The sequence below is a fragment of the Gammaproteobacteria bacterium genome (genome assembly GCA_041395445.1).
Taxonomy (GTDB): domain Bacteria; phylum Pseudomonadota; class Gammaproteobacteria; order Xanthomonadales; family Marinicellaceae; genus NORP309.
In genome coordinates this window covers 173,015-220,243 of record JAWLAO010000005.1, presented here as the reverse complement: position 1 = coordinate 220,243, position 47,229 = coordinate 173,015, and the positions used below count along the sequence as shown (strand labels likewise).

General features: G+C 37.1%; 47 protein-coding genes and 1 pseudogene (1 of these 48 running past the window's edge). 27 read left to right on the top strand and 21 right to left on the bottom strand.

All coding sequences use genetic code 11. The annotated features are described in order from the left end of the window. The 4 genes from R3F25_10230 to R3F25_10215 form a co-directional block, all read right to left on the bottom strand. Window positions 1-807: hypothetical protein (locus R3F25_10230; protein ID MEZ5497182.1), on the bottom strand; the 807-nt coding region annotated here is incomplete at its 3' end. A 67-nt stretch (window positions 808-874) separates the two neighbouring features. Continuing rightward, complete coding sequence (locus R3F25_10225; protein MEZ5497181.1) at window positions 875-1,747, bottom strand: type II secretion system protein N; 873 nt, start codon at window positions 1,745-1,747, stop codon at window positions 875-877. Then, window positions 1,731-1,979, bottom strand: coding sequence for a hypothetical protein (locus R3F25_10220; GenBank protein MEZ5497180.1), 249 nt, complete (start codon window positions 1,977-1,979; stop codon window positions 1,731-1,733). The genes R3F25_10225 and R3F25_10220 overlap by 17 nt, the downstream gene beginning before the upstream one ends. Beyond that, window positions 1,963-3,720: an acyl-CoA dehydrogenase C-terminal domain-containing protein gene (locus tag R3F25_10215; protein ID MEZ5497179.1), complete on the bottom strand. Its 1,758-nt coding sequence runs from the start codon at window positions 3,718-3,720 to the stop codon at window positions 1,963-1,965. The genes R3F25_10220 and R3F25_10215 overlap by 17 nt, the downstream gene beginning before the upstream one ends. A 153-nt stretch (window positions 3,721-3,873) precedes the next feature. Here R3F25_10215 and R3F25_10210 point away from each other — a divergent pair, with 153 nt between their 5' ends. Further along, a complete protein-coding gene (locus R3F25_10210) occupies window positions 3,874-4,506 on the top strand; it encodes a TonB family protein (GenBank protein ID MEZ5497178.1) in 633 nt (210 codons plus the stop codon). 76 nt (window positions 4,507-4,582) lie between these two features. Here the strand turns inward: R3F25_10210 and R3F25_10205 are convergent, their stop codons facing one another. The 7 genes from R3F25_10205 to R3F25_10175 form a co-directional block, all read right to left on the bottom strand. Continuing rightward, complete coding sequence (locus tag R3F25_10205) at window positions 4,583-5,767, bottom strand: pyridoxal phosphate-dependent aminotransferase (GenBank protein ID MEZ5497177.1); 1,185 nt, start codon at window positions 5,765-5,767, stop codon at window positions 4,583-4,585. Between the two features lie 95 nt (window positions 5,768-5,862). After that, window positions 5,863-6,678, bottom strand: a complete 816-nt coding sequence (locus R3F25_10200) for a cell envelope integrity protein TolA (protein MEZ5497176.1) — start codon at window positions 6,676-6,678, stop codon at window positions 5,863-5,865. Window positions 6,679-6,688: 10 nt separating this feature from the next. After that, a complete protein-coding gene (locus R3F25_10195) occupies window positions 6,689-7,105 on the bottom strand; it encodes an ExbD/TolR family protein (GenBank protein MEZ5497175.1) in 417 nt (138 codons plus the stop codon). 2 nt (window positions 7,106-7,107) lie between these two features. After that, entirely contained in the window at window positions 7,108-7,779 is a 672-nt protein-coding gene (gene tolQ / locus R3F25_10190; protein ID MEZ5497174.1) for a protein TolQ, read from the bottom strand. Continuing rightward, complete coding sequence (locus R3F25_10185) at window positions 7,776-8,186, bottom strand: YbgC/FadM family acyl-CoA thioesterase (protein MEZ5497173.1); 411 nt, start codon at window positions 8,184-8,186, stop codon at window positions 7,776-7,778. Before R3F25_10185 ends, tolQ begins: the two co-directional genes overlap by 4 nt. Window positions 8,187-8,191: 5 nt before the next feature. Beyond that, complete coding sequence (locus R3F25_10180; GenBank protein MEZ5497172.1) at window positions 8,192-9,520, bottom strand: hypothetical protein; 1,329 nt, start codon at window positions 9,518-9,520, stop codon at window positions 8,192-8,194. Between the two features lie 115 nt (window positions 9,521-9,635). Further along, window positions 9,636-10,610, bottom strand: coding sequence for a sulfotransferase family 2 domain-containing protein (locus R3F25_10175; protein MEZ5497171.1), 975 nt, complete (start codon window positions 10,608-10,610; stop codon window positions 9,636-9,638). A gap of 201 nt (window positions 10,611-10,811) precedes the next feature. On the opposite strand from R3F25_10175, the gene R3F25_10170 reads away from it, so the two are divergent. The 3 genes from R3F25_10170 to R3F25_10160 are packed head-to-tail and all read left to right on the top strand — an operon-like array spanning window position 10,812 to window position 13,004. Further along, window positions 10,812-11,612 carry an FkbM family methyltransferase gene (locus R3F25_10170; protein ID MEZ5497170.1) on the top strand — a complete coding sequence of 267 codons (801 nt, stop codon included), beginning with the start codon at window positions 10,812-10,814 and terminating at the stop codon, window positions 11,610-11,612. Window positions 11,613-11,622: 10 nt separating this feature from the next. After that, on the top strand, window positions 11,623-12,138 hold the full coding sequence (locus R3F25_10165) for a hypothetical protein (protein MEZ5497169.1): 516 nt from the start codon (window positions 11,623-11,625) through the stop codon (window positions 12,136-12,138). A 41-nt stretch (window positions 12,139-12,179) separates the two neighbouring features. Beyond that, a complete protein-coding gene (locus R3F25_10160; GenBank protein MEZ5497168.1) occupies window positions 12,180-13,004 on the top strand; it encodes a hypothetical protein in 825 nt (274 codons plus the stop codon). Between the two features lie 43 nt (window positions 13,005-13,047). Here R3F25_10160 and R3F25_10155 read toward each other — a convergent pair whose 3' ends face one another. Further along, window positions 13,048-14,889, bottom strand: coding sequence for a metallophosphoesterase (locus R3F25_10155; protein MEZ5497167.1), 1,842 nt, complete (start codon window positions 14,887-14,889; stop codon window positions 13,048-13,050). Window positions 14,890-15,014: 125 nt separating this feature from the next. On the opposite strand from R3F25_10155, the gene R3F25_10150 reads away from it, so the two are divergent. From R3F25_10150 to truC, 22 genes and pseudogenes are all read left to right on the top strand, one after another. Next, a complete protein-coding gene (locus R3F25_10150) occupies window positions 15,015-16,583 on the top strand; it encodes a type I restriction-modification system subunit M (GenBank protein ID MEZ5497166.1) in 1,569 nt (522 codons plus the stop codon). Between the two features lie 148 nt (window positions 16,584-16,731). Continuing rightward, a complete protein-coding gene (locus tag R3F25_10145; protein ID MEZ5497165.1) occupies window positions 16,732-17,709 on the top strand; it encodes a restriction endonuclease subunit S in 978 nt (325 codons plus the stop codon). Between the two features lie 339 nt (window positions 17,710-18,048). Next, window positions 18,049-19,185 carry a hypothetical protein gene (locus R3F25_10140; GenBank protein MEZ5497164.1) on the top strand — a complete coding sequence of 379 codons (1,137 nt, stop codon included), beginning with the start codon at window positions 18,049-18,051 and terminating at the stop codon, window positions 19,183-19,185. A 2-nt stretch (window positions 19,186-19,187) separates the two neighbouring features. After that, entirely contained in the window at window positions 19,188-19,877 is a 690-nt protein-coding gene (locus tag R3F25_10135) for an OmpA family protein (protein MEZ5497163.1), read from the top strand. Then, window positions 19,874-20,725, top strand: coding sequence for an HNH endonuclease (locus tag R3F25_10130; GenBank protein ID MEZ5497162.1), 852 nt, complete (start codon window positions 19,874-19,876; stop codon window positions 20,723-20,725). The genes R3F25_10135 and R3F25_10130 overlap by 4 nt, the downstream gene beginning before the upstream one ends. 144 nt (window positions 20,726-20,869) lie before the next feature. Next, window positions 20,870-21,007, top strand: a complete 138-nt coding sequence (locus tag R3F25_10125) for a hypothetical protein (GenBank protein ID MEZ5497161.1) — start codon at window positions 20,870-20,872, stop codon at window positions 21,005-21,007. Between the two features lie 19 nt (window positions 21,008-21,026). Then, window positions 21,027-22,478: a 3'-5' exonuclease gene (locus R3F25_10120; protein ID MEZ5497160.1), complete on the top strand. Its 1,452-nt coding sequence runs from the start codon at window positions 21,027-21,029 to the stop codon at window positions 22,476-22,478. Window positions 22,479-22,504: 26 nt separating this feature from the next. After that, complete coding sequence (locus tag R3F25_10115; protein MEZ5497159.1) at window positions 22,505-23,191, top strand: DarT ssDNA thymidine ADP-ribosyltransferase family protein; 687 nt, start codon at window positions 22,505-22,507, stop codon at window positions 23,189-23,191. Further along, window positions 23,188-24,708: an ADP-ribosylglycohydrolase family protein gene (locus R3F25_10110; GenBank protein MEZ5497158.1), complete on the top strand. Its 1,521-nt coding sequence runs from the start codon at window positions 23,188-23,190 to the stop codon at window positions 24,706-24,708. The genes R3F25_10115 and R3F25_10110 overlap by 4 nt, the downstream gene beginning before the upstream one ends. A 49-nt stretch (window positions 24,709-24,757) precedes the next feature. Then, the gene (locus R3F25_10105) at window positions 24,758-25,201 is read left to right on the top strand and encodes a PD-(D/E)XK nuclease family protein (GenBank protein ID MEZ5497157.1); all 444 of its coding nucleotides are present in this window, start codon (window positions 24,758-24,760) and stop codon (window positions 25,199-25,201) included. Next, window positions 25,132-25,971: a hypothetical protein gene (locus R3F25_10100; GenBank protein ID MEZ5497156.1), complete on the top strand. Its 840-nt coding sequence runs from the start codon at window positions 25,132-25,134 to the stop codon at window positions 25,969-25,971. The genes R3F25_10105 and R3F25_10100 overlap by 70 nt, the downstream gene beginning before the upstream one ends. A gap of 6 nt (window positions 25,972-25,977) precedes the next feature. After that, the gene (locus R3F25_10095) at window positions 25,978-26,412 is read left to right on the top strand and encodes a hypothetical protein (protein ID MEZ5497155.1); all 435 of its coding nucleotides are present in this window, start codon (window positions 25,978-25,980) and stop codon (window positions 26,410-26,412) included. Between the two features lie 244 nt (window positions 26,413-26,656). Next, window positions 26,657-27,310, top strand: a complete 654-nt coding sequence (locus tag R3F25_10090; GenBank protein MEZ5497154.1) for a hypothetical protein — start codon at window positions 26,657-26,659, stop codon at window positions 27,308-27,310. A 475-nt stretch (window positions 27,311-27,785) separates the two neighbouring features. After that, window positions 27,786-28,864 (top strand): IS3 family transposase gene (locus R3F25_10085; GenBank protein ID MEZ5497153.1). Its coding sequence is split into 2 segments (ribosomal slippage): window positions 27,786-28,038 and window positions 28,038-28,864, totalling 1,080 coding nucleotides; the frame shifts between segments, so codons are not numbered across the junction. Between the two features lie 67 nt (window positions 28,865-28,931). Continuing rightward, complete coding sequence (locus tag R3F25_10080; GenBank protein ID MEZ5497152.1) at window positions 28,932-31,685, top strand: type I restriction endonuclease subunit R; 2,754 nt, start codon at window positions 28,932-28,934, stop codon at window positions 31,683-31,685. A gap of 2 nt (window positions 31,686-31,687) precedes the next feature. Further along, window positions 31,688-32,140, top strand: a complete 453-nt coding sequence (locus R3F25_10075; GenBank protein ID MEZ5497151.1) for a hypothetical protein — start codon at window positions 31,688-31,690, stop codon at window positions 32,138-32,140. A gap of 94 nt (window positions 32,141-32,234) precedes the next feature. Then, a complete protein-coding gene (locus R3F25_10070; protein MEZ5497150.1) occupies window positions 32,235-33,695 on the top strand; it encodes a DEAD/DEAH box helicase in 1,461 nt (486 codons plus the stop codon). A gap of 219 nt (window positions 33,696-33,914) precedes the next feature. Beyond that, window positions 33,915-34,610, top strand: coding sequence for a CPBP family intramembrane glutamic endopeptidase (locus R3F25_10065; GenBank protein MEZ5497149.1), 696 nt, complete (start codon window positions 33,915-33,917; stop codon window positions 34,608-34,610). 9 nt (window positions 34,611-34,619) lie between these two features. Continuing rightward, a complete protein-coding gene (locus tag R3F25_10060) occupies window positions 34,620-35,858 on the top strand; it encodes a CaiB/BaiF CoA-transferase family protein (protein ID MEZ5497148.1) in 1,239 nt (412 codons plus the stop codon). A 5-nt stretch (window positions 35,859-35,863) separates the two neighbouring features. Then, window positions 35,864-36,016: a hypothetical protein gene (locus R3F25_10055; GenBank protein ID MEZ5497147.1), complete on the top strand. Its 153-nt coding sequence runs from the start codon at window positions 35,864-35,866 to the stop codon at window positions 36,014-36,016. An 872-nt stretch (window positions 36,017-36,888) separates the two neighbouring features. Continuing rightward, window positions 36,889-37,020 (top strand): annotated as a pseudogene (locus tag R3F25_10050) (IS30 family transposase). 513 nt (window positions 37,021-37,533) lie between these two features. Beyond that, complete coding sequence (gene truC / locus R3F25_10045; GenBank protein ID MEZ5497146.1) at window positions 37,534-38,259, top strand: tRNA pseudouridine(65) synthase TruC; 726 nt, start codon at window positions 37,534-37,536, stop codon at window positions 38,257-38,259. On the opposite strand, the gene R3F25_10040 is transcribed toward truC, so the two are convergent. The 4 genes from R3F25_10040 to R3F25_10025 all read right to left on the bottom strand — a co-directional run bounded on the left by R3F25_10040 (window position 38,256) and on the right by R3F25_10025 (window position 42,152). Continuing rightward, complete coding sequence (locus R3F25_10040) at window positions 38,256-39,779, bottom strand: amidohydrolase family protein (protein MEZ5497145.1); 1,524 nt, start codon at window positions 39,777-39,779, stop codon at window positions 38,256-38,258. The two genes, truC and R3F25_10040, sit on opposite strands and share 4 nt — an antisense overlap. A gap of 319 nt (window positions 39,780-40,098) precedes the next feature. Continuing rightward, on the bottom strand, window positions 40,099-40,776 hold the full coding sequence (locus R3F25_10035; GenBank protein ID MEZ5497144.1) for a hypothetical protein: 678 nt from the start codon (window positions 40,774-40,776) through the stop codon (window positions 40,099-40,101). Window positions 40,777-40,922: 146 nt separating this feature from the next. Further along, on the bottom strand, window positions 40,923-41,399 hold the full coding sequence (locus R3F25_10030) for an NYN domain-containing protein (protein ID MEZ5497143.1): 477 nt from the start codon (window positions 41,397-41,399) through the stop codon (window positions 40,923-40,925). Window positions 41,400-41,420: 21 nt separating this feature from the next. Beyond that, window positions 41,421-42,152 (bottom strand): hypothetical protein, encoded by a 732-nt coding sequence (locus tag R3F25_10025; protein ID MEZ5497142.1) that lies wholly within the window; start codon window positions 42,150-42,152, stop codon window positions 41,421-41,423. Between the two features lies 1 nt (window position 42,153). Between R3F25_10025 and R3F25_10020 the strand changes: the two genes are divergently transcribed. Further along, window positions 42,154-42,405: a hypothetical protein gene (locus R3F25_10020; GenBank protein ID MEZ5497141.1), complete on the top strand. Its 252-nt coding sequence runs from the start codon at window positions 42,154-42,156 to the stop codon at window positions 42,403-42,405. Window positions 42,406-42,613: 208 nt separating this feature from the next. Here the strand turns inward: R3F25_10020 and R3F25_10015 are convergent, their stop codons facing one another. The 5 genes from R3F25_10015 to R3F25_09995 all read right to left on the bottom strand — a co-directional run. Beyond that, entirely contained in the window at window positions 42,614-42,835 is a 222-nt protein-coding gene (locus tag R3F25_10015; protein MEZ5497140.1) for a hypothetical protein, read from the bottom strand. A 209-nt stretch (window positions 42,836-43,044) separates the two neighbouring features. Beyond that, window positions 43,045-44,442, bottom strand: a complete 1,398-nt coding sequence (locus R3F25_10010) for an MFS transporter (protein MEZ5497139.1) — start codon at window positions 44,440-44,442, stop codon at window positions 43,045-43,047. Further along, on the bottom strand, window positions 44,429-45,514 hold the full coding sequence (gene alr, locus R3F25_10005; GenBank protein ID MEZ5497138.1) for an alanine racemase: 1,086 nt from the start codon (window positions 45,512-45,514) through the stop codon (window positions 44,429-44,431). Before alr ends, R3F25_10010 begins: the two co-directional genes overlap by 14 nt. A gap of 28 nt (window positions 45,515-45,542) precedes the next feature. Continuing rightward, window positions 45,543-46,934 (bottom strand): replicative DNA helicase, encoded by a 1,392-nt coding sequence (gene dnaB, locus R3F25_10000; protein ID MEZ5497137.1) that lies wholly within the window; start codon window positions 46,932-46,934, stop codon window positions 45,543-45,545. 68 nt (window positions 46,935-47,002) lie between these two features. Next, window positions 47,003-47,229 carry the 3' portion of a hypothetical protein gene (locus R3F25_09995; protein ID MEZ5497136.1) on the bottom strand. It continues 172 nt past the right edge of the window, so only the last 227 of its 399 coding nucleotides appear in the window; its start codon lies beyond the right edge, outside the window — the gene reads right to left on this strand; it ends in the stop codon at window positions 47,003-47,005.

Sequence of the window (47,229 nt, the reverse complement as noted above, 5' to 3'; positions counted from 1 at the left end):
AATGGTGCGACCACTATCAGGGTTATAAATCAAAGCGATTCTTCGTCCTGATGGATACTGACCACCACTGTAAATAGTACCACCATAATATTCAACATAAGGACGATCCGTAGAGACATAATAAACTGAATTTTCGGTATATAAAACAGTACCTTCAAACTGTTTACTATCCATTTTTTCAAATTGAACAACTCCTTTGTAATCTGAATAATAAGTTGCCTGACCACTTTCTGAATTACCACTATCATATTGCCAATAAACCTGCCACCAACCTTGTGTTACAAAATCAATATTGCGTTTATGTAAACCATCATGAAAACGCATTCTTGAGACTGTTAAAGTGGTATTGTTAACCGTAATCTCAGCACGAATTGGAGTCAGCCATTTCATCACAACTGTTCCTTTTTGAGTAGTAACCGCACCACTATTAGGAGTATTGCCACAAGGAATACAAGGTGCACCTGCGGTGTGGTACAAAGGTGATGTCAAAGTACCCATTAATCCCCTACCCTCACGCCAGGCATAAACATCTTCATTGGGGATATACTCACCTGAGAAAGTGTACCAAACCGGAACACCGGTGGAATCATGTGTATAAAGCGAGCAAAACATGAAAGTACCCGATGCATTAAAGTTTACAATCTGATTCTCACAGTTCACACCCCAAGCCCCCTGATATGTTTCTTCAAAACCATCAAAATACCAACCGGTGTCAGGCATATCTGGATTGAGAACCCAAAGCGGAGCAATGCCACTTGCAAAAGAGTTAAAGGAAAGGACTAATAGAAAGAAAATTAAGTTTTTCATGGGATTTAATATAATTCAATGAACAATAACTTTAAAAGTATAACAAAAAATCTTCAAAGTTGTAAATCTACAAATCTGAAATATTAACCTGTATATTTTGAACCTTTCCGTTACGTTTAAAAGTAATCGTAGCGTTTGGGTTTTGTTGCAAGGTTTGGCGAATGGTTGTCAGGTTACTGCCTGATATGCGATTGCCGTTGATTGCGGTGATGATGTCATTCGATTGCAAACCGTGTTTTTTGAGCAGGTTTCCATCAGCTAAATTCGACACTCTCAAGCCCTGAATCTGACCCGCTTGGTTGGTAACCAAGTTGATATTGCCGACAACGGATGAGATTTTGTTCGGGTCGAATTTTTGTTGATCGAGCATTTCCTGCCAGTTTCGTTGCTGTGCTCCGTTCAAATGCTTCATGTAACTGGGTGTTGCCGGTTTGTTCTGAATCAATGATTTAGTGGCAGAACCAGATGAGGAACTTGTGGAGTTGGTATTTTCTGACAAAGATAATCTTTCCAGTTTACCGTTATGGCGAAAGGAGACGTAGGATTTATGCACTTCTTCAAGAGTTGCGACATCAAAAACTTTATCGCCAATATTGAATTTTTGCTGTATTCCTTGTGAGTTGCTGATGTATGCCACGCCTTGATTGCCCTCACCACCACTCATGGTGCCATTGAGCGTCCAGTTTAAAGATGTTTGATTTTGCGCGATTGGCACATCATATAAAACTTCTGTTGACCCAAAAACATGATATTTTGCAATTGGATCATTCAACTGGCTGAATGATTGAAATGATGAATTAGCAACTTGTACACCATTGGTTTGAAGATTGGACTTATCATCTTTGAAAAGTGCAAATTTAATCCACAACAATACAATCAGACCAATAATTGTCCAATTGATAATTTCCAGAATCAGATTTTTATTACTTTGTGAGATCATCTATGGCTTTCTTCTGTTTCTCAGCGTCTTCCAGAATTTTCTTTTCCATGTCCTTGGCTTTTTGCATTTGATCTTGGTAACCTTTTAAAACATTATCTTCAGATAGTTGTTTTGGTTGACTTTCAGGTTGTTTTATTTCTTCTTTTGGTTCTTCGGTGCACGCCGAAAATAATGCTACAATAAGCAATGTAAACAGGCATTTGATGCAATTCTTTTTAGTAAAATTCTTCATCTTTAATATCCATCAGGCTTTCGGCTCCGCTGAGCATGGTATTTACATGAGTTTGAGCTCTAGGCAAAATACGTTTGAAATAAAACTCACAAGTCTTCATCTTACCATTATAAAACGATTGTCCGAATCTTCCACCTTTTTCTGCTTCCTGATAGGTTTGTGACCAGAAATAGGCTAACAAAACATAACCGGAATACATCAGGAAATCAACAGATGCTGCACCCATTTCATCCATATTTTTCATGGATTTACCAGTGAGTTCGACAATTAATTCCTGCCATTGTTTCATCAGTCCAGATAATTCTTCGGAATAAGGATTCTGAGGATTGTTCTCAACAAATTCATTCACAATATCTGCCAGTGGTCCTAACGAACCTTTGTTGAATTGCATGATTTTACGTCCTAACAAGTCCAGTGCCTGAATACCGGTTGTACCTTCATAAAGTGTGAATATCTTGGCATCACGGTAAAGCTGTTCCATTCCGTGTTCAGAAATGTAACCATGACCACCAAAAACCTGAATACCGTAATTAGTGGCTTCTAAAGCCGTTTCCGTCATAAAAGCTTTCACAATTGGAGTTAAAATCGCAACCACCTGATCGGCTTTTTGTCTTTCTTCTTCATTGTCCGAAAAGCGTGATATTTCAATTTGTTGAGTGGTGAAATAAGTTAAAGCTCTATTTCCTTCGGAAATAGCTTTTTGTGTTAATAACATTTTACGAACATCGGGATGAACGATAATCGGATCAGCTGATTTCTCAGGAAATTTCGCTCCGGTCAGTGACCGCATTTGCAATCTTTCGCGAGCATATTCCAAAGCTCCCAAGAACGATGCACTGGAAACCGCCATACCCTGAATACCGGTATTCAAACGCGCACCATTCATCATTGTGAACATGATATTCAGACCTTTATTGGCTTCGCCAATTAAATATCCGGTTGCTCCATCAAAATTCATTACGCAGGTTGCCGAGCCATTCAGACCCATTTTATGCTCAATACTGGCAGGTCCAACAGGATTTCTCTCGCCATTTAATAATTTTGGAACTAAAAATAGTGAAATACCTTTAGTTCCTTTGGGTGCATCCGGCATTCTTGCCAAAACCAGATGGATGATATTTTCAGTTAAATTATGATCCCCGGATGTGATAAAAATTTTCGTGCCGTTAATTTTATAAGTCCCATCGTCTTGAGGTGACGCTGCTGTTTTTAACATTCCCAAGTCGGTTCCACTATGTGGTTCTGTCAAACACATTGTTCCTGTCCACACGCCTGTGGTTAAGTTCGGTAAATATTTAGATTTGATTTCGTCGCTGGCAAAATGCTCTAACAATTCACGAACACCATGAGTTAAACCCGGATAATTCGACCAGCCGGGACAATAATAGGTATTGAGTTCTCCGACAATTGTTTGTAACCAATAGGACAAACCTTGTCCGCCATATTCAGGATTTCCGTCCAAACTCGACCAGCCGGATTCACAATAAGCCTTATAAAGTTCAACAAAGCCATCAGGAGGTGTGACTTTTCCATCCTTAATTCGACATCCTTGCTCATCGGAATTTCGATTCAACGGAGCTGCATATTCAAACAAAAATTTAGAAGCCTCATCGACAATCGTTTCAAAGGTTTCAGCATCTATCTCGCTGAATTCCGGTAATTTTTTATAATGTTCTTCCAAATTGAATAATTGTTCGGCTACAAATTGAATATCTTTAACTGGAGCAGGAATCATTGGCATATTAGTCTCGCATAATGGTAAATTACAAGTTTATATTATAATCAAACAAACGTATGAATTAAATAATTACTGAACTTTTATTGAGAAACTCGAGTCACAATGATTGAAGGGTTGTTGTAAGGGAAATATTTACAATAATTTGAGAGAGAGATTATGAGATATTCAACATCATCATTGGCAGCAGTATTTTTTTCGTTATTTACGTTTTTGTTAATGGCTGTGCTTATCGCCCAACCAACCAAATTCAATAGTTCAAATATTGAAATGGTCGATTTCAGTATGATTCAGGAAATGAAAGCACCAGAGACCAAAGCAACTCCCCCAAGAGTGGTGCCGGAACGAGAAGTTACAGAACAACCGCCAGCTCCTCCAACCATAGATCTCACTGTTGATGGGGATGGTCCGGGAATTGAAGTCAACCCCAATGATAATAACAGGTCCACTTTTGATAACATCTTTAATAAACCAGTATTGGAAGGTCCTGTCGGCACAGAACCCGGAGATGTGGCTCAGTCAAATTCACTCACAGAAATTCTACCGGTACAACCTAAATATCCAGTAATTGCAATGCAGGATAAGATTGAAGGCTGGGTTAAAGTTGAATTTACCGTAAACGAATTTGGAGGCGTTGAAAATATTCATATCCTAGACTCTCAACCTAAAAGAGTATTCGACCAATCGATTAAACAAGCTTTATTAAAATCAAAATTTAAACCGATGAAAGTTGATGGACAAGCCATCTCACAGCAGGCTGTGAAAACTTATGAATTTAAGTTGGATGAGTAATTAAATAAATCTATGTCATCCTGAGTAATAACGAAAATCAATAGGGTCAGACACTCAAGTGTCTGACCCTATTGATTCAACTCAAAACCTTCTTGATTCTAGCAATGGCTTTTTGCAGATTATCCATTGAAGTCGCAAAAGATAAACGCACATGACCGGGTGCACCGAACGGAGTCCCTGGTACAACAGCCACCTCAGCGTTTTCCAATAACCAAGTCGAAAAATCCACATCATTATTGATTCCATCAATTTTTGACATAGCTTCTTCAACATTCGGGAAAGCGTAAAACGCCCCCTCACCTTCGATGCAAGAAAAACCCGGAATATCATTCAATGCTGCAATTAACCAATCATGTCTTTCTTTAAAAGCCTTTTTCATTGGCTCAAGGCAGTTTTGGTCACCATTTAATGCGGCAACTGAAGCTGCTTGAGAAATCGAACACGGATTGGAGGTGCTTTGAGATTGGATTTTACGCATCGCTGTTATCACATCAACCGGTCCGGCAGCATAACCAATACGCCAACCGGTCATTGCATAGGCTTTTGAAACACCATTGATAAAGACCATTCGATCCATCATTTCAGGGAACAAAATCCCCAAATTGGTGATTTCTTCTTCGCCCCAATAAATATGCTCATAAATATCATCGGTGGCAATCATGACCTGTGGATATTTCAGCAAAACTTCGCCCAAAGCCTGAAGCTCTTCCTTGCGATAGGCTTTTCCTGTTGGGTTGCTTGGTGTGTTGAGAATTATCAACCTCGTTTTATCTGTAATGGTTTTTTCTAACTGTTGAGGTGAGATTTTAAAGTTTTGTTCTTGTTTGGTTGGAACAATAACAGACACACCACCTGCGAGCAGAGTCATATCGGGATAAGAAACCCAATACGGAGCCGGAATTATGACTTCATCACCCGGATTTAGAACTGCTGAGAGTAAGTTGGAAATGCTGTGTTTAGCTCCACAAGAGACCAGTATTTGGTTTGCGGCAAAATCAAGACCATTCTCTCGGTTAAATTTACCGATAATCGCTTGTTTCAGTTCCGGCGTTCCATCAACTGCCGTATATTTGGTTTGACCATTATTAATAGCTTCAATGGCAGCTTGTTTGATGTGATCAGGCGTGTCGAAATCGGGTTCCCCTGCTCCCAAGCCAATAACATCTTTACCTGCTCTGCGTAATTCAGCAGCTTTCATACTCACTGCAATCGTTGCTGAAGGTTTAACCTTTTTTACTAAGTCTGAAACAAAATCTGTCATTGTCTATCCCAAAGTTTGATTATATGCGTATCTTACAAGCATAGAATTGAAACTCAAGAACATTAGAAAAAGTAACTCGAATTATACTGGAGTGGCTATTCTTTTGGCTCAAAAATAAACGTCGCAGTACGACTAAATACTTTCTCAAAACCTTTATAGGGTAACGGTTCCGCTTTTTTGATAGCAGCAATTATTGATTGTTTGACAACAGAGTTAGCATTACAGGGCGAGCTTATGGTTGCATCAACAACAAAACCTCCGGGGGTTTGTCTGACCTTGACATGACAGAGCAGGTTTTTGTTTTCTGACGGCGGGATACTCCATTGCCTTTGTACAGCTGAAATCACAGCAAGCTGGTACTGAACCATCAGTTGATTCAATTGTTCATCATCTGTTTGACCTTTTTGATGGGCAACAGGTGTTGATTGCTCTTCGGGTTGTTCGACTTTGGCTTCTTGTTCAATCAGCTTTTTCAGATTTTCCTCTTCTTTTTTACGTCTTTCCTCGGCTTCTTTCCGTTTTTGTCGAATCTCTTCTAGTTTCTTTTCACGTTCCAGACGTTTTTTACGTTCTAATTCCTGTGCTTTCGTGTCAACAACCGGTTCTATTTTCTTTTCTACCGGGGGATCTTTTTTAACTGGTGGGGGTTCTTTGGTTTTTTCCTTTGGAGGTTCGGATTTTTTGACCTCAGGCTGCGTTTTTTTTATTTCCAGGTCTTTCTTTTTTGGAGGTGTATTTTTAACTTTTTTAGGTTGTAACTGAGATATATCAACTACCGTGGCTTGTATAACTTTGCCTTTGATAACCGGAGATTTGAACCTGAATCCACCAAACAACAACAATGCAACGATACTGCCAAGCAATGCAATCGTGTATAAACTTGCAAGCAATTTGATTTTAGCAGTTATCATTCTCGTTTAATTATTTTTCCATGGAAACAGGGTCAGAAATCAAACCAACTTTATCCGCACCGGCTTGTTGAGCCACGACCATCGCTTCATAGGCACGACCATAATCCACTTTTCTATCTGCTCCAATCAGTATTGGCATATCTTTATTGGCACGAATAAAAGCAGCCAGCTTGATTTGGAGTTGCTCCTCATCAATGCTTTCGAATTCACCGCCAATGCTTAAGTACATTTTACCTTGTTCGTCAATATTGATAATAACAGGCTCAGTTTCAATAGTAACAGTATTGGCATTGGATTCCGGTAAACTGACATCAACCCCGAGATTAAGTAACGGTGTCGTAATCATGAAAATGATCAATAGCACCAGCGTCACATCAATATAGGGAACCACATTGATTTCAGCAACGGCTTTTCTTTTTCTACGCATCGTTAACTTCCGGTTTGTCGATGAAGAATGCTGGAGAATTCTTCCTTGAAAATATCGTATTGATTGTATAAACGCTCAACTCTTGCATTGAATTTATTATAGAAAACAACCGCCGGAATTGCTGCAAACAAGCCCATAGCTGTTGCAATCAGTGCCTCTGAAATCCCTGGTGCAACCAATGCAATCGTTGCTTGCGTGACATTTGAAAGTGCATGAAATGATATCATTATGCCTATAACTGTTCCGAACAAGCCTATATATGGACTGATTGAACCAATTGTTGCCAAAAAAGGCAAATGGCTTTCGAGTACATCAATTTCACGATTTAAAGCAATTCGCATGGAACGATCGGCTGACTCTGTTGCTTTGGCATCTGATTGCGACATTTTTCTGGTGCGTAAAAACTCACGAAAACCGGATTCGAAGATTTGCTCCATCCCAGAGGATTTGCCTTTTTCTTTGCTTAACTTTTCATACAAACGATGCAAGTCCACACCGGACCAAAATGTTTCTTCGAACTTTTTTGCAGAAATACTGGCTTGTTTCAAACTCATCCATTTGGCAAAAATAATCCACCACGATGCTACTACGGCCATCACCAGCAATAACATCACGCCTTTTACCGGTAAACTGGCATTCATTACAAGTTCGATAAAATTAAAATCTTGATTCACTGACTTAAATCCTCTGTTAATTGTTGTGGAATACTTCTGACAGCAAAGCTATCCGCATAAAGACAAGCTGCGGTTAACCTAACAGTTGCAAGTAATACTCCATCCTGATTATGCATTTCCTGATAAAACTCCACACTGGCTCTTCGTAATTTTGTCATTTCACAACTCACTGTTAACGAATCATCCATGCGAGCGGGTTTTTTAAATTGAATTTCTGCTTTTGTTACCACATAGACTAAATTATGTTCTTTCTGCCATACTGACTGGATAATTCCACGTTCTCTTAACCAATCAGTCCGCGCACGCTCAAAAAAGTTCAAATATCTGGAGTGATAAACCACACCACCACCATCGGTGTGTTCGTAATAAACGCGGTATCTGAAATTGTTTTCATATGTTTTTTTCATAAAAATTAACCAATATCCTCCAAATCATCAATCATGTCATCAAATGATTTTTGCCTTTTATAATTCAGCAACTCATCAAGTTTTATTGGCTGAATGCCAATATTATCAAATGTGTAGCTATAATAGCTAAATAACCCATCTAACATTTTTTCTCGATTTGAATTCAGAAATGTCTTTAACTTCTCAAGTCTGTTTTCATAAATCACCACTGGAGAATTTGTGTTAATATTTTTTTTAAACCAGTTTTGTATGCCTTGTTTTTTAATTTCATCAATAGAAACAAACTCTCCTGAGAACTTCAATGACTGGAAAAAATATCTTTGCTCAAATTCTTCAAAATATCTGGAGTCAATATAAATAACTGAGTTTCTTTCTTTAATCTCTTTTACAGGTATATCTTCATTCTCATTTATATCCAATAATTGATAAACCGGTGATATTTCAGGCATGAAACGACTAAAGGCTACTGATGCTGATGAAACTTGTTGCAAACTGTCAATCGCATATTTCAATGCGATTAAAAAAAACAATAAATGTCCCCAGTCAACTCTTTCCGCTGAGTTTAGATATACAAAATATATGACAATAGCTGCGACACCTAAAATCAAAAAAATAGAATTTAACCAAACCACATGCATATCAACAAGGCGCCTTTGGTATTTTAATTTCGCCATTTTCATATATTGAGAATCATGAAACTTATTTTCAAAATCACCGTCACTCAAGTGAATTTTGTCATTCAATAAATTTTCAATTAGTTGTCTGAATTTATTGATAAAATCAGGCTGTAAATGATTCATCTCAGTAGAAACTCGTGATGCATGTCGGTTGATATAATAGAGAACTATCAAATATATTATTGACAATGGGAATAACAACAACAATAACTGAAAATCCAATATCCATAGAAAAACAATTGCAGCAAAGAAAATCAACAGCGAAATAAATGCACGACTGACTCTTCTTAAAACCAAACCTGACAATTGAACTCCTTGCCTTAAAATTCTTTGCAAGTTTTGACGATGCATTCCTTGAAATGTATTTATCCAATGTTGATGGTTTTTATCTGAAATTATATTTAAACAACGGAATGCTAAATACTTTTGATACTTGAGAGAGGAATTAACCCCAACTTTGATGGATGCGATAAATGTGAAAGCTGACAACAAACCACTAATTACTAGAATCAATAACCACTGCCAGACATCAAGGCTAAATAGCCATGAAAGCAATTGTTGTTTAATTGATAGTTCTTCAATAATATTTTGATAGCTACTTAACCCAACTATCAATCCGCTGATCCAGAATATTCCGGAGATGGTGGATATCGCCATCAGAAATTGAACAAGCCAAAAATTATACTTTTCCTGTTGATAGTAATCACTAAACATTTGCTTAAATAAATTACTATAATTCAAAAATTGTTTTCTGACGGAAATTAAGTGCATTTTAGGCAATTGTACTCTGAACTTGTGTGTTCAATAAGTCAGTATATTTTTTGTTATTTTCTCTATAAGTTTCAACCATTTTTTCGGTCAAGCCCATTTGCTCAAATCTCTTCATAAACAACTGTTTAGCAAAATCATACAATTCAACATCAACTCTGTTCTGTTTTTTAATCAATTGAATAGTATCATCAGAAACTGTGGATTTATCTGTTTTGACTTTGGAAGAGTTCATTCTCTTGTAAAATATATCTTTCCAACCCAAACCTCTTTGTGCCATCAACAAGAAATGATCATACATTTCTGTTAGTCCAAACAACGTGAATCTTTTTTCAAGCTGAAATTTAGATTCATCTATCAACTGTTGTTCAGATTTTTTTACTTTTTTCCAAGTGCTGTCTCTCAGAAGCCCAAGAATGCGAAACGATTGACCATTTGGCATTTCATCAATTTCAGGATTGATTACAAATTCCTCTAAGCTCAAATCCTTTGCAATATTATATTTTGGATGATTTGGCGAAGTGCGTAAGTAATCATAATAGGAAATTACTCGACTAACCGGCTCACGCAGCATAGTAAATTGAGCCATTTTAGGTCTATCAAAAAGTTGGTAAAAATAATCATTCAACTCATAATGACCCATCAAAACTCTAAACATCTGATTGTTTTTATAAACTCCGGCAACATGTTGATCGAATGCGGGAGCATTAACCTGATACACATAATCAATTCGATAATTTTTTGCCGTTAGGTAATCTAAAGTAGTTCCACCGGTCTTTGGAATATGGAAGAACACTAAATGAAACCCTGCCAGACCAGGCAAAGGATGTTTTTTTGAACGTCGAACCATCACCCTCCAAGGTAATATGACTTCATCAATTATTTCATTATTGAGACGATTTCTCTCTTCTATTGGGAGAGCAAACCAATTTTCAATGTCAACAGAATTAATTTCATACTGTTTTGGTTTAGAATTCATTAACTAATTATTATTTTTGAAATTTAGCGTATTTTAACTGATTCTTATTTGTTTTATAAGAACAACCTCATGTTCAATCCTATAATTGATTATGCAATTATGATAATTAGATTCACAACTTAAAATAAAATAGTGTACGATACACTCCGCAATTAATTATTTATCATAACAACCATCATCAAACAAAATCCTATGGAAAACATGTTTAACTTTAATAGAGACGTCGTCAATTATGCCTATTTAGGTAATTTCAGAGCCGTGACCGTGACTAATTATGGTTGCCGAATTTTAATTGATACCAGAAATAACCAGCACTTAAAAATAATCTCCCATGGAGTCTATGAAAAAGCAGTTGCGTGGGCAATAAATGAGCATCTTAACTCTGATGAAGTATTTGTTGATGTAGGAGCTAACATTGGTTACTTCACACTCTTAGGATGCAAGATTGTTGGTCCTAAAGGCAAAGTTTACGCATTGGAGCCCAATCCTGTCATTTATGACATGATGCAGACTTCTGTATCAGTTAACTCTTTTGGAAAACGATGTGAAACCATCAACATTGCTGCTTTTAATTCAGATGGAGAGCTGGAACTAACATGGGATACAGCTGAACACGGAGGCGGACGTCTAGTAACGCATGAAAAAGTAAATTTAAACGATAACAAAACTGTAGTCAAACTCCAAAAACTCGATAAAATTCTGGAAAATAACAATGAAAAAATATCAGTCATTAAAATAGATACGGAAGGATCAGAACCTTTTATACTAGAAGGTGCAACCCATATTTTAGAAAATAACCCTTATTGCACTATCATTGCCGAATGGTCACCAAGATTCGTCAAAAGCAGAGGCTATGATTTTGACAAATATGTTGACTATTTGTATGACTCCTTTGAATCCATTGAGTTGTTAGCTAAAGTAGGTGTTGCCAATAAAATAGATAAACAAAAATTAATAAATACTCGTCATGGGAACATTATTTTAAAAGGTTATAAGAAATAAAAGGGTAATTATGTCAGAAATTAAACAATTAGACTCAAAAATCAACATCACTCATAACTGGCAAAAAACATGCGCCGCTGAAGATTGGTCAAAACAGGAGTTTAAATATGTATTGGAAAACATTTTTTCCGGCAATGCTTCATATCATCGCAAACAATGGGAATTTGTAGCGATATTTATAAATTTAATCCAACAAGGGAAATTGGATGGTAATTCTGTAGGAGCATCATTTGGAGCAGGTAAAGAGCCATTAATTTACCATGTTTTACCCTATGTAAAATCATTTCTTGCGACTGATTTGTATTCATGGAATACCGGCTGGGATACCGCCAAAATGAATCCGAATGAGCAGCCAATTGACTTTTTAAAAAGAAATGCACCGAAAAATTCCAGACTTGACAATCTAAAAGCTCAAGAAATGGATATGAGAGACTTATCGAAATCGAGTCAAATTCTCTCGACTTTTGTTACTCCTCATGTGCAGTCGAACACATCGGGCACAAAGAAGATTTCATTAAGCATTTAACAGAAGTTAAAAGAGTTCTCAAAAAAGATGGTGTCTATGTTATGACAACCGAATTCCTGTATAACCATAGCACCATACCAAACAAAGGAAACTATAAGTTTGATATTGATTATCTTAAACAGTTGTTTATTGAATCAGGTCTCAACACTCTGCCAATATTTGATGCCGGGTGTGAAGAAAACAGACTTAATGTCCCCAGAGCCTTCGTAAGGCCGCTTGTCGGTGGCAAAAATATGGAGAAATTGTTAGCTTCGGCCGCAATTCTGGATATAGAAGGTGTCCCTTATACTTCTTGTTGTTTTGTATTATCACCATCAGAAGAATCAACACCCTCCTCTTTTCAAGTGAATGGTCTGGAACAATCAGCAGAATTTATAAAAAAACGCTTATTGAATAATGTTAAAAATTTATACAGCAGTCGAAGAAACCTCGATCCTTTTTATTCACTGAACAAAAACACTAGACTTTATCTGGATGATCATATTACTTTTCGGACCAATGAAAGCAATAAAAATCCAATAAAACTCGATAGAGCCAACTTCTGTTTTACTGATTTTGTGTACTTTGGTGCCGGCAATGTTTCAATTTCAATCAATTACAAATTGGAGAAACACAAAGGCAGAATCAACTGGAAAGTTGTCGGAAAATATCCAATGGAAATAAAACAAAAGACGGAATTATTTACAAAATTCATCAAACATAGTGTGAAAACAGATAGTCAAACTATACAGTTCAACTTTAAAGCAGACCCAGAAAAAGTTTATGCAATCATCGGACAAATTGCACCGAAAGAAATGAGAAAAAACGATATCAAGCTCAATCTCACATCACTGAGTGTTACAGCATTAATGAAACCAGTTGATTAACAAATAGAATCAGATGGTTCCAAATGATTGAGCGGAGTTATTATTATTGACGCTTACCGGTGCGTTTTTTAAATTCTTCGCTCTTGTACAAATAACTGAAATCTAATTCTTTTTCCTTTGTCATCGGTTCGTTGTTCAAAGTGACATTTGCAGGAATTAAGTTTGATTTATCATCAACTGGACTCAGTTGAATCTTGTTGACATGCAATGATCTGGCAAATTTTTTCCCACGTTGATTCACTCTTCCCCAAACACCATAAGCCATTGTTACATGATTTATCTGAGAAACATTGACAGATTCTCCAAACTCCTTAAATAAACTGCTCAGATTGATATCAAGTTCATTTACTTTTTTAAAATCCGGATTGATTTTAAAACTGAGCATTTCTTTCAATTTTAGCTTTTGGTCAAGCCATAGATGCCCTAATCTATCCCCGGAAGCATTATATGCCCAAGACTGTGGCATAAATCTCACCTTGTATTCCTGAGTTCCCCAGTGAATCAGCAATACTCCCAATAAATCACCGGCTTTACTATATGCAAAAACTCTGAAATATCCACCGGATCCCTTATGCTTACTATCAGAAACAGTGAACTGAATGTTTAACAATTGATTTTCAATATATTTAACGGATTGGTAGTTTTCAAGATACTCATCAGTAGTCCAGGAACCATAAGGTGCCTGATAATTCAGGATGCTTTTTCCGTCTTCAACATAATTGTTAAATGCCGGTTTCTTGTCCTTTTGGTAACGCCAACTTGACTTCCAATGATTTAAACCATCTGAGAAGTCACCATTTAACAATTTCTCGTTATACTCCAGTTGACCTTCCGGGACAAAAGCTCTGATATCTTCGTTTTCGTCAAATTTTTTAAACTTTTTCGGATATTTCACTTTCTGAGTTTTGTAGATTTTTCTACCAACAATTTCTACTTCATCGCCATTCACATGCACTTCAGAATAAAATCCCATTTTGTCATATCTGCTGCCTTTTTCATCAAATTTGGGATACTCTTCTCCAAATGGTCTGGCAAAAACCGGTGTTGGAGCCAAGATAAAATTTGTTCCTTTGTAAGTTCTTGCAGTTTTTATGGAAGCTTTGATACCAATATGCACATGACCTGAAAACACATATTTGACATTTTGATATTTTGTAATAGTGTCCAAAAGTTTATTTTTAAAACTCACCGGAAAATAGGTATAAAACTCCATTTGACTGAGTCCGGTAGGCAAAATATGATAATGCATGAACATCATCGTCTGTTTATCCTTGTTCTTTCTTAAGTCATCATCAAGCCAATCAAGCAACTCTTTTTTTTGTTCATCCTTATTATATTTTTCCTGAGCAGAAATCACTACAAAGTGCCATTTTCCATAATCAAAAGAATAATTGAGTTGTCGATAACCAGATATATTCTCTTGCAAATTAAGAAACTTAGGATCATCGTCATACCCATCATGATTGCCATGAACCAAAACGGAAGGGATTTTCATTTTTGCAACAATCCTTTGGAAATTATCAAAAGCATTTTGATAGGCATCCCACACCAAATCACCATTCCAGACCACAAAATCGGGTTTATCTTTTAACTTTCGTGAATTAGTCTCATAAACAAACATTTCCAATAACTCATTCAAAACCTGCAGACCTGATTTCTCAGTAAATTGATCACCCATCTGCGGATCTGAATTAATCAGAAACATAAATTTGTCTTTATACGGTTTACTAATTGGAGCATCGGATTTGATTCCATCAGCAAGCAGATAAAAAGGGAATAAAACAAGAATTGAAAATAACTTAAAATTGTTCATGGTCATTGGTTTAAAAATGTCAGCTAATTCTAATGCAAAATTAGAAATAATAACAATAATAGTAACGCTCATTTAAAAAAAATATCTGAAAATCATCACCCAACAAATAAATTTTAAAACGAACATAGCTAAAAACCATTTTGTAAATTAATGAGGAATAAGGTATATTATTGGAAAGACAAAAAGTTAAGTAACCCATGACCGAAGACCAGAAAAAAAACCTCGAAACCCAGCTTTGGGGCATTGCCAATTTGCTGCGGGGCAAAATCAGTGCCGATGATTACCGGGATTACATTCTTGGCTTCATCTTTTTCAAATACCTTTCTGAGAAACAACATCTTTACGCCAATGATCTGCTGAAAGGCGAAGACATCACCGAATACACCCAAATCACCGATACAGACACGCTCAAAGTGATAGAAGAAGAATCAGTTCTCACACTCGGTTATTCTCTTGCTCCTGCGGAATTGTTTCAGGTTCTGGTTGCCAAAGGTCAGTCCCGGGTCGAGGGTGAATCCAACTACATCCTGGACGATTTGCAAGCGGTTTTAAATCACATCGAGAACAGCACCCGCAACACCGAATCCGAAGAGGATTTCAACGCTTTATTCGAAGACCTCGATTTGCAGTCCAATAAAATCGGTCGCACCGTCGCGCGGCGCAACGACATCGTGGTGGAAATTCTCGGTTTCCTCAGCAAGATAGATTTCAAACTGGAAGACGTCGAATCCGATGTACTGGGTGATGCTTACGAATATTTAATCGCTAAATTCGCAGCCGGAGCCGGCAAATCCGCCGGAGAGTTTTATACACCACAAAAGGTTTCCAAAATTCTTGCCAAACTGGTCACCACCGGCAAACAGCGTTTGCGTTCGGTTTATGATCCGACCTGCGGTTCCGGTTCGTTATTACTACGGGTGGCACGCGAGGCAAAAGTGGAAGAATTCTGCGGTCAGGAGCTCAACCGCACCACCTACAATCTGGCACGCATGAACATGATACTGCACGGCGTGCATTACCGTAATTTTGATATTCAGCAAGCCGACACACTGGAAGAACCTAAACACATCGAACAAAAGTTCGAAGCCGTAGTTGCCAATCCGCCATTCTCGGCTCATTGGAAAAGCAGCGCCAATCCGCTCAACGACTCCGACGACCGTTTCAGCCCTTATGGACGACTGGCACCGAAAACCAAAGCTGACTACGCCTTTCTCACCCACATGCTGTATCAGCTGGATGACAACGGCATCATGGCATCCGTATTTCCGCATGGCGTGTTATTTCACGGAGCGGCAGAGAGCGAGATTCGTGAGTACCTGATTAAGGAAATGAACGCACTGGATGCAGTTATTGGATTACCTGCCAATATCTTTTACGGCACCTCCATACCGACTTGTATTCTGGTACTGAAAAAGAACCGTCAGCCAGATGATAAAGTGGTGTTTATCGATGCCAGTGGTGATGATCACTTTATCAAAGAAGGCAACCAAAACGTCCTGCGTGACGACGATGTCGATTTGATTATTGACACCTACCGCAACCGCAAAATCATAGACAAATACAGTTATGTCGCCAGCTTGGAAGAGATCGCCGAAAACGACTACAACCTCAACATCCCACGCTATGTTGATACCTTTGAGGAAGAAGAACCGGTGGACTTAAAAGCCGTTTCAATGGAGTTAAAGCAATTGGACAAAGAACTGGATGAAATCAATAAGGACATTCAAAAGTTTTGTGATGAATTGGGGATTGGGACGCCGTTTTAGCAATTAACAATGAACAATGTGCAATTAACAATAAGGAATAAAAACTCGACATCTCGACTAAGCGAAGTGTACACTCCCCCGTCATCTCGACTAAGCGAAGCGCTCACCCCCTTGTCATATCGACTAAGCGAAGCGCATGGAGGGATCAATGGATAATGTAAAATTGGTGCCAGAGTTGAGGTTTCCGGGATTTGATGATGATTGGAAAAAGGTAAATTTAAGTAAGGTATTTAATATTACAGCGGGGGGCGATATAAAAAAATCGCATGTAAGCCACATTAAAACAAGTGAGTTTCCCTATCCAATTTATGCTAATGCTGAAAAAGCAAAGGGATTGTATGGTTTTTCAAATATTTTTAAGGTTAATGAAAATGTTATTACTGTAACAGGTAGAGGGGTTAATATTGGAATAGCTCATGCAAGAGATCATAAATTTTACCCAATTGTTAGATTGCTTATTCTAAAACCGAAACATGATATTGATATTGTATTTTTTGAATATTTGATAAATCAAATCAACTTATTTATTGAAAGTACAGGTGTGCCCCAACTAACAGCCCCTCAATTATCAACTTATTCAGTCAATGAACCAACTTTAAGAGAACAACAAAAAATCGCCAACTTCCTCACCGCTGTGGATAAACGCATCGGCTTGCTCAAACAAAAAAAAACCGCCCTAGAAACCTACAAAAAAGGCCTGATGCAAAAGATATTTAACCAAGAAATCCGCTTTAAACCGGACTCCAACAGTCCCCTCTCGAGAGGGGTCAGGGGTGTGTCAACAGGGGTGTGTTCCATTCAAAACTCAAACAATTATCCTGACTGGGAAGAGAAGTCTTTCATTAGCTCTTTCCCTGTTGTTACAAATGGTTTTGTTGGTACTGCGACGCCACACTATAGAGAAACAGGAATTTGCTATATTCAAGGCAAAAATATTAAAAAAAACAGCATTAATAATAAGGGAATGATTTTTATTAATGATGAATTTCATACAAAGCAAAAAAATTCACAACTAAAAGAAAATGATATTTTGATGGTTCAGTCAGGTCATGTTGGAGAATGTGCAGTTGTATCCAAAGATTATGAAGATTCTAATTGTCATGCTCTTCAATTGCTAAACCAATAACAGTTCTATTCAAAATTTATAACTTATTATTTTTATAGCTTTTTGGGTAGAAAATCAATTTGGAAGATATCTATAGGTAATACTGTTAAGCATATTCTTGCAAGTGATCTAAAAAAGATTCAATTATCATTTCCTTCTTTGCAAGAACAACAAAAAATAGCCGATTGCCTATCCGCAATCGATCAATCCATTAACCAACTAACCAAACAAATCAACCAAACCACCCAATTTAAAAAAGGGCTACTGCAGAGGATGTTTGTGTGAGTCGAAAGTTTGATAAAAGTTAAGGGGTCAGCCCCCTTTTTATTTTTATCAACAAAATTAGAGAGGAAAATATAAATGCAAAATGATACCTTTAATCAGTTCTCAGGACTGAATCTAGTGATAATTTTAGTTATCTCAATTGTTATGGTTGTTCTTACAATAATTGATGTGGCCTCTATGGGAAAGAATAACCACAAAGACTTTAAAAGTACTTTGGTGAGTATTGGGATTACAGGGACTTTTGTGGGTATTTTTTTAGGACTTTGGGAATTTAACACTATTGATATTAAAGGTAGTGTACCAAAGCTTTTAGAAGGAATGAAAATAGCTTTTCTTACAAGTATTTTGGGTATGATTATTGCCATTATATTGACCATATGGCAAAAATTGAAATTCAGTAATATAGCTTCTGATGAAAACCCTATGGCAGGAATGGAAAGTAAGTTGGATAAACTGTCTTCTTTACCTGAGTTATTTACTGAAAATATTGATCAAATTAAAAACTTCAGAATGGAAAGTAGGGATGAACAACTGAAGTTAAGAGAGATTATGACGGATGAGTTCAAAAAGTCCAATGAAACTCTAGAAAAGGCATTAGACAAACTTTCTGAAGGTGCTACAAAGGAAATCATTACAGCATTAGAAAATGTTATCAAGGATTTTAATAATAACCTGACTGAACAATTTGGAGAAAACTTCAAAGAATTGAATCAAGCAGTAAAGGAACTTGTACAATGGCAAGATAATTACAAGGAACATGTGGTTCAAACTGAGAAAAGAGTTAATGGTTTGATGGTGGAAGTTGAGCTGTATAACAATCAAATAGCCAAAGTTACCCAACATGCCGAGACCTTCAAACAAATTAACTCAGACCTTGCTCAAATATTAACTGCCAACAAAGAAAGCAGTGAAGAATTACAAAAAGTCTTTGCTAAAAAGTGGGAAATCATTAGTAAGCTCAATGACAGTATTAGTAGTTTTGATAAAGGCATTGAAGATGCTTATAAAGGTATCGATAAATTAAGCAAAAACATTAAAGAATCAGTTACTGAACAATCTAAATCATTGACTGAAATCAATGAAGCATTGAAATCTCAATTACCTGAGTCGTTAGGTCAATTGGAAAAGACTTTAGTTGGATTAACCGAGAAGTTTGGAAAAGATTATGGCGCTTTTTTGGAAAAAGTAAGCCAGTTAACTAAGGTAGCATAATCATGCAGGCAAACAGAGAGTGGATCAGTATTTCTGACCTCATGGCTGGTTTGATGATGGTGTTTTTATTTATTGCAATTATTTTTATGATTCAAGCTGAGTCAGAAAAAGAAGCCATTGAGAATATAGCTTTGACTTATGAAAAATCAAAACAAGAACTTCACCAGGCCCTAAAAGATGAATTTGAAAAGGACTTGGAAAAATGGGGAGCTGAGTTACTTCCAGACAGTACCATTCAATTTCAAGAACCAGAGGTTTTATTTGACAGATCAAGCGCTTCGATAAAAGTTAAGTTCAAAGAAATACTGGATGACTTTTTCCCTAGGTATATCGAAATTTTAAGTTCTGAACAATTTAAAGAAGAGATAGATGAAATCAGGATTGAAGGACACACGTCAAGCCTTTGGCGAGAGGGCACTGAATTCGAGGATTCATATTTACTCAATGCGCAGTTATCTCAACGCAGAAGTTACAGTGTATTAGATTATGTCTTTAGGTTAGAAGCTACTAAATCTAAACAGAATTGGATGAAATCAGTGTTAAGAGCCAATGGTTTGTCTTTTGCTAAATTAATTTTTGATGATAATAAACAGGAAGACTTTAATAAATCAAGGCGAGTAGAGTTTAGGGTTGCCACAAAAGCAGAAGAGAAAATCTATACTATCTTAAAAGGGGTTGGTGCATCAAATTGAAAATTACTAAATTCCTAAAATTAACTGAGATTGTATTGTCACTGGGAGCCGACCCAGGTATTACAAAGCTTGATGCTCAATTAAAAGCTGGTGAAGTAGATGTAGATCATGAACGTTTAATTTATGGTGATAATGGTGTTTATTATTTACGTGAAGACGGCGTTCTTACTAAAGTTTTGGTCCATATAGTAGATAAAAGTATTCGTTATGTACCTGAATACTTGTTGTTCGTAGCTGAAAAGAACAATGATTATAACTCTGTTGAATTGATTCAAAATTTTCACAAGTATCATATATTAGGCTGCTCAACATTAGAACAAGCGAAGTCCCAAGGTTGGAGAGACAAGTACAAAATGTCTAACAACACAAATGGTATATTCATGTATAGACTACTGGAAAATAACCTGGTAAAAATAAAACTTGATAATCAAAAATTAAACTGTTGTAAAAACTGTATTAAAAAATACGAATTAACAACAAATAAAAAGTTTTCACTTGAAGAATTTATGTCTGAAGGTTTAACTATGGCATTAAATGCAAATGAGTTTCAGTCAAGTAAATATGCTAAACCTAATATTTACTCAAACGATTGGGATCAAATTTCGAATAAATATAAAAATGATCAAAACTGGATTTGTGAAGGGTGTGGTATTGATTGTAGTTTAAGTGAATTGAAAAGATATTTGCATTGTCACCATAAAAATATGGATAAATCTAACAATAGGTATGCTAATTTAGAAGCTCTGTGTATTAAATGTCATTCTGAACAACCTGGCCATTCACAATTAAACAACAACCCTGATTTATTGAGATTTGAAAAATTAACAAAGGTATATAAAGAAGGTTAATTTAATTCAATTAAATTAATCCATTTTTGAGGCAAATACATGATAATTCAGAAATTTAAAAAAAGGAATCAATGTGGTCAGAGAAGTTGATTTTGAATAAGGTAATCATCCCCTTTAAAGATAAACAAACAAAGAGAAAAATAATTGAACAACATAACCGCCATAGAAAACCTCATCAAAGACCCAAATCTGCGCAAATTGGAGTCTCAATTTGGTGGTTTTAATGAAAGTGAAGGCAGACAACGGTTTAGCATTCAATTTAATTGGGGTATTACCGAATGATTATTAATTTGAGAATCTGATGTTAAAAAGAATAGAGCTAAAAGGTGAGCAAAAGAAAGTGTTGTTCCTTCCTGCTGAAAATCCAATTCAAATTAAAGGAGTAGCAGGAAGCGGTAAAACTACGGTAGCATTATATCGAGCGATGCATTTGTATGAAACTGGTGCAAATATGTTTAAGGATACCAATATTGCTATCTTTACTTATAACAAAACACTGTCAGCTTATATTGAAGCATTATTGCCCGAAATACAAAGCGACAGCCAAAAAACAAGAAATGATTTTAAAATAAATGTTACTAACTTTCATAAATGGGCATTTCATTTTATTGGTTTAAAGGGCAATCAAACCTTAGATCATTGGACTCGAATAAAATACATAAATGATATTCGCGTTCTCTTAACGTCAAGTGAGAGTAATGTATTAAATAAAAGCCCTGAGTTTTTTTTAGATGAAATTTCATGGATAAAAGGTAAATTGTTTAGTGATTCTACTGAATACTTTGAGGCGCCAAGAGTTGGAAGAGGAACATCAGACCGAGTAACTAGGAAAGATAAAATAGTTATTTGGAATGTATTTGAACGTTATCAAAGTAAATTGAAAACTTTAAATAAAGTTGACTATGATGACTATGCTATTCTAGCAATCAAAAAAATTGAAAATGACCCTGATTTCAATCCACCATTTACACATATTGTAATTGATGAAGCTCAAGATCTAAATAAAGCACAAATCATTGTAATCTCAAAGTTGGTGGATAGTTTTACCAACAGCCTTTCAATCATTGCTGATGCAGCTCAACAAATATATAAAAGTGGATTTGTATGGAGTGAGGTTGGGATTAATGTCAAAGGTGGCAGAACCATTGAATTCAAAAAAAATTATCGAAATTCTATTCATATAGCTAAGGCAGCCCTATCTCTTTTAGAACATGAGCCAGACCAGTCCGAATTTACAGTTGCGGAATCTGCATTAAATGGAGGGGAAAAACCAAAAATTGCATACTATTCATCTGTGGATGAACAATATAGTTGTTTAGTTGAACAACTTAATTATTTGAAAAATATTAATAGCATTGAAAGTACTGTAGTTCTTCACCGAACAGTTAATGGGGTAAATCATATTAATAATTATTTAATTGATTGTGGATTCAAGACTGAACTTATTAAGACAAGCTTGCCAGTCAACTATAACAGTGAAAGTATAAAGGTTTGTACTATGTCATCAATTAAAGGTCTCGAATTTAATAATGTGTTTGTAGTTGATTTAAATGACAATGTGATACCATGTTTACAAGGATTTAATGAAGAAGACGATGAATACCATATTTCAACAGAAAGAAGGCTGCTTTACACTTGTATGACAAGGGCTAGAAAACAATTATATCTGTTTTCCAGTGACTATAACCCATCACGGTATTTGAATGAAATTGATGCTGATTTGTTAGTTAATATAGGACCAATACAATCTTAATACGATTAGGAATGTGAGTTTTTTAAATGATGAATAAAAAAAACGAATATAAAAAATTTAAAGTTGAGATTGAAGATAGAGGTATTGAATATCTTATTCATTTTACGCCAACTATTAACTTATACAGCATCCTTGAACAAAAAGAGATTCTTTGTAGAGCAAAGTTAGAAAGCTTAGACATTGAAAAGTATGATGTCATGGACTTTGTGAAATTTACTGATGACAACAGGTTTGATGATACAAATTATATAAACTTATCAATTTCCGGTCCAAATGACTTTTTATTTTCAAAATTTAGAGAAAAAACTTTAGAAGATCCTACAATCAGTTGGTGTATCCTAAAAATTGATTCTAAATACATTTATGCTAAGGACACTTTGTTTTCTGTAACCAATGCTGCATCTAATGCCGCTAAAAAGCAATATGGAATATCAGGGGATTTTGAAAAATTCCAGGCAATGTTTCAAAATCAAATAAACATTGAATCCAACAATAGTTCTAGATTTGTAATCAGAAAACAAACAAAAGACATGTTTACGACTGATCCTCAAGCAGAGGTGTTAGTGAAAAACTCAATTTCAACAGATGACATTTTAAAAGTTTGTTTTGAAACACAAGAGCAATTAGCGAATGCTATGGCTGCGATGTCTTCCTTTGATACAGGCAACTTTTTAGTTGATAAGGATATTTTTTCACCTATTCGATCAAAATGAATACTGAAAGTAAATATATAGCCAGTCTTAAACTAGCGGCAATTGGAGATGCTTTAGGCTGGATGACAGAATTTGAAAAATCTAAGCAGTCACTTGAAAATAAGTTTAAAACTGATTTTATTGATACATTTAACTACTGGGAAAAGAACGTTGGAGGCCGTTTTCATGGATACGTGGATAAGTTAGAAGCTGGTTCATATTCGGATGATACTCAGCTTCTTCTATCTGTGGCTCGTTCTATAAAAAATGACGGCACTGTTAATCAAAATTATTTTGCTAAAAATGAACTTCCTGATTGGTTATTGTATTCTCGAGGGGCTGGTAGAACCATTAAGAATGCAGCACGGAAAATACAAAGAAAATCTGCAGATTGGAATAATAATTTTTTCACTTTTAAGGTGGGGAAAACAACTATAGATTACCGCGAAAGCGGTGCAAATGGTGCAGCTATGCGGATTTTACCCATAGCTTTGGCCAATTTTGATAAATCTGAAGTAATCAAAGAAGAAATATTTTGTAACAGTATTGTAACTCACGGACACCCAAGAGCTATTTTAGGTGCAATGCTTTATGGATATTCAATAGATTGTATTTTAAAAATTATTCCAGAAAACTTTAATTTTACTTCTTTCTTAACAGAATTAGGTAAAGACATGCATGATAAGTTTTCAATAGATTTTATAGAAAATAAACGACTTCAAAATTGGGAGGCTGAGTGGAACAAAAAATCGAAATTATCATTTAAGGAGTTGTTTAAAGCTGTGATTAATGAAACTCAAGAGTTTCTAAGAAAAATTTATAAAATGTTAGCAAACAATGTTTCAGATTTTGAAGTTTTAAAGTCAATTGGGTGCTATCAAAATGAAACCAAAGGTTCTGGTACTTCAACTGTATTGGCTGGTATTTATTTTGTTTGTAGGTATGCAAATAATCCAATTAAAAGTATTGAAAAAGCTGTAAATTCAATTGGTACTGATACCGATAGTATTGCTGCGTTCGCAGAGGAGTTTAATGGGCGCTCACATGGAGAGTCTGTTATTCCATCTAAATGGAAAAGTGTACAGGATTCTGATTACATTAATCATGTGGCAATTCGTTTATTAGAAATATCTGAACGGCGAGCAAATTTGCAGAAACAAACGGAGAAAGAGAATGCAAAAAATATTTCTGAGGTTGACAGTGACTCTTATATTGTAAATGAGAGGGTTTTTCTTGAAACTTTAGGTGGTGGTATCGTGAAGTCTATTGATAGACAGAAACCACTTACTAAAGGTAAATACAACCTTATTTTGGATGTTGAGTTTGATATTGGACAGTTCTGCAGATTTGCTAAATTATTAAATATTGAAGAAATTAAAAATGATGTTTATTTTGAGGCTTCAAATAAAGAATTTGCCTCAATAAATAATTTAAATTTAGATGAAAACACCAAGAAGCAAGTTGAAAATTTTATGCGGACAATAAATACAGAGCAACAAAAAGAATTGTACGAAATATTAAGTCTATTAAAGAAGTAGATGTACCAGTACCCTTTAAAAGGTAAATCAACAAACAAAGAGAATTTAATTGGAAGACAAAACCGCCATAGAAAACCTCATCAAAGACCCAAACCTGCGTAAATTGGAGTCTCAATTTGGTGGTTTTAATATCTTTGAATCCATAGGCGCTGTTCGCAGGGAATTACGCCATTCAGACTTTTTAGCTTTTTTACTCGACCCTTCTGCCAATCATCAACTTTTTGATCGTTTTATTAAGCCGTTTTTATTTCGAGTCGCAGAGAAGACTGATGCTGTCTCAGTCATTGATATAGACCTGTTGAACTATGATGACATTCAAATTCGCAGGGAGTGGAAGAACATTGATATATTGATTGTATCTGAGCAGTCTGAGTTTGTTTGTGCCATTGAAAATAAAATTGATGTGGCGAGTCCAAGGATCAGTTGGGAGATTATTTTAAGGCAGTTAAGAGTCACTTTCCCAAATGTAAAAAGCAACTGTTCGTATTTTTAACAAAAGAAGGTATAGATGCTTCTGATGATAATGCTGACACCTGGATTTCATTTTCCTATTCAGAGGTGTTCGATACCCTGAAACAATTATTAAATGAACACAAAGAAACAATAGGCCAGGACATCCACTTTGCCATCAGTCAATACAAAGAAATCATAGAAAGGCACATCATGACACACACTACAATCACAAAACTTTGCCAAGCCATTTACAAAGAACATAAACAAGCACTGGATTTAATCTTTGAGAACAAACCTGATGCATTATTAGAAATAAAAGATCATTTGGAAAATCACTTAAAGGATAAGTCAGCTTATTATGGTATTGAGGTTGATCACAGCACCAAAACTTATGTTCGGTTTTCTGCAAAAGACTGGAATCAAAGTAAATATCCTTTTTTAAGATGCAAAGACAGTAAATGGACAGACTCCAGGCATGTTTTATTGTTCGAAATAGTTAATAGGTCTCAAAGGATTGTGGTCGATTTAGTCATTGGACCAACTGATAAAGCACATGTAGGCTTCAGACAGGCCGTTTTCGATGCCATAAATAAAGCCGGAATCAAAAACAAAAACATAAAATCCTTAGCAAAAAGGCACAGTCATGTGACACAGTTTGATCTGATAAACAAAGAAATCGACTTTGATAATATCGAAGAGGTTAAAAAGGAGTTGGATAAGAAACTAAAAGATTTTTTTACGGTAACTGGTGATAAGCATTTCCAAAACATTGTGAAAATAGTTAATGGTGTTATTGAAAGTTTTGGTTAATGATATATGAGTGAAATAAATAATTTTTATCAATGTATTGATGATTTGAAATCGAAAATAGGGGTTTATCAACTTTCCGAGGTGAATGGTCGCATGAACTGGCCAACAAGAGGTGTTTATTTCTTTTTTGATGATTATGAAGCATCAAATAGTTTACGTGTAACCAGAGTTGGTACTCATGCTCTGAAAGAAAACTCAAAATCGACATTATGGAAGCGATTATCACAACATAAGGGTGTTGTAAGTACAGGAGGAGGTAATCATAGGGGGTCGATTTTCAGATTATTAGTGGGAGATGCTATTTGTAAACAACAGGGATTGGACTTCCCGAAGTGGAGTATTGGTAGCTCAAGCACAAAGGAAATTAGAGATTCTGAAATTGAACTGGAGAGGCAGGTAACATCCTATATTGAAAAATCCCCTTCACTTTCTTACCTGTAAATGATGAGGCCAGTCCAAACAGCTTTAGAAATTATGTTGAAAAAAATTCTATTGCATTACTTAGTGGTAGCAGTACCGATGGTTTTTATGGTGCATCAAAAAAATGGCTTGGTTTGTACTCAAGTCGCCCAAAAGTAATCCAATCAGGTCTTTGGAATCAAGTTCATGTTGATAAGCAACCTGAGTCAAATTTTGTTGATATTCTTGAGAATTACATTAAAAAAGTTGATAAAGGGAGAATCAGATGAAAATAGTTATTCAATGTGCAGGGACTAAACACAATTGTGGATCTTTTGTTAATGATAAAGGAAAAGAAGTTGTATTTGTGGCTCAGCCTACTCTATGTGAAGATAGTGAATTTTATAGCTTTCAAAAACCGGATGATTTGACATCAAATGGTAAATCTTGGCGAGACAAATTGTTTGATTATAACCTTAATGAATACAACACAAATCCGCTTAATTTTTTAAAGGCATATGAACTCTATAGACCTTCAGCATATAAAAAACTAATTGATTTTTTGGGAGAAGAAAATGTTTATATCTTGTCTGCTGGTTGGGGATTGGTGAGATCAGATTACTTATTGCCTGGCTATGACATTACTTTTTCCGGGAGCGCTGAAAAGTCGAAAAGAAGGAAGCAGTCAGACAAATACAAAGATTTTGTTTTTTTGGAGGAAGACTATTCTGGAGAACTGTATTTTCTGGGAGGAAAAGACTATCAAAAGCTTTTCGTTAAATTGACTAATCATATTCCTGCTAAACGAACATTAATTTACAATTCGGAGAAACCATCTAGTTTCAAAGGTATAGAAACAATAAGTTACAAAGTCAAACAAAAAACAAATTGGCACTACACATGCGTGGATTCAATAATCACTGGTAGTTTTGTTTTGTGAATAAACGCGGTCAGAGTCAATTGACTAAAGTTATTGAGATATATGCGTATCGTCCATGATACTTACCCTCGTCCCTGAGGGCTTGCGTGAAAATTCTTTCCAGAAGAATTTTTCTCCATGCGCTTCGCTTTGTCGATATGACGAGACCAATTAAGAATGGACAGTGATAATTACTAAATGCAAATTGTTAATTGAAAAACACACCCCTGCCCCCTCTCGAGAGGGGAAAAATAAGAAGTGTACTCGTACAAATTATTAATTACACATTACTCATCATTCATTGCACATTGTTGATTGTTAATTGATAATATACAACCTATGACCACCCAACCCGAACACATCCTTGAAAACAATCTCATCACGCAGTTGGTGAAGTTGGGCTATGAGCGGGTGAGTGTCACTGACCTTCCCCCCAAAAAAAGAACCATGACAAGGATGAGATTTCCAATTAAACTACAACGCAGGAGATCTCAAAATGAAGAAAAAACGATTTACAGAAGAACAAATAATCAGAGCTATCAAGCAGCATGAATCCGGAGTGAAGGTTGATGACATTTGTCGCCAGCTTGGAATTTCCAACGGCACTTTCTACAACTGGCGAAGCAAGTATGCGGGATTGGAAGTTTCAGAAGCCAAAAGGCTCAAAGAATTGGAACATGAAAATGCTAAATTGAAAAAGCTACTGGCTGAAAAGCTTCTTGAGAATGAAGCAATGAGGGATGTTCTCTCAAAAAAGTGGTAAAGCCTGCTGGTAAAAGGCAGATAGCCAAACACATGAAGAAAACCTTTCATCTTAGTGAAAGGTCATCATGTAAATTGGCAGGCATCAGTCGGAGCGGTTTCAGATATCATCATAAATCTGACAAGGATAAAAGTATCAGATTACGTTTGCTGGAATTAGCTAAAAGGCATCCCAGTTATGGCTATTTGTTTTTACACAGTATTCTAAAAACAGAGGGTTTGGTTTGCAATCGCAAGCGGACTTATCGTATATACAAAGAGCTTGGCTTGCAAGTACGGACACGAAAACGAAAAAAACTGGTTCGGCCAAGGTTGCCAATGGTGATGCCTTCATCAGTGGATATGAGATGGTCTATGGATTTTGTCAGTGATCAACTGGCAAATGGAAGACGGTTCAGGGTACTTAATGTCATAGATGATTATTCTCGTCAGGTTATCGGTCAGCTGGTTTCATTCTCAATAAATGGCCGTCAAGTAGCGGATTTTTTAGACAGACTGATTGATCAGAGAAAGAAACCGAATCAGATAACATGTGATAACGGCACAGAATTTACATGCAAGACCATGTATTACTGGCAACAACAAACAGGAGTAAAGTTGGGCTTTATTCAGCCTGGAAAACCAATTCAGAATGCATTTGTTGAAAGTCTGAACGGTAAATTCAGAAGTGAATGCCTGAACCAATATTGGTTCAAAAATATAGAAGAAGCCAAAGAATTAATCATGCAATGGAGGAATCATTACAATACAAAAAGACCACATAGTTCACTAAATTATTTATCACCGGTGGACTTTGCAAAACAGGCAGCATAAGATGAAATTCTCATCCAAAATCTGGTATTAATTCGGGGGGAAGGTCATCACCAATGATGCGGAGTTGGTGGCGAATTTCAAAGTTCAATTAGAACGCTTGAATGAGGTCAAATTATCTGACCATGAGTTCAAGCAGATTCTGAACAATATCAATAAGGGCAGTATTTTCAATCGTGCCAAAATCCTGCGGGATCGGGTGACTTATACCGATAGCGAGGGTGAGACACGCACGGTGCAGTTGCTGGATGGGTTTCATCCTCAGAAGAACATCTTTCAGGTCACGCAACAGGTGCGCATGCAGGGGCGTTATGACAACCGTTATGATGTGACTTTGCTCATCAACGGTTTGCCTTTGGTGCAGGTGGAACTGAAACGCCGCGGATTGGAGGTGAAGGAGGCGTTCAATCAAATCAATCGTTATGAGAAGCATTCTTACTGGTCGGGGCATGGTTTGTTTCAGTTTGTGCAGTTGTTTGTTATCAGTAACGGAGTCAACAGCAAGTATTTTGCCAACAATGCGATAGCTTCACGATCTTTTAAGCAGACCTTTTACTGGACCTCCCAGGACAATAAGCTCATCACGAATCTCACTGACTTTGCAGCTGAGTTTATGCAACCGCATCATCTGCTCAAAATGATCAGTCAGTATATTGTTCTCAATGAGACCGAAAAGATGCTGATGGTGTTGCGACCTTATCAGTATTACGCCACCGAAGCGATTGTCAATCAGGTGAAAAATTCTGATGATTACGGTTATATCTGGCACACCACCGGATCAGGTAAGACACTGACCTCTTTTAAAACGGCGCAAATTCTGACCGCCCTGCCCGCAGTTCATAAAGTGGTGTTTGTGGTGGATCGCAAAGATCTGGATTATCAGACCAGCAAGGAGTTTAATAATTTTGCCAAAGGCAGTATTGATGCCACAGAAAACACAGGCACTTTGGTCGGACAATTGGCAGATGATACCCGCCTGATTGTCACGACCATTCAAAAGCTGAATAATGCCATCTCCAAATTTCAATTTTTGAATCAATTGCAGCATTTGCAAAAGGAAAAGTTGGTGTTTATCTTTGATGAGTGTCATCGCAGTCAATTTGGTGCGACTCACGGCAAGATTAAAGAGTTTTTTGAGGCTTCTCAGATGTTTGGCTTTACCGGAACGCCCATTTTTGAAGAAAACGCCATGACCAATGAGATGGGCAAGCGCACCACGGGAATGCTGTTTGGTCAATGTCTGCACAAGTATGTCATCACCGATGCGATTCGGGATGAGAATGTTTTGAAGTTTTCCATCGAGTACATCAATACCTTCAAACAAAAACAGGATATCTTTGACGAAAAGGTCGAGGACATAAATGAAGAGGAAGTGTTTAACTCCCATGCCCGGTTGAATCTGGTCACCGATTACATCATCGAAAATCATCACCGCAAAACACACAATAAAACCTTCACTGCGATTTTCTGTGTGTCCAGTGTAGAGATTTTGATTGAATATTATCAGCTGTTTTTACAGAAAAAAGCCCGGGGGGAACACAGTCTCAGACTGGCAACCATTTATTCCTATCAAGCCAATGAAGAAGACAAAAATGCTTTGGGTTTGGGTGAATCCGATGTGGATTTTCAGGCTCTGAAAGCGGCTGAAGAAAGCGGCAGTTATTTTTCTCACAGCCGTGACCATCTGGAGCAATTTATTGGTGAGTATAACAATCAGTTTAGCACCAATTTCACCACCAAAGATTCCAAATCGTTTTACAACTATTACAACGATATTGCTAAGCGTGTCAAAGACAAGCAGATTGATGTTTTGCTGGTGGTGAATATGTTTCTCACCGGTTTTGACAGCAAGCATTTGAATACACTTTATGTCGATAAAAACCTGAAATATCACGGTTTGATTCAGGCGTTTTCACGCACCAACCGTATTTTGGATGAACTCAAATCCCAGGGCAATATCGTTTGTTTCCGTAATCTTAAGGGAGCCACTAATGATGCCATTCGGCTGTTCTCATCTCTGGATAACAAGGATGAAATCATTATGCCGCCATATGAAGATTTTATCGATGAATTTAACAAGGCGTATGCGAATTTAAGAGCTACAGTCAGCGATGTGGATGATGTCAATGAGTTGCTTACTGAAGAGGAAGAATTTGAGTTTATCAAGGCCTTTCGTGAGCTGATGCGCATCAGGAATGTGCTTGCCAGTTTTACGGATTTCAGTTTTGATGATTTGCAGATGAGTGAACAGACTTTTGAGGATTTCAAGAGCAAATATCTGGATTTATACGACAAAGTTAGAGGTCATAAGAGCAAGGACAAAGTCTCAATACTGGATGATATCGACTTTGAACTGGAACTCATTCACCGTGATGAAATCAATGTCACTTACATTGTGAATCTGCTGAAAGGCCTCAAAGACACACCGGAAAACGACAAGGAAACTGAGATAAATAAAATTCTGGATGCCACGATGGGTGAATTGGAATTGCGCAGTAAAAGAGAGCTGATTGAAAAGTTTATCAACAAACACCTGCCCCTGATCTCCGATGCCGAATCAGTACCCGATGCCTTTCAGGAGTTCTGGGAATCTGAAAAGCAACGCGCCATCAAAGTCTTCTCCGAAACCGAACACCTTGACCCGAACAAGTTGGAGTCAGTTATCGGAGATTTTCTCTACACCCAACGCGAACCCCTGCGCGATGATGTCATCGCCATGATGAAACAACGCCCCAAACTGTCCGAACGCAAAACCACCGCCGAACGCCTGATCCAAAAAGTCACCGACTATGTTGATACTTTTATTAATGGGATAGGGATGTGAGATTGAATTATACAAACCTCAAACAATTGCATAAAATCTCTCTCAAGTGGATCCCTGATACCGATTCAACGGCTGTGTTTTACTCATCTGATCAGGGTTTAGTGAAATGCTTTGAGGTTGAGGGTCAGGTGTACTGGACAGAACCGGGTGATGTTGTGAGGATAACTCTTGAAAATGGCAAACCGTACACTTTGGAGTTTACTGTATTTGAGGCTGAAGAGTTTGGCTTTCTGATTCCATGTGGTTTTAGCAAACACATCTCCAGATATGAAGGCTTGCGCTGTGATCCGAAGAATCTGGAAAAGCTTGAGGAAATTGAAGGATTTTATGCTGCCGGATATGAAGACAGCAAAGTTATTTATCAATGCAAAAGTTGCCGGCAGAAATGGTTGGTGCACAGGCAATATGATTCACAAAGCTACAATAAGCACTCTTGTACTGCTGTGGATGAATAGTGTGGGTTTTGTCAATCTGTTATAGAAAAAGCACAGTCGCTCTGTTAAAGTACGCCTCCCACCACTACTGGTGGAATAAAACATTGAGAACATTATGAAATTTTCCGAATTGGGTTTATCTGACCCTCTACAAAAAGCAGTTTCAGATCAAGGATACACCACTCCTTCACCGATTCAGGCAAAGGCAATTCCTGCTATTTTGAAAGGCAAAGATGTGATGGCGGCTGCACAAACCGGGACAGGTAAAACTGCCGGTTTTACATTACCCATTTTGGAATTATTAAGTCAAGGTTCAAGAGCCAAGGCTAATAATGCAAGAACACTGATTCTAACCCCGACACGCGAGCTAGCAGCACAAGTTGAATCCAGCATTATCACTTACGGTAAATACATGGAGCTGAGCTCAGCAGTAGTTTATGGTGGTGTCAAAATTAACCCTCAGATGCAAAGGCTATGCAAAGGTGTTGATATTTTGGTCGCGACTCCGGGGCGTTTGCTGGATTTGTACACTCAGAATGCAGTGCGCTTTGATGATTTGCAAGTCCTGGTTCTGGATGAAGCCGACCGTATGTTGGATATGGGCTTTATTCATGACCTCAAACGCATCATAAAATTATTGCCTGAGAAACGCCAAAACCTACTGTTTTCAGCCACTTTTTCCAAAGATATCCGAAAGCTGGCTCAGGATTTTACTCATAACCCTACAGAAATTTCAGTAAATCCACCCAACAGTACTGCAGAAAAAGTCTCTCAAGTCGTTCATCCGGTGGATAAAATACGCAAACCCGAACTGCTGATGCATTTGATTTCGCAAGGACGATGGCAACAGGTTCTCGTGTTTTGCCGAACCAAACACGGAGCCAATCGTCTGACAAAATATCTTGAACAATATGGTATCAATGCAGCAGCTATTCATGGAAATAAGTCTCAGGGTGCCAGAACCCGTGCACTGGCTGGATTTAAGGAAGGAAAAATACGAGTCTTAGTGGCAACTGATATTGCCGCCCGTGGAATTGATATTGATCAGTTACCACACGTTGTTAATATGGATTTACCCAATGTTCCTGAAGATTATGTGCATCGCATTGGTCGTACCGGTCGTGCCGGTGAAGAAGGTGAAGCTGTGTCATTGGTCAGCGCCGATGAATTTCAGCAATTGTTTGATATTGAAAGACTAATTGGCAGAAAGCTGAAAAGAGAGTATGTTGATGATTTTGAACCCAGTCATGATGTGCCACAATCTAAAGAAGTTGTAAAAAAGACAACGACTCAACCCAAAAAGATAAAACGTCCTAAGCCAAAGAACTTTGTCAAAGCTTCCGTCAAAGCCAAATGGGCGAATCGGTCGGAAGAAGAAAAAAAATCCACAAAGGATAGTAGCAAGAAAGCTAAAAAGAAAACTCCGAACCCCTGGAAAAAGTCCAAATCTGAAAATGATGCCGGGCGCAAGACGACTAAGAAAAAAACCTATAAATCAAAGCGAAATTCGCCAGCAAAGCCTTCTTTTACTAAGCATAGAACTTCCAAGCCTAAAACTAAGATTAAAAAACCTTAACTGGCAAAGGAGGAAATCAGTGCAATCTGGAACAATGGATTTTCTCTTATATTTATACCAGTCCTTTAAGAACTGAATCTGTATCCTATTATTCATTGCAGATTAGTAATTATTAATTGATAATGGATGTTATATGATGAAGCATGCCATAAAACTCAATGATTTCCTCTTCGAATCCGCCCCCAGTTTCAATATAAATATTGTAGTCAAGAGTCTGAAATGCTAGGAATATTGTTAATCTTATTGCTGTCATGGGCGTTATTACATTTCATTGCAGAAAAAAATTTAATGGTTTTGGGGTCAACTCCTGTGCCGTTGAGATTGTTGCAGTTTGTTTTAGGTTTTGTACTTTTATTTGTATTGAGCCTGATTACGGTAATGACGGACACTTTGGTTTATTCCATTCAATGGCAGCAGGTTATCATTAACCCTAATGCTCTTTTTCAATCGTTCTGGTATTATTTGAAATCAGCTCTTACCGAAGATTTAGTTTTCAGAGGGGCTATATTGTATCTCTTGATTAGAAAATTGGGAGCAATCAAAGCCATTGTGATTTCTTCAATAATTTTTGGGGCTTATCATTGGTTTTCCTATGGAATGTTCAATGGAGAAGTCAAAATCATTGCTTTGATTTATGTACTTTTACTGACTGGTTTGATTGGAGCTTCGTGGGCATATACTTATCACAAAACTCAATCCATCATCATGCCATTAGGTATGCATACCGGTTCAAATTTTGCAATGAGCCTATTTTTTCAAAACAATCCTTATGGCGAAATGATTTTCTCACAGGTTTCTCGTGTTGAAATCAATGAATGGATGAACCTTTTTTATTTATTAACGAAAGCAGTTCTATTACCATTGTTGGTCGTTGTCATAGTCACTCATTACACCAAATTTGAAGATAAAACGTAAACTTAATTTATGTCAGAAAAACCCCAAAACTCCCCTGCTCTTTTGCAAGATATCAAAGTTCTCGATCTCAGCCGAATTCTTGCCGGTCCTTGGGCAAGTCAGGTTTTGGCAGACTTTGGGGCGACGGTGTGGAAAATTGAGAAGCCCAATGTAGGTGATGATACCCGTCATTGGGGACCTCCCTATTTGGACGGAAAGTCGAAAGATGAATCACTTTCAGCCTATTTTATTGCCACAAATCGTGGAAAGCATTCCGTTTGTATTGATTTCACCCAAAAAAAAGGACAAAGTTTAATTATGGAATTGGCTAAGAAAGCTGATGTTCTAATCGAAAATTTCAAAGTTGATGGTTTGAAGAATTATGGACTGGATTATCAAAGCCTTTACGAAATCAATCCGCGTCTAATTTATTGTTCCATTACTGGTTTTGGTCAGAACGGGCCGAAAGCAAGTGAAGCAGGTTATGATGCCATGATTCAAGCAACCGGTGGTTTGATGAGTATCACGGGTGAGTCTGAAAAGATTGGAGGAAAACCCCAAAAAGTTGGCGTCGCCGTGACCGATTTAATGACCGGAATGTATGCAGCAACAGGAATTCTGGCAGCTTTGAATTATCGCAATCTGACCGGATTGGGACAACATATTGATTTGGCATTATTGGATACTCAGATTGCTATGCTTGCCAATCAAGGCATAAATTATCTAGTGAGCGGAAAGATTCCGCAAAGACATGGAAACGGACATCCCAACATCGTGCCTTATCAAACCTTTAGTTGTAGTGATGGTGATATTTTATTAGCTGTTGGCAACGACCAGCAGTTTAAAAAGACCTGTGATGTTTTAAAAAGAGATGACTTGGCTCAGGATAACCGATTCCAAACAAATAGCGGACGAGTCATTCACAGGAATATTTTAGTCTCTGAACTGGAACAATCCTTTCTCACCCAAAGCTGTGAATACTGGCTCAAGTTATTAAAACAAGCAGGCGTTCCCTGCGGACCTGTGAATAATATTGAGCAAGCTATGAACGACCCCCAAGTCAAACACCGAAACATATTGTTTGAATTTACAGATAACAACCAAACAATTCCGCAAATCGCCAATCCACTGAAGTTCTCAAAACAGGAATTGTCATATCAAATGCCACCGCCGATATTGGGAAGCTCGACCAAAGATATTCTTACTCAAGAACTAAAATTGTCTGAAGCAGAAATTGATGAATTGAGAGGTAATGGAGTAATTGGGTGAATCAAATGAAAAAAGTCTTTTACATATTAATCACTCTATTACTCATTTATTCCAAAAGCGGCTCAGGACAACCATGTGTTTGTACATTATTAGGTTGTACCAATGGAATAGTCATTCAATTAAAAATTAATATGCTCAAAGAAGAAAGTGGAATTTAGGTTATTTTTTGATAAAAATAAGTTATGGATTCAACAACGAAGTGCAACAAAATTTTTATCGAAGTTGAAAAGTAAGATGTGATGTGTTGCACTTGCAGTTGAACTTCCAAAAAAGAGATTGCAAATGTCACACTATTCACATCTTACTGAAGCAGAAAGATATCAGATATCAGCTCTGCTGAAAACTAATTGTAGCAAAACTGAAATAGCAAACATCTAAATCGTCATAAAAGCACTGTAATTCGTGAAATTAAACGCAATACCGGACTTCGAGGATACAGACCCAAACAAGCCAATGTAATTTGCGGTTAAACGGAAATCTGATAATGCCAATAAAATAACCATTCTGTTGGGCTTATGTGACTCACTTTAAAGAAAAATTCTCCCCGAACAAATCAATGGTCGTTTAAAACTCGATGGTTGGGATGGTGTACCCAGCATCGAAAGAATCTATCAATTCATTTATGCTAACAAAGAGAACAAAGCCTCATTGCTTAAACACCTGAGATGCCAAAACAAAGAAGAAAACGATACAACTCCGGTCAAACCAGACGTGGGATAAGCAACCGCGTAGATATTGATAAACGTCCTATGGTTGCAAATAATCGTTCACCTTGGAGACTATGAAGGTGATACAATTATTGGCAGCAAGCACAGAGGAGCACTACTGACTCTTGTTGACAGAAAATCCTCGAAGTCAAAATCAAACCATTGAACCGAAAACTGGCAACCGATGTCAGTCAAGCCTGTATTGAAAAGCAAGGATGAAATCCTGCCCTGACTTTGGATAACGGTTTGGAATTCGCAAAACACGAAATGATTAGTGATACTATCGGAATAAACAGCTATTTTGCCAAACCTTATCATTCCTGAAGAGAGGCAGAATGAATGAAAATACTAACGGTTTAATCAGACAGTATTTCCCTAAAAACAAGACTCTTGATCAGTTATCAGAAAACGAAGTTCAGGCTGTTGAAGACGCTTTGAACAACAGACCCAGAAAAAATTAGGCTTTGTAACTCCCCTTGAAATGCAAATCTAGAAACTGGAGTGTTGCACTTCGTTGTTGAATCCAGCAGTTATTGATAGAATTTTGATACTGTTCAAGAGTATAAATTAGTGAGTAATAATATTTATCTTGATGATTATTTCATAAATAGTACTGTTGATTTTAACATAAGAGATGGTGATTTAATTTCATCAAGGCCAAAAAAGCGAGCATAAAGATTTACTACGATGGTGAATTAGTAAATGAAATGAAAGAAGCCAACTTAGAATGGAAAACAGAAGTGTGTAATCACTGTGGTGGCAGTCCAGATTGTCATGATGACATGTGGAACGCAGCGTTTTTGGAGATTGAGGCTCCAATTTTAATAAACAAACAAAATTTGTGGTTGTCAATTGATAACTTGGAATCAGTTTTCTAATGGAATCACGACATGTTTGGCCTAATATACAATTACTCATTACACATTACTAATTACTAATTACTAATTACTAATTACTAATTGACATTTATGCTCCCCATCCTCTACCAAGACGAACATATTGTTGTCATCGACAAGCCTTCTGGATTGTTGGTTCATCGATCGTTGATTGATAAACGCGAAACACGGTTTGCTTTGCAAATGACACGAGATCAGATTGGTCAGTATGTTTATCCGGTCCATCGTTTGGATAAGCCCACTTCAGGAGTTCTGGTAATGGCCTTATCTTCGGAAGTTGCAGCTCAATTGACCGAACAATTCACTCAAAAACAAGTGAGTAAAAAATATGTCGCTTTAGTCAGAGGTTATACAGATGATAATGGAACAATTGATTATCCTCTGCAAGAACAACTGGACAAAATAGCGGATAAAAATACTAAACCAGATAAACCGGCACAGGATGCAGTAACACACTACAAAACTTTATGGAAAGGTGAAGTCCCTATACCTGTTGGAAGATACTCGAGTGCTCGTTATTCTCTGGTTTCCTTAACTCCTGAAACCGGTCGCAAGCATCAAATCAGAAGACACATGAAGCATATCTTTCACCCGATTGTTGGAGATACCACACATGGTGATGGCAAACACAATAACATGTTTAGAGAACAATTCGCTTTGAGTCGTTTACTTCTGGTTGCCAAAGAAATCAGTTTTAATCATCCTGAGAGTGGTGAATCTATTACCATTTCAGTCCCATTAGGAGACGAGTTTGAAAGAATCCTGGCTGAGCTGAACTGTTCTATTCGATTGAGCTAAAGATATTGCTCAATACTTATTTCTCTGGCTGAATTATTCGCTTTCTTGATTTGGGAAAGAATGTCATCCAAAATTTCTCTCGTCATGAGTTTGCCATTGAGTATGACCGCGTTGATAGAACGGGTGTTTTTGATATCAAGTAGTGGATTTTTATTAAGAATCACTAAATCTGCCCGCATTCCTTCAGCAATTTGACCTGAATTAAACCCCATCCATTGTGAAGGAGCTAATGTCGCAGAGTGTAATATTTGAGAATTGCTGAGCCCGGCATTTGATAAAGACTGAAACTCATCATGCATGGAAAAACCGGCAATTGTTCCAGCCGTATTTGAATCAGAACCCGCCAAAAGAGTCACATCATTATCAACCAATGCTTTGGTCATGATATAAATTGCTTGAACATAATCATCAGTAAATTGCCTGGAGATTTCTCTGTCCTCAGCTGATAAATCACGAACTTGTGACTCATAACGATTGGAATCGGGCAACCATCCGGATGCAAAAACAGAACCTTCAATCACTCTTGGGTTTTCATACTCCAATTCGATTGTCTTTAAAAAATTTTCCAAATCAAATCGTTGTTGTGGTAACGATTCCATGAGCCAAACAGTTGTTGATATACTGATATTTGCGGCTTTTACTTTTTTTGCAATATCATCCGTATTGATATTCAGATATTGCAGATAAGAAAGATTCTTTCTATCATCCAGGGCGTTATATTGACGCATGGAACCCTTGACCAGTTCTTCCAGATGAGCAAGATGAGACTGTCCGGAATGGAAGATTTCATCGAGTGTAACCTCTTCAGGGATATGACCACTAACGGAAAACTGTTGTTTTGTTGCTTCTTCAACCATGGCAAAATAACTTTCCCTGTTCAGATATTCATAGGCTTTAATAACATCAAAGCCTTGTTCCTTATAATCATTAACTGCTTCACGGGCTTGTTCAGCTGCATTGATTCCCGGATGCGAACCAAACCAGCTACGAACTACTGACATGAATCCATATTTTGAATTCAATCCACCGTTTGAGAGAAATATTTGCGGACTGATTGCACCGTTTTTTGCATCTTTTCTCCATTCCAGCATTTCAGGGTGCGAACTGAGTATGGCAATTTGTGTGACTCCGTTAACAACATATAACAATAAATCGTTTTTACTATTATAAGTATGTGAATGAGTGTCAGCTAATCCGGGGATTAAGAATTTCCCGCTTCCATCAACTTTAGTGTAATTACCTTGGACTTGTAGTTCACTTCCAATTTTACTAATCAGTCCATTTTTTATAAGTACCGTCTGGTTATCCAGCATTTCACTGGAATCATTTGAGAGCACCGAAATATTGGTGATAGCAACAGGAGCATCTGAAATATTAAATTGGGATACATCAACAACTGAAGTGTTTAAGCCATTTTGATGTTTAACCTGTGAGTCGATAAAAACCTTTGTCCCAAAATATGCCAAAACCAGAAAAATGATGATGTATAACAAGGTTTTTTTAAAAGTTGTAAATTTCATAAGATATAGCTTTCAATAATTCAAAAAGCGCAAATATTACGAAAATTGGTATTTCATACCTCCCAAATCATGTTTTGAGAGTAGAATTTTAAGAATAAAATTATTTTTTGGAGTCCAAATAAGCTTTGGGAGTCATTCCTTCAAATTTTTTAAAGGCACGATAAAAACTCGCCTGTGAGTTAAAACCACAATCCAAAGCAATATCTAGAATAGTTAGATTATCCGATTCCTGCAATTTCGATTTAACCGCATCAATGCGAATCGACGATGTATCCAGTTTATAACCTTTAATACCAATATAATAAATTGAAGCAGCTAGCTAGAGACTGAAAATTTTCCAATGATTAAAACCCTGTACGGGGTTTTCAATAGTCAAATCAATGATTTCGTTGATTGTAAGAAAAAGTGCCGCCAACCCCATAGCAATAATAACTGTTTTCAACCATTGGAAAATCATTTCAACCTGTTTGAGTTTCAATTTATTGGTTTTGGTTCTGAATCGTAAAATGACCTTCAATCCTAAAAATGCATAAGCAATACTTGATAGGATTATCAGGTAATCCTCTATTTCATTGACCTGATGATAATAAAAAGTGGCAACAAGCTGGCTCTGTTCATTGATAGTCTCAATCTGGAATGAAATAAAATAGATGAACAAGTTATAAACCAAGTAAACTCCAGGAAGGATGAAATGAACCAGAGAGCTATTTTGCCACTTAAACCCGGCTTCAGTAAGAGACCTGATATAAAGATAAAAAAAAGGGGGAACAAATAGCTCCCAACCCAAAGGAATATATCTAATATGAGGAAAATTGGATAAGCCAACATTATGGAAAATGATACGAAAACTGACTATGCAAAGAAGAATCAGGGCAAGCCCGAGCAAAATATTGCTTAAATTAGCATGCTTGGATTTTAACAATAAGATACTCGTAATTAGTCCTTGGGCGATACAAGCTAATATGACTAAATCAAATACCGAAAAAATTGGGGACATTTATCAAAGACAGTTTTTAACTAATTTGAACTGACTACTTTAACAAGAAAAACATAGAATACAAGATGTACCAGAATATTCAATAATAGCAAGTTAGCTCTGCAATGTACATTGAATACTAAAATAACAATTGAACCATTTAAATATTATTTCAAAAGTAACGCACCATCAATTGAAACAAACTCGCTAGCAGCATTAACAAGTGACAAGGCCGTCAAACTTTCAACTCCATAAACTTCAACTCGTTTGTCGTTATCAAGTTTGAGTTTATTGACTAACAAATCAAAATCACCGTCTCCAGAAACCAAAATCACAACATCAGCATCTTTTGAGTATTCCAGCGCATCTATGGTGATGCCGACATCCCAGTCGCCTTTAGCAGTTCCATCGGATCGTTGGATAAAGGGTTTGAGTTTGACTTCAAAGCCGATGGCGCGAAGTATGTTCTGAAATTCTTTTTGTTTTGCATCACCGCGATTAATCGCATAGGCAATGGCTTTAACGACTTGACGATTTGAGGTTGCCTGTTGCCAGAATTTGTTATAATCAAAGTTTCTACCAAAAGCCTGCTTCGTTGTGTAATACACATTCTGAACATCAACAAATAAAACAACCTTTTCCATCAACGATTACAGAAAATTAGTCTAATAATCAAATCCGTTTGCAAATATCAAATCAAATTCACCTATTGTTACTGGTTGCGACATTTCTGAGGTGTTACCATTGGCGTCGGTAACAGTCATGGCTACATACATTCCATCGTCGTAATCACTGGTTTGGTAAAAATATAAAAGATTGTGAGTGGCTGCTGGAGTCATTATCGCCTCACCACCAAGATATTTTCGCCCTTGCATGGATTCGCTGACATCCGTCGAATAAAATGTTATCCACAATGGATAGGCTGCATTGGTATCACTGGCATCAATGGAGGCAGATATTTCCAAAATATAGGTCATCAAAAATTCATCATAGGATGTCTGATAATCAAGAATTTCAGCTGTATTCATCAACAAATTGGCACCTGAATCCGCATCATCGGTATCGTTAGGGTTTTGTCCGTCATTATTGGTTGAACCATCACGAATGATTTCAATGGCCAGATTCCTGTTTCCATACATGCTGTTTCTTTCGATAATATTGTTTGCTGCTAATGCCCCTGTCAGCATCACTCCATTATCATTATAAGCTATGGTATTTATGTATGATGCCGAATCGGCATCTCCAACCCTGTTTGCTGAACCATGTTCAATGATGATTCCACTATTTGTATTTCCCAATCTTACAGTTCCCGTTAAATCGGTTCCGATAAAATTACCCAGAACTTCATTATTATCAGAGAGATATATACGAATACCTGTTGCATTTGCTGAAATCACATTGGGACTAATGGTATTGTTTCCGTTGATATCTCCGATTCAGCTATTACCGGCTGATTCGCCTAAAAAAGCGATGCCTGATGCAAAATTACCTCCATCAGAAACTCCATCTTTAAAAGTTCCTATAAAATTTCCAACAATAGAATTCGAGTGTGGTTTCGTTAAATTACGCCGGATTACACGCTGGAAAATCACCTCCATAAAACAGAATACCATCCATTTGCATAATGTACCGGAAATTAAATTTCCTTGATTGCTGATGTTCCTCCATATTATATTGTGGCTGTACAACCCAAAACATAAATTCCATTGGCCCAATTATTATTTAACCAGCTAACTTGCATTCCAGTTTCGTCTGTTCCGATAAAGTTACACTGGATTCAATCGTATTATTGCTACTGTTGTATAATTGCAAGATTATTAAAAACTTCGATATTCAATCCTTTAATCGACAGAACCATCTAGAACCAGTTGCCAGTTTCAAACCGCAGCGATGCAATATCTACACCATCGCCTTGAATAACGACATGATAGTTGCTGAACGAGTTTAAGGAATATCCTAGATTGCATAGTGAACTATTTCCAGGTTGAGTTAAACCATCAATATACACTTGTGAAGTGATATCAGGAAGTGCCGACTTGTCTGCTGTATTTATATTGATAGTACAGATATTATTGACCATCACATCCATTTGTGATGTTGAAAGTCAGATTAATGATCCAGTCGTATTATTAGCTTTCTTGAATCGCTGCTCTGAGCGTGCATTCCGGTTGTCCTCCAATGGTTGAACCTGTATCTACATACATTGCCATTAAGCACAGATGCATCCGGACTATCACCGGTAGAATTTACGGTAAACACAGTACTTCCGGCAAAGACTAACATTTGAAATTAATAACAAAAAGTGACAGTCGTTTCATAGCTTTTGGATTGGTTATTATTAGAGTTAGAGAATAAATATACATGAAATACATTTTCCCAATGCATTATATATTTACTACTTTTAAAATTGCTGCTATTTGATTGTGTCAAAAATGCCTGATGTGCAAGACGTCCAACTGTGATTGCATTCACAAGCCATATCAAACTGAATCTTACTCCAAAGACTGCAAAAACTCGTAAACTTTTAGTGAAATAACTAACCGCATTAATAAACACAAGCTGAGTAAAGACATCACCACCACGGTATATTACCGTGTCCATAAAATTCTTGAATTTGTATTTGATATTTTTATCCAATCCGGTGAAAAGCCAGTCTGTTGGTGGTTTCATCAAGCCATAGGCTCCGCTTCGTTGCAATATAATTCCTGCCAAAACAATTTGTAAAACAGGAACCGCACCAAAAACAATGAAAGCGAAAATCATTATGGTCGGATAAATACCGAGGATTTTATGAATTTTAATTTTCTGTAATAAAAACGGCGTTAATATCAACTGAAAAAACAATGTCAGCATATTGGTAAACGTATTTACGTTGGCAAAAATTGCAGTCTGAGTGTCTTTATCAGCATAATTTTGACGAATATACTCACCTTGTAATGTATAGAAAATTCCTCCAATCAACACTGCCATCACTGTCATAATTGCCATTTGAGTCAATAGCTTAGAACTAAATGTTAATTTCAATCCTTCTAGCGGACTTCCTCCCAAAGGAGCTTCTTTATTGACAGTTGATTCATTGGCGTATTTTCGGATTTTAATCACAATCAAAATACAAACAATCAAAAATCCGGCTGATACCAGCATCATGTTGATAGTGCCTATTCTTTCCACAAGAACTGAGGTGATAATTCCTCCACTAATTCCTCCGGTACTGCCACCGGCGGCAATCACTCCGAATAGCCTTTTACCCTGCTCCTTGTTATAAACATCGGCCATAAAACTCCAAAACACAGAGACAACGAACAAGTTGAACACGCTGACAAATACAAAATAGACTTTTGCCAATGTGATATTTTCCGTACCAAATTTCTGAAATGTCGCCCAAAATATAATCATCAGAACGGTGAAAAAACCGTAAATAATCGGAATGAACTGCTTTCTCGAATATTTAGAAACGATCTTTCCATAAACAGGTTGCAATAACAGCATGACAATGAATGTTGCCGAAAACAATACATCATAGATTTCACGCCCACCGGCAGTAACACCCATCGTTTCGCGAATCGGTCGAACCACAAAATAACTGGTAAGAAGGAAATAAAAGTACAAAAACGACCAGATTAATGGAGCCCACTCCTCTTTTTTAACCTGAGATTTGAAATAATTGGCAATATTATTGATTGACATATTGATAATGCACCCTCGAAGTTATCTGACATAGTAGCACATAAGGAATGGTATTGGCATTTTCTGCGACGATTTCAATCGGTAAAGAAGCTGTATCTTCATCACCCCAAATCAAAACCGAATCACCAATTTTGACATCTTTCATTTCACTGATATCAATCGCCATCATATCCATAGACACACGACCGACAATTGGAGCTTTTTGATTATTGATTTTAACATAAGCTGATTTTGATAACGACCACGGGTATCCATCACCATAACCAATTCCGATGATTGCCACTTTCATATCGAATTCGGCAATATAGGTTTGTGAATAACCGATACTCTCGCCGGATTTGATGTCTTTAACAGCAATGACATTGGTTTGTAATCTCATTACCGACTTTAAATCGTAATCCTCTGCCATGGTTGTCTCAATCGGTGAGACGCCAAACAAGGCCAACCCGACTCTGCACCATTCATCTTTTAAATGATTGCCATGCAATAAAGCGGAAGAGTTCGATAAGGATAATTGCTGATTGGTATGAAATTTAAGAAATTTCTCAGCTTGCATTTCAGTAAAATTGCTTTGCCTCAGATTAGCCGATGCCAAATGACTCATTAAAATCAACTCATCAACCGCCTCATGGGATTCCATTAATTGAATGGCTTCTTGAAATTCCTTTTCGCTAAATCCCAGTCGGTTCATACCGGAATCAAACTTTAACCAGATATTTAATTTTTTTCCTTTGCAATCAATTTGTTGCAATAAATCAATCTGCTGTTGCTGATGAATCACACAGTCAAAATGATTCTCAATTGCAACTTTCAGTTCATTTTCATCCAGATAACCTTCCAAGAGCAAAATTCTGACATTCTTTCTTACTTTTCGAACCAAAAGAGCTTCATCAATGGTTGCCACACCAAAGCATTCCGCTTTATCCAGTGCTTTGACAATCTGTTGAAGTCCATGACCATAGGCATCAGCTTTAACCACCAAAACCAACTTTCCGGGCGCCATTTCGCTGAGAACATCAAAATTATGACGCAGATTATCGAAATTGATGATTGCTGTTGTCCCCCTGCTCATGTGTATTTAATCCTTGTTTAGACTATCGTTAGTGATGGGTAACATCATCAATACCAATATCGTTGACAAAATTCTCGAAACGTGTGAACTCGCCCCTGAATGTCAATGGAACCATACCCGTCGAACCATGTCTGTGCTTGCCGATGATAATTTCCGCCTTGCCTTTATGCGGAGAGTCTTCATGATAAACCTCATCCCGATAAATAAAGACAATCAAGTCAGCATCTTGCTCAATCGCACCGGATTCACGCAAATCCGACATCACAGGTCGCTTATTGGGACGTTGTTCTAACGAACGATTCAACTGTGACAAAGCAATTACAGGCACATCCAACTCTTTTGCCATTGCTTTTAAAGATCGTGAAATTTCTGAGATTTCATTCACACGATTTTCGGAGCCTTTGATTTGCATTAATTGCAGGTAATCGATTACGATTAAATCCAAACCTTTTTGGGTGCGTTTCAGACGTCGGCAACGAGCGCGAACCTCCATCGGTGAGAGTGCCGGCGTATCGTCAATGAACAGTTCTGCACCGGATAACAGCATTTGTTGTTGAACAATTCGTGGCCATTCATCATCTTTTAAATCACCAACTCTTAATCTTCCCGAAGGAATTCGTGACAATGACGACAAAATCCTCATCGCCAATTGAACCGATGACATTTCCATACTAAAAACAGCAACTTTTTTATTGTGTTTAATCGCCGCTCTTTCGACAATATTCATAGCAAAAGAGGTTTTACCCATTGCCGGACGACCGGCAATAATCACTAAGTCAGATTTTTGTAAGCCATTGGTTTTTTTATCAAAATCGGTGAAACCGGTAGGAATTCCAGTCATTTCGCCATCTGATTCTGACATTTCATGTATGTTTTCAATGGTTTGCTTCAACAAAGTTTTAATATCAGTCAAACCACTTTTTGACTTTAAGGTTTGCTCGCGAATACCAAAGACCTCTTTTTCAGCTTCTTCAAGCAATTCATCGCTGGTTTTACCTTCCGGGTTAAATGCATTCTCGGTCAAATCGTTGCCAATTTGAACCAACTTCCGCATCACTGATTTTTCCCTAACAATTTCCGCATAGGCTTTGATGTTGGCAGCGCCGGGAACATTACTGGCAACTTCAATTAAATAATCTTTGCCTCCGGCTTCTTCCGTCAGTTGGTGTAAATCCAACCACTCACCAACTGTCACCACATCACAAGGTTTGTTTTCACTGCTAAGTGCATGAATCGCTTTGAAAATAATTGCGTGATCCTGACGATAAAAATCATCACTCGACAATAAATCTGCAACTTTATCCCATGCGTCACTGACCAGCATCAATCCGCCGAGAACAGAGCGTTCTGCATCATCGGATTGAGGAGGAAGTTTGAGATTATTTACTTTTTTGTTTTTATCTTTACGAAAATCAGCCATGGCGGTATTGTAACTAAATTTCTCTGAAATGCTGAAAAGAATTTGTCTATTTCAAAGAATCAACATCTTTATTTCGACCATTCAGAATTTTGTATAACAATTCGATTTCCGTCGATGTCTTTGTAGGTTTGACCTTTTTCATCCCAGTAAGGATTAAATGATGATACTCTAATAAAACCTGCTAATTTCATTGAATTGCACACATTTTCCCATTGTTCTGTGTTTTCGACATAAAACACCAACAAATTATCAGGGTGTGGTTTTTCCAATAATTGTGAATCATGATGATACGTAA

Bases quoted from the DNA above. Each gene is read 5' to 3' on its own strand.
- R3F25_10060 (MEZ5497148.1), top strand. From the start codon at position 34,620: ATGTCAGAAAAACCCCAAAACTCCCCTGCTCTTTTGCAAGATATCAAA.
- R3F25_10035 (MEZ5497144.1), bottom strand. From the start codon at position 40,776: ATGTCCCCAATTTTTTCGGTATTTGATTTAGTCATATTAGCTTGTATC.
- R3F25_10040 (MEZ5497145.1), bottom strand. From the start codon at position 39,779: ATGAAATTTACAACTTTTAAAAAAACCTTGTTATACATCATCATTTTT.
- R3F25_10110 (MEZ5497158.1), top strand. From the start codon at position 23,188: ATGAATACTGAAAGTAAATATATAGCCAGTCTTAAACTAGCGGCAATT.
- R3F25_10030 (MEZ5497143.1), bottom strand. From the start codon at position 41,399: ATGGAAAAGGTTGTTTTATTTGTTGATGTTCAGAATGTGTATTACACA.
- R3F25_10210 (MEZ5497178.1), top strand. From the start codon at position 3,874: ATGAGATATTCAACATCATCATTGGCAGCAGTATTTTTTTCGTTATTT.
- R3F25_10175 (MEZ5497171.1), bottom strand. From the start codon at position 10,610: ATGAATTCTAAACCAAAACAGTATGAAATTAATTCTGTTGACATTGAA.
- R3F25_10135 (MEZ5497163.1), top strand. From the start codon at position 19,188: ATGCAGGCAAACAGAGAGTGGATCAGTATTTCTGACCTCATGGCTGGT.
- R3F25_10225 (MEZ5497181.1), bottom strand. From the start codon at position 1,747: ATGATCTCACAAAGTAATAAAAATCTGATTCTGGAAATTATCAATTGG.
- R3F25_10010 (MEZ5497139.1), bottom strand. From the start codon at position 44,442: ATGTCAATCAATAATATTGCCAATTATTTCAAATCTCAGGTTAAAAAA.
- R3F25_10215 (MEZ5497179.1), bottom strand. From the start codon at position 3,720: ATGCCAATGATTCCTGCTCCAGTTAAAGATATTCAATTTGTAGCCGAA.
- R3F25_10200 (MEZ5497176.1), bottom strand. From the start codon at position 6,678: ATGATAACTGCTAAAATCAAATTGCTTGCAAGTTTATACACGATTGCA.
- R3F25_10220 (MEZ5497180.1), bottom strand. From the start codon at position 1,979: ATGAAGAATTTTACTAAAAAGAATTGCATCAAATGCCTGTTTACATTG.
- R3F25_10055 (MEZ5497147.1), top strand. From the start codon at position 35,864: ATGAAAAAAGTCTTTTACATATTAATCACTCTATTACTCATTTATTCC.
- R3F25_10205 (MEZ5497177.1), bottom strand. From the start codon at position 5,767: ATGACAGATTTTGTTTCAGACTTAGTAAAAAAGGTTAAACCTTCAGCA.
- alr (MEZ5497138.1), bottom strand. From the start codon at position 45,514: ATGAGCAGGGGGACAACAGCAATCATCAATTTCGATAATCTGCGTCAT.
- R3F25_10195 (MEZ5497175.1), bottom strand. From the start codon at position 7,105: ATGCGTAGAAAAAGAAAAGCCGTTGCTGAAATCAATGTGGTTCCCTAT.
- dnaB (MEZ5497137.1), bottom strand. From the start codon at position 46,934: ATGGCTGATTTTCGTAAAGATAAAAACAAAAAAGTAAATAATCTCAAA.
- R3F25_10140 (MEZ5497164.1), top strand. From the start codon at position 18,049: ATGCAAAATGATACCTTTAATCAGTTCTCAGGACTGAATCTAGTGATA.
- R3F25_10115 (MEZ5497159.1), top strand. From the start codon at position 22,505: ATGATGAATAAAAAAAACGAATATAAAAAATTTAAAGTTGAGATTGAA.
- R3F25_10015 (MEZ5497140.1), bottom strand. From the start codon at position 42,835: ATGGTCAATAATATCTGTACTATCAATATAAATACAGCAGACAAGTCG.
- R3F25_10145 (MEZ5497165.1), top strand. From the start codon at position 16,732: ATGGATAATGTAAAATTGGTGCCAGAGTTGAGGTTTCCGGGATTTGAT.
- R3F25_10065 (MEZ5497149.1), top strand. From the start codon at position 33,915: ATGCTAGGAATATTGTTAATCTTATTGCTGTCATGGGCGTTATTACAT.
- R3F25_10180 (MEZ5497172.1), bottom strand. From the start codon at position 9,520: ATGGCGATATCCACCATCTCCGGAATATTCTGGATCAGCGGATTGATA.
- R3F25_10155 (MEZ5497167.1), bottom strand. From the start codon at position 14,889: ATGAGCGTTACTATTATTGTTATTATTTCTAATTTTGCATTAGAATTA.
- R3F25_10170 (MEZ5497170.1), top strand. From the start codon at position 10,812: ATGTTTAACTTTAATAGAGACGTCGTCAATTATGCCTATTTAGGTAAT.
- R3F25_10090 (MEZ5497154.1), top strand. From the start codon at position 26,657: ATGAAAATAGTTATTCAATGTGCAGGGACTAAACACAATTGTGGATCT.
- R3F25_10120 (MEZ5497160.1), top strand. From the start codon at position 21,027: ATGTTAAAAAGAATAGAGCTAAAAGGTGAGCAAAAGAAAGTGTTGTTC.
- R3F25_10165 (MEZ5497169.1), top strand. From the start codon at position 11,623: ATGTCAGAAATTAAACAATTAGACTCAAAAATCAACATCACTCATAAC.
- R3F25_10150 (MEZ5497166.1), top strand. From the start codon at position 15,015: ATGACCGAAGACCAGAAAAAAAACCTCGAAACCCAGCTTTGGGGCATT.
- R3F25_10185 (MEZ5497173.1), bottom strand. From the start codon at position 8,186: ATGAAAAAAACATATGAAAACAATTTCAGATACCGCGTTTATTACGAA.
- R3F25_10070 (MEZ5497150.1), top strand. From the start codon at position 32,235: ATGAAATTTTCCGAATTGGGTTTATCTGACCCTCTACAAAAAGCAGTT.
- R3F25_10160 (MEZ5497168.1), top strand. From the start codon at position 12,180: ATGACAACCGAATTCCTGTATAACCATAGCACCATACCAAACAAAGGA.
- R3F25_10095 (MEZ5497155.1), top strand. From the start codon at position 25,978: ATGAGTGAAATAAATAATTTTTATCAATGTATTGATGATTTGAAATCG.
- truC (MEZ5497146.1), top strand. From the start codon at position 37,534: ATGCTCCCCATCCTCTACCAAGACGAACATATTGTTGTCATCGACAAG.